Raw genomic sequence first — 54,971 nt, forward strand, 5'->3', positions numbered from 1 at the left:
GCAAGCCGCATGCCGGCCCGGCGGCTCAATCCCAGCAGTTGCGGAAGGCCACGGCGGCGATGACGGGCACGCAAAGCACGAGCGGAATGGCGAAGTAGGGGACTTCCAGGTCGGTCACCCAGCTATACGCGAGCCAACCGACACCCGCGGCAAGCGTACCGACCCCGACGAGCGCCGTCATCACGTTGAGCGTGCGCTTGGACGGCCCTTTGTGCGGCCGTTGTCCCGGAGTAGGCGTATTCATGACACATTCCCGGCATGTTGCAGCCGGGCCAATCGGTTTCGAGCTATCGATTTTACGCTTGCGCCGTGTGGTGGAAACCCCGTCGCGAGCGCTCGCCCACTGTCTAGGGCGGCTACCGGTGAAGACATCCGGAGCCGCTGATCAGCGCGAAGCGTTACCGTGCCGCGAATGCAAACCACCCGGCGCTGGCCGACAGGCGGCGCGGTCGACGATTGCCGCCCGTGGCCGCGCGCGGAGCGCTGTGCGACGCCTGACGCCGAACCGTGGCGCGGTTCAGCAGCCTGCGCAATAGCAGCCGGCGCGCGCGCGTGCCGCGCGTGCCCGTGCGCAGCGCGCAAAGCACGGCGCGCAGCCAGGCGCGCAGTGATCCGGCCCGATGCGGCGCCTGCACGGGTGCCGCATCGCGGTGTGAGAGCGCGTCGGCGCGCGCGGCGTGGTGACGCAGCGCGCGCATCGAGGTGCGCCGGCCCAAGCGGGTCGGGCTGAGGGTCGTGCGAATTCCGCTATGACGAGAAGCACGAGAAGCGAGATGTTTTTGCATGGTGAGGCGAAAGCAGTGAACGGCCCGCTATCGGGGCGAGACGGCCCGGTCGCTGCAACGAGCGTGCCACGCGTGCGTCGCGCAACGCGGGGCGATAGGCGCGTCGAGGGCGGAATCGGGGGAGGCGGCGACAGCGGGCGACCTAAAACGGGGTCGCAAGCAGCGAGCGGTGAGGAGCGACATGCGATGCAGGCTACGCGCGAAAGGTGACATGCGTAAGTCGGATAGACCCTTGCACTCGATCGGTGCGGCGACGCACGTTTCGCGCGCGCTTTAGAATGAAGTTTTTCCGCTTCGGGCGGCCCGGCTAGCCAAGGAACGTTTCATGTCAGCGCAATCGAAAATAGAACAAGTGCGGGAGCTGCGCGAACGCGGCTTCGTTGTCGTCAAGGGGCTGGTTTCGCCGGAGCGGTGCGCTGCACTGAAGGCCGTCGCAGTGAGGCAACTGCACGAGGCCGTCCAGCCGATCGAATTCGAAGCCGATTTGCGCTACCCCGGTGCGCCCGAATCCAAGCATGCGCCGGGGGGGCATACCGTGCGGCGGTTGCTCGATGCCTACGTGCGCGATGCCCTCTTTCGCGAGTGGGCCACGGCGCCGGAGATTCGGGGATGGATGGAGCTGTATTTCGGCGAGTCGCCGCGGCTCTCGCGTGCGCATCACAACTGCATGATGACGAAGCATCCGGCCTATGGCAGCCTAACCGGCTGGCACCGCGATGCGCGGTACTGGTCGTTCGAGCGCGACGATCTCGTCTCCACCTGGCTCGCGCTCGGCAAGGAGACCGTGAGCAACGGCGCGCTCTGGCTCGTACCGGGCTCGCACGAGATGACGTTCACTTCGGAGCGCTTCGACTCTCAGAAGTTTTTCCGCGCGGATGTGCCCGAGAACGAAGCGTTGATCCGCACGGCCGTGTCACCGGAGCTCGATCCCGGCGACGTCGTCTTCTTCCATTGCAACACGCTGCACTCCGCAGGGCAGAATCTCAGCGACGAGGTCAAGTTCTCGCTCGTGTTTACGTATCACGGCGCGAGCAACGTGCCGCTGCCGGGCACGCGATCCGCTTCGAAGCCCGACGTGACGATTTGACGCGCCCCGTGTGCGGCGCGAGCGGGCGCGCCGCGTCAGCGCTTGCGCGAGGAGGCCGTAAGGCCGACGATCCCGGCCAGCGTCGCGACGACGCCGCCCGCGATGAGCCAGATCGTCTTATTGGTAGGGGCGCCCGTGAAAGCGCGCGAGACATCGTTGGCAAACGAATGGAACGATTGGCCGCCGAAATACAGCAGCACGACGCCACCCGCGATCAGCGCCAGGGAAATCGCTTTGATCATGAATGCTCTTCTCTCGTCGAAAGTTATGGTGTCCGGTGATGATGCCCGGCGCGGGCAGTGTATGAAACTTGCCGCATCGGTGTCCATCGGTTCGCACCTATCGCCGTCGCGCGGCCATGCTGCCGACGCCCCGTTCTCCGTACCCGCTCACGCACTCATCGAGGACTCTCATGGCCTATGAAGCCGCATCCGCCCGCTACTCGGACATGCAATTTCGCCCAAGCGGCCGCTCGGGCCTGAAACTGCCCGCGCTGTCGCTCGGCCTTTGGCACAACTTCGGCGACGCGACGCCCCTCTCGACGCAGCGCGACATTTTGCGCACGGCGTTCGACCTCGGCATCACGCACTTCGATCTCGCCAATAACTACGGGCCGCCTTACGGCAGCGCCGAAACGAACTTCGGCCGCTTGTTCAAGGATGATTTCCGCCCGTACCGCGACGAGCTGCTGATTTCCACGAAGGCCGGCTGGGACATGTGGCCAGGGCCGTATGGACAAGGCGGCGGCTCGCGCAAATACGTCCTTGCCAGCCTCGACCAGAGTCTTCAGCGCATGGGGCTCGATTACGTCGACATCTTCTATTCGCACCGGTTCGATGCCGATACGCCACTCGAGGAAACGGCCGGTGCGCTCGCTACCGCTGTGCAGCAAGGCAAGGCGCTCTATGTCGGCATCTCGTCGTACTCAGCGGCGAAGACGCGCGAAATGGCCGCGTTGCTGCGCGAGCACAAGGTCCCGCTGCTGATCCATCAGCCCTCGTACAACCTGCTCAACCGCTGGATCGAGCGCGAGCTGCTGAGCACGCTCGACGAGGTGGGCGCCGGCTGCATCGCGTTCACGCCGCTGGCGCAAGGGCTGCTGACGTCGAAGTATTTGAACGGCGTGCCGGACGATGCGCGCATCAACAAGCCCGGCGGCGGTTCGCTGCAGCAAAGTCATCTCAGCCGCGAGAACATCGAGCACGTGCGGAAACTGAACGAGATTGCTAAGCGGCGAGGCCAAAGCCTCGCGCAAATGGCGCTTGCGTGGGTGCTGCGCGACGCACGCGTGACCTCCGCGCTGATCGGCGCGAGCCGTCCGGAGCAAGTGCGCGAAAACGTCGGAGCGCTCTCGAACCTCGCGTTCTCGAGCGAAGAAATCGCCGAAATCGATCGCTATGCGACCGAAGGCGGCATCAACCTCTGGGAAAAACCTTCGACCGATCAGCGCGTTTGAGGCGCGGATCGGCCGGTCGCCCGTGTTCGCCGGCGGCTCTCGCTTGGTGCTATATCAGCACCGGCAGGCCTTCGACGAGCACGACGGCAAATACCACACCGAGCATCGCGCCGAGCACGCGCAAGATGTTGTGCACTGCGCGCGAGTGCGCCGGGCAAGCACCCAAGAACAGCGCCCCCGCGAGCGCCATTGGAATGACCAAGATGAAGTCGCTGATCGTGAAGTAAGTCGACATGCTCGTCCCCTCCCGCTATTTGTGCGTCGCAACGCTTGCGAAGGCGTGCACGCATTAGTCCGAGTATAGGTGACGAACCGCGATTTGCGGCGCGCATCGTTGCCCGTCGGTGCGTCAGCCAGTGTGGGGCGCGAGGTGGACAGGCCCTTTCAACGCCCATTTCGGTCTGCGGTCGAGTTCGATGAAGCTCCCCTGCCGGCGCGTCACTGCCGTGGCGGGGGCGAGGGAGCGGTCATCCCCTGCGAGGATTGCGGCGCCGCGGGCTGCCCCGCGTGATAGGCCGTCGTGGCCGTGGGTTTGACGTCATCGAGCCCGTCGTGCGCGCAGGCCCCCAGCGCGAGGACGAAGCTGCCGGCCATGAGCAGTGCTGCTGCGCGGGCCGGCCGGATGCTGCATTGCGAAAGCGCATTCATCGATCGTTTCTCCTATCGGCGTGCGCGCGAGGCGCCTGGCTGGGCGCTCGGCGGTGCAACGCCAGGACATATTGCCGGATGCGGTGGCGCGTCGTTGGCGATTTGGCGCTTTGGCACTTTGGCGGCCACTCCATGCGGCCCCGGACCCGCGCGTCGAGACAACCTACGAGGCCGCGCACGCATCCGCAGCATCGAGCGCCACGCGTTATGCTTGGACTATAGCGCCTGGCACGAGTAACGTAGTGGCGGGCGGCACACGTCGAGAGTCGAGACGCCGTACAAGAGGCTCGAGCGCATGCCAGCGGCTGCTTCGCCGGTGCTCATTATATGAATGGACAGCTATTTGTAAGGGCGATCGCTGGAAATGACGGTCAATCGGCCTTTACATTCGGCTTTCCTAGATGGCCGGTTCCGTGAACAATCGAGTCATCGCTCAACGCCCCGGAGGGGAGACATCATGCAAATCGGTTCTATCGTCAAGTCGGTGCATATAGCCGTGCCGTCGGGCGCGCGCGGGATCGTCATGCGCATACTCGGCGATATGGCGATGGTCGTTTGGTACGCCGGCGAACCGGGCGCCTCGCTGCAATTGAATACCGAGCCGTTCTTCCTCGAAGACCTGATCGATACGGGCGAGCTCGTGGCACGCCCGGCCGGTTCGCTCGTCCATTGACGTTCGGCTTTCCCTGCGTTTCGAGGCAGGCATTCGCCGGGCTGCGTGCCGATGCGGCACAATGCCGGCATGAACGAGCCTTTATCCGATTCCTCCGACGTGCCCGGCGCAGCTGCCGCGCATCCTTTCACGCGTCTCACGCCTGAATGCGTGCTCGACGCGATCGACAGCGTGCTGGCCCCGACGGGCGTGCGCACCGATGGGCGGCTGCTGCCGCTCAATAGCTACGAAAACCGCGTCTATCAGGTCGGCGTCGAGGACGGGCCGCCCGTCGTCGCGAAGTTCTATCGGCCGCAGCGGTGGTCCGACGAAGCGATTGCCGAGGAGCACACGTTCGTTGCCGAGCTCGCCCGGGCAGAGATCCCGGTCGTCGCCGCGCGCGAGATTGATGGGCAGACGCTGCACGCGTTCGACGGTTTTCGGTTTGCGATTTTCGAAAGACGCGGCGGACGCGCCCCCGATCTCGATCGGCGCGACACGCTCGAGTGGATGGGGCGATTCATCGGGCGCATTCATGCGCTCGGCAAGCGCAAGCCGTATACGGCGCGGCCCACGCTCGATATCGCCACGTTCGGCTACGAGTCGCGCGACTTCCTGCTCTCGCACGACTTTCTGCCGGCCGAGCTGCGTGCATCGTATGAAGCCGCGGCGGCGCTGGCGCTCGAAGGTGTCGAGCGTGCCTTCGAGGCCGCCGGCGAGATAACCTCTTTGCGGCTGCACGGCGACTGTCACGCGAGCAACGTGCTATGGACCGATGCCGGCCCCCACTTCGTCGATTTCGACGACAGCCGAATGGGACCTGCCGTTCAGGATCTCTGGCTGCTGCTGCCCGGCGGGCGCTCGGAAGCATCGAGCGCACTGTCCGACTTGCTCGCGGGCTACGAGGATTTCTGCGAGTTCGAGCCGCGCGAGCTGCATTTGATCGAAGCGCTGCGCACGCTGCGCTTGCTGCATTACGCGGCGTGGCTGGCGCGGCGTTGGGACGATCCCGCGTTCCCCGCCGCGTTTCCCTGGTTCAACACGCAGCGGTACTGGGAAGCGCGCGTGCTGGAGCTGCGCGAGCAGATCGGCGCGATGCAGGAAGGGCCGCTGTGGCCAGTCTGACGCGGGTATCGATGCGACGCACGCATCGTTTCCACGCCGTTCGACTTCTCGTTTCGTTTCTTCCGTGGGTTTTCACAGCTTCATCATGAGCCGCATCACGGCGTAAAAGCGCCGCCCATACGGCGGCAGCAGCAGCGCCCGCGCATTGAAGCGCGGCTGCACGAGCACGGGCTTCATGTTCGAGAACGTCGCGAAGCCGTCGTACCCGTGATAGGCGCCCATGCCGCTCGCGCCCACGCCGCCGAACGGCAGCCCCTCGCAGGCGATCTGCAGCAGCGTTTCGTTGACGGCGGCACCGCCCGAGACCGTTTCACGCAGCACGCGCTCGATCGTTGGGCGCGCTTCATCGAACAGATAAAGCGCGAGCGGGCGCGGCCGAGCGTTGACATAGCGCAGGGCGTCATCGAGCGTGTCGTAGGGGACGAGCGGAAGCAGCGGCCCGAAAATCTCCTCTTGCATCAACGCGCTCGCAGCGGGCGCATTCGTCAGGACACACGGCGGGAAGTATTTGCGCACCGCATCGGGCGTGCAATCGGTCAGCGAATGGAGCATCGCGCCGGCGGCGAGCGCTTCGTCCGCGAGTTTGCGCATGCGATCGAAATGGCGCTCGGAAATCAGCGTCGTGTAGTCGCGATTGTGCGCAAAGTCGGGATAAAGGCGCGCGACGCGCGAGCGTGCCCGTTCGATGAACGCTTGCTCCGTGCCGCGCGGCAGCAGCACGTAGTCGGGCGCGATGCAGGTTTGGCCGGCGTTGAGCGTCTTGCCGGCAACGATGCTGTCGACGGCGGCATCGAAGCGCGCGTCCGGGCCGATGATCGCTGGCGACTTGCCGCCGAGCTCGAGCGTGACCGGCGTGAGATTGAGCGCGGCGGCGCGCATGACCTCGCGCCCGACCGTGGTCGAGCCCGTGAAGGTCAGATGATCGAACGGCAGCGCGCAAAACGCGGCGCCCACCGATGCGTCGCCCGTCACGACGGCCACCTGCTCGCGCGCGAAGGTGCGCTCCAACAATTGCTTCGTGAGCTCGGCCGTGCGCGGTACGAATTCCGACATCTTGATCAATGCGCGGTTGCCGGCCGCGAGTGCGCAGATCAGCGGGCCGACGGCGAGCAAGATCGGATAGTTCCACGGTGCGACGATGCCGACGACGCCGAGCGGCTGAGGGATCACCTTGGCCGTCGCGGGCCTGAGCCACATGCCCGTGGGGCGCCGTTGCGGCTTCATCCAGCGCTTGCCGTGCTTCAGGGCCGAATCGATCTCGCTCTTGGCGAGCCACAGCTCGGACAACACGATTTCGGCCTTCGCGCGCTGGCCGAAATCGGCGTGAAGTGCCTGCGCCAGTGCATCGCCGTTCTCGAGCAGCATCGTGCGCAGCGCCTTCAGATGCGCCGCGCGCGTCTCCCACGAAGGGTAGGGCGCGCGTGCGTGGGCTTCGCGCTGCAATTGCAGCAACGCTTCGAGCGACGCCGCATCGGGCAAGTCATTCTTCATCCGTTCGTCTCCTGTCAGCCGCACCGAGTGTCATTGCTTCGGCGCGGCCTCTTGCATGGCGCCTCGTGGCCGAGCGCCTCGAGCATTCACGCTGGGAACGCGTGCGCGATGATGGCGCCGTGATCGAAGGAGGCGGGCAACGTCCCATAGACGCGCCCGCACGAGCGCCCTGCGCCCGCATCGTCGAGCCGTGTGGCGATGAATGCCTGCGCGTGATCGTCGGGTCCCGCCCGCAGCAGCAAGACTGCTTGCGCGCAGAGCACAAGTTGCTGCGCGAGCGCGCGCGCACCCGCTTCCCGTTCGTCGGGCGCCGCAGTGAGCGAGGCCTGCAATGCATCGAGCGCCGCGACGAGCGCCGGCGTGCCCTGCGCATCCGCGCGCCACTCCCCAAGCAGCGCTGCGGCGCCCTGCGCATCGCGCTCGAGCGCACGCAGCACGTCCAGGCACATGACGTTGCCCGAGCCTTCCCAGATCGAATTGACGGGGGCTTCACGATAGAAGCGCGCCATCGGACCTTCTTCGACATAGCCGTTGCCGCCCCACACTTCCATTGCTTCTCCGGTGAATTCGAGTGTGCGCTTGCAGACCCAGAACTTGGCGGCGGGCGTGACGATGCGCCGCCACGCGCGCTCGGCGTCGCGCTCAGGTGTACCGGTGCGCTGCGCGTCGAGATGGGCATCGGATGCGCCGGCCAGCCGCATGAACAGCAGCGTGGCTGCTTCGGTCTCGAGCGCGAGATCGGCGAGCACGTTGCGCATGAGCGGCTGCTCGACGAGCCGCCGGGAGAACGCCACGCGATGGCGCGCGTGGTGAATCGCCTGGACCAATGCCGCGCGCATGAGCGCGGCGCTGCCGATCACGCAATCGAGCCGCGTGTAGTTCGCCATTTCGATGATCGTCGGCACGCCGCGTCCTTCGTCGCCGATCATGACGCCGTAGGCATCGGCGAATTCGACTTCGCTGCTCGCGTTCGAGCGATTGCCGAGCTTGTCCTTCAAACGTTGAGCGCGGATCGCGTTGCGTGCACCGTCGGGCGTGTAGCGCGGCACGTAGAAGCAAGAGATCGGGGCGTCCGCGCTCGTGCGGGCGAGCACCAGATGCGCATCGCACTGAGGCGCGGAGAAAAACCACTTGTGGCCCACGAGCTGGTACTCGGCACCGCGCCCCGATGCCGTGCCGATCGGCGACGCGCGCGTCTGGTTCGTGCGGACGTCGGAGCCGCCTTGTTTTTCCGTCATGCCCATGCCGACCATCATCGAGCGCTTGCGCGAAAGCGGCGCATCGCTCGGGTCGTGCTCGCGCGCGTAGAGCTTTTCGGCGAGCTGCGCGAATAGGAGCGGCTCGCGCTGTAGCACGGGGATGCTCGCGAACGTCATCGTCAGCGGGCAGAGCGAGCCCGATTCGAGCTGGCCATGCAGGAAGTAGCCGGCGCAACGCGCGGCCATTGCACCGGCACGCGGGGTATCGAACGGCAGCGCATGCAGCCCCTCCTGCCGCAGCAGGGCGAGCAGCCGATGCCAACTCGGATGAAACTCGAGTGTGTCGATTCGCTCGCCGCGCGGGCTGAACGTGAACAGTTCGGGCGCATGGCGGTTCGCCGCGGCGGCGAGCGCGATGACCTCGGGCTCGCCGAGCATGGCGCCGTCGCGCGCAAGCGCCGGCGCATGCCATGCGGCGCCTTCGCGTCGGAGGGCGGACGTCAATGCCGGATCGCATTCGTAGACGTTGTAATGCTCGAGAGGCGGGACCTGGTTCGTCACTTCATGCGTGGCCGGTGGGGCCTGCGGGTCCATAGCGTGTCTCCGGTTCGGGGCCCGTGCACCCATGTCGACGGCGATGCGTTCGACATTCGGCGTATGAGCCGCGAGCGTTGTCGGGAAGGAGGATGCGACGGCGTTCGAACTGCATCCATCGACGCCGTCGATGCATGAAAGCCTTGCTCAATGATAGGTTCGCGCGGTGCCCGCCGTGTAGAGGAACTGTTCTGCTACGCGCTTCGTTGCGCTCGCGCGCGGCGAGCCTCAGTGGTCTCCCGGGGCTTGCACGACGTTGTCCGAGCCGGTGTAGACGAAGTCGTCGCCGGGCTGACCCGGCAACGTTTCGCGCGCGACGTCGAGCCATGCGCGGGCGGCGTGCGAGAGATAGCCGGTTTTGCGCCAGGCAATCGCCATCTCCCAGCGAATCTCGGGCTCGATCACGGGCCGGCAAGTGAACTGGCTGGGATCGAGCCGCCGGCAGTACGGGGCGGGCAGTAGCGCGATGCCGACGCCCGCGCGCACGAGCGCGGCCATGAAATCCCAATGGCTGCTGCGCGAGACGATCTGCGGAGCGAACCCCGCCTCGCTGCAGGCGCGCGTGACGACGTCGTTGAGTGCCAAGCTTTCGCCGTAATAGACGAAAGGCTCGGAGGCGAGATCGGCCAAGCGCACTTCGCGCACGTCGTCGAAGCGCGAGCCGTGCGGTGCGACGACCCACAACAATTGCAGCGACATCGGTAGGAAGTCGAAGATCTGCTCGTCGACGGGCAGCAGCACGCCGCCGAACTCGAGCTCGCCGGCCAGCAACGCCGCCTCGATCGCGCGGGAACCCTGCTCGAACAGCTTCAATTCGATCCTCGGATAGCGCCGGCGGAACGCCGCGATGATGGGCGTGAACAACGAGCCGCCCATCGGCGGAATGCCGATCGTCAGCGCCCCGCGGCCGAGCGTGCCGACGTCGTCGAGTTCCGCCTGCAGTTGCGCGTGAGCGGCCAGCACGTCCTGGCCTCGCTGAAAGACGATTCGGCCCTCGTCGGTCAGGACCATCTGGCGGCCCTCGCGCAGCAAGAGCGGAGCGCCGATCTCTTCCTCGAGCGCCTTGACCATTTTGCTGATGGTGGGCTGGGTGACGAACATGCGCTCGGCGGCGAGCGTGAAGCTCTGCTGCCGGGCCACTTCGATGAAATAACGCAGCGCGCGCAACTCCATTGGCGTCCTCTTTAGTTCCAAATTGGAATGATGACGATGAGTTTAAGTCATTTTATTTATGGATGGTTGCCAATTACACTTTCGTCATGGAGTCAATAGGGGGTTTTGCCATGAGCACCAAGTCGATCGAGCGCCTGTCGGGCGCGGCCCGCATCGCTGCGCAGAGCGGGCTGTTGGCCGCCGTATGGTTCGTCGCGGACTTCGCCGCGCGCCATCTGGACTTGCCGGTCCCCGGCAGCGTGGTCGGCCTTGGCGTCTTGCTCGTGCTGCTGCTCAGCGGCGGCATCCGGCCGCGCTGGGTCAAGGCCGGAGCCGACTGGCTGCTGTCCGAGCTGCTCTTGTTCTTCGTTCCGGCGGCCGTTGCCGTCGTGCAGTACGGCGGATTGTTCAAGTCGGATGGGTGGCGCCTTGCGCTCGTGGTCATCTGCGGGACGTTGACGGTTTTGGTGGCGGTGGCATTCACCGTCGATCAGGCGGTGCGGCTGGAGCGCCGGCTCGCGCTGCGCCGCGCACACGTCGCTGCATGAACCGCGCATAGCTGCGCGCCCCGCTTCCCAAGAACCGAACAGCAATCGGATACGTCATGTCGGTTTCGTCGATCCTGTCCTGGCCCGTTACCGTGGCTCGGCCGCAGTGGGTGGCCGCCGTATGCTTCGTGTTGACGATCGCCTTCTACGCCGTGGGCAAGCGGCTCTACGCGCGCTTCAGGCAGCCCTGGCTCACGCCGCTCGTGATCGTGCCCGCGATGCTCGCCGTCGTGGTGCTCGCCATGCGCATTCCGTACTCGGTCTATTTCGCCGACACGCGCTGGCTCATGTGGTTACTGGGCCCGGCGACAGTCGCTTTCGCCGTGCCGATCTACGAGTACCGCGACTTGATGCGGCGTCATTGGATTTCGCTGACGGCCGGCGTGACGGTCGGCATCGTCGTGGCCGTGGGCGGGTCGTTCGTCCTCGCGAGGCTGCTGCATCTCGAGCCGGACGTCGCCCGCAGCCTCATGACGCGCTCCGTATCGACGCCGTTCGCACTCGCGGTGTCGGATCAAATCCACGCGCCGAAGCAATTGACTGCACTGTTCGTCATCGCGACCGGTGTGTGCGGGATGCTGCTCGGCGAACTCGTGCTGATCTTCCTGCCGTTGCGCAGCCGGTTGGCCCGCGGGGTCATGTTCGGCGCGGCCGCGCATGGCGTGGGCACGGCGAAGGCGCGCGAACTGGGCAGCGAGGAGGGCGTGATCGCGAGTCTCACGATGATGATCGCCGGCGTGGTCATGGTGCTGCTCGCGCCGCTGCTGGGCGCGACGCTGGGCTGAACGGAAGCGCCTAGAGCGATCGAAGTGCTGGAAGTGCTGGAAGTGCTGGAAGAGGCTAACGCGCGGTAAAGCATGCGCCGGCATCGCGCGTCTTTGCCGCCACGGCGACACGTCCATTGATGCTACAATGCCTGCCACTTCCGAGGAGCGTTGCGACGGGGCCACCCGCCAGGCTCGGAATTCAATCGGACGGCATGCTTTTCGCGCGTTGGCTGCGCGGGTGTGCTGCTCCATCGAACGGCGCTCACGTCAATTTTTTTCTAGAACTCATTTAGAAAAGGAGGGCGTGATGAACGCCGCAGTTATCGATTCGAAAAACCAAGATTTCCTCGTTGCCGACCTCTCGCTCGCAGACTGGGGCCGCAAGGAGTTGACGATCGCCGAGACCGAAATGCCCGGTCTCATGCAAATCCGCGAAGAATACGAGGCCGCGCAGCCTTTGAAGGGCGCGCGCATCGCCGGCTCGCTGCACATGACGATTCAAACGGGCGTGCTGATCGAGACGCTCGAGGCGCTCGGCGCCGACGTTCGCTGGGCCTCGTGCAACATCTTTTCGACGCAGGACCACGCCGCGGCGGCCATCGCCAAGACGGGCACGCCCGTGTTCGCGTTCAAGGGCGAATCGCTCGACGAGTACTGGGAGTTCTCGCACCGCATCTTCGAATGGCCGAACGGCGAATTCGCGAACATGATCCTCGACGACGGCGGCGATGCGACGCTGCTCTTGATCCTCGGCTCGAAGGCAGAGAAGGATCGTTCGGTCATCGCCAAGCCGACGAATGAAGAAGAGATCGCGCTGTTCAAGTCGATCGAGCGCCATCTCGAGATCGATCCGACGTGGTACTCGAAGCGTCTCGCGCAGATCAAGGGCGTGACGGAAGAAACGACGACGGGCGTGCATCGCCTCTATCAGATGGAAAAGGACGGCCGCCTGCCGTTCCCGGCCATCAACGTCAACGATTCGGTCACGAAATCGAAGTTCGACAACCTCTACGGTTGCCGCGAATCGCTCGTCGACGGCATCAAGCGCGCGACGGACGTCATGATCGCGGGCAAGATCGCCGTCGTGGCCGGCTATGGCGACGTGGGCAAGGGCTGCGCGCAATCGCTGCGCGGGCTCGGCGCGACGGTGTGGGTCACGGAAATCGATCCGATCTGTGCGCTGCAGGCCGCGATGGAAGGCTATCGCGTCGTCACGATGGAATACGCGGCCGACAAGGCCGACATCTTCGTCACGGCCACGGGCAACTACCATGTGATCAACCACGATCACATGAAGGCGATGCGCCACAACGCGATCGTTTGCAACATCGGGCACTTCGATTCGGAAATCGACGTTGCTTCGACTCGCCAATACACGTGGGAAAACATCAAGCCGCAGGTCGATCACATCATCTTCCCGGATGGCAAGCGCGTGATCTTGCTCGCTGAAGGCCGGCTCGTGAACCTCGGTTGCGCGACGGGCCATCCGTCGTTCGTGATGTCGAACTCGTTCGCGAACCAGACGCTCGCGCAAATCGAGCTGTTCACGCGCGGTGGGCAGTACGGGAACAAGGTGTATGTGCTGCCGAAACACCTCGACGAAAAGGTGGCGCGGCTGCACCTGGCACGCATCGGTGTGCAGTTGACCGAGCTCTCGGACGCGCAGGCGGGCTACATCGGCGTGGAGAAGAACGGCCCGTTCAAGCCGAATCACTATCGTTATTGATCGCACGAGCCGGCCGGCGCGGCGCGCTCGTGCGTGACATGAGGCGTGCTTGACGCCGGCCGGCACGTAACGCGCACGGAGACGGTGCTGCCGTTGGCGGCTCCGCCTTCGTTTCAATGCAATACCGAGCCGCGCGGCCGCATGCCGCGACTCGACGCTGAGCCGTCTTGCCGTTTTTGCCGTCAACCGTCCGACCGACCCATTCGACCGAACGCCGAAGGAACCCGCCATGACCGTGCTGCTGACCTGGGTGATCAATGCGCTGGCGCTTTTGATCATCACGTATCTCGTGCCGTCGATTCACATTCGTAGCTTCGGCACGGCGCTCATCATTGCACTTGTGCTCGGCCTCATCAACGCGTTGCTTCGGCCCGTGTTGCTGGTGCTTACGCTGCCCGTCACGATCGTCACGCTCGGGTTGTTCATTCTCGTCGTCAACGCCTTGTGCTTTTGGCTGGCGGCTTCGCTCCTGAAGGGCTTCGAAGTTTCGGGGTTTTGGTCGGCGTTCTTCGGCTCGATCTTGTACAGCATCGTGTCGTGGCTGTTGTCGGCGCTGATCTTCGGCAATCGCAGCCTTGGCTGATCGCGGCTCGGATAACACCTGATCGACCGGATCATGAATCCCATCGAAATCTCATTCGAATTTTTTCCGCCAAAGACGCCTGACGGCGTCGAGAAGCTGCGCACGACGCGCATGCAATTGGCACAACTGAAGCCGCAGTTCGTTTCCGTGACGTTCGGAGCCGGTGGCTCGACGCAGCAGGGCACGCTCGATACGGTGCTCGACATGGCGAAGGACGGCCTCGAAGCCGCGCCGCACTTGTCGTGCATCGGCTCGTCGAAGGAAAGCCTGCGTGCGATTCTCGAGCGTTATCGTTCGCACGGCATCCGTCATATCGTCGCGTTGCGCGGCGATCTGCCCTCGGGCATGGGGGAAGTGGGCGAATTGCGCTATGCCTCTGAACTCGTCTCGTTCATCCGCGCGGAACATGGCGATTGGTTTCGCATCGAAGTGGCCGCTTACCCCGAGTATCACCCGCAGGCGCGTTCGCCACGGCACGATCTCGAGAATTTCGCGCGCAAGGTCAAGGCCGGTGCGGATGCCGCGATCACGCAGTATTTCTACAACGCCGATGCGTATCTGCGCTTCGTCGACGAGGCGCGCAAGCTCGGCGTCGACGTGCCGATCGTGCCGGGCATCATGCCGATCACGAACTACTCGCAGCTGATGCGGTTCTCGGAAATGTGCGGGGCGGAAGTGCCGCGCTGGGTCGCCAAGCGGCTCGAGAGCTATGGTGACGATCGCGAAGCGATCCGCGCCTTCGGGCTCGATGTCGTCACGCAGCTTTGCGAGCGACTCGTGAAGGAAGGCGCGCCGGGGCTGCATTTTTATACGCTCAATGGGGCTGCGGCGACTAAGGCGATTTGCGAGCGGTTGGGCTAACGGCGGGCGTACCGCCGCAAGTTAGTCCTTTCGTTCGTTGGGGGCTGCCGGCATCGACATCGGCGTGATGCGTTGACGGCAGCCCTAACCAGGCTCAATACCCCAGCGCCTCGCCCGCCGGCCGCCGCTCGTCGTTCGCGCCATAAAATACCCGGCGCGCACCTGGCCGCCGACCGACGAATCGTTGCTCGAGCTTTGCGAAGCATCTGCGGCGAGCCCGGGCAGTCCTACCTGGAGCCGCTCAGTTACAAGCGATGGTGATTGCGTCCGAAAAATAAAAAGAGAACCCTCAACGGATGCCGGCCCCTCTAGGATGTCGCCCTCGGATGTACTGCCGCCCGGCAGTGCTGCACTCAGCACTAATAACGCTTGACGTTAATAACGCGAGACGTTACTATATCGTTCAATGATCACTTCCTTTAGGTGTCGTGACACGGCTATGCTCTTCGCCGGCAAGCGAGTACCTCGCTTCGCTAATATCGAGGGCGGGGCCATGCGCAAATTGCAGCAGTTGCATGCGGCGGCGGACCTGGACTTCTTGAAAATCCCCCCGGGAAATCAACTGGAAGTGCTCAAAAGAGATCGGGTGGGGCAGTACAGCATCCGCATCAACAGTCAGTGGCGCGTCTGCTTCCGATTCGCGGACGGCACTGCGACAGATGTCGAAATCGTCGACTACCATTAACTCTCCACTGAGGAAATCTATGGCTCGGGAAGTTCCGCTGGCGACGCCTGGCGAGATCCTTGCGGTCGAGTGGCTGGAGCCGATGGGTATTTCGCAATATGCGCTAGCGAAGGCGATCGGCGTGCCGGCGCGTCGAATCAACGAGATCGTCAAGCATGGGCGAGCTATTACGGCCGATACCGCTGTACGGTTGGGAGCTTTCTTCGGCGTGGACGCGCAAAGCTGGATGAACCTTCAAACGCACTACGACACCGAGATGGCGAAAGAACGGATCGGCGAGGCCAAGATCGCGGAGATCCGATCGCATGCTATGGCTGGCTGACACTATGAAACGCTCACGCGGTAGTGCGCTCGATTTTGCGCACTGCGCGTGAGACGATCGCTCGCCAGTCCGTCCGTCAATAACCGAGCGCTTCCCCAGCCGGCCGCCGCTCGTCGTTCGCGCCATAAAGATACCCGACGCGCACTTTCCCCCCCACCGCCGAATCGTTCCCCGAGTTTTGCGACGCATCCGCCGCAAGGCCCGGCAATCCGACCTCGATCAACTCCGCCGCGCCCCAAGGCGTTTGCTGAACCATCTTGTAGCCCTCGCTCGCGAGGATTTTCAGCGTGTCGGCCGACAACCCATACGGCTCGTAATACACGACGTCAGGCAGCCATTGCTCATGGATGCGCGCCGCATCGACGGCTTCTTGCGGCTCCATGCCGTAATCGATGATGTCGATCGCCGTTTCCAACGTCGTCGTAATGATGCGCGAGCCACCCGGCGAGCCGATGACGAGGAACACCTTGCCATCCTTCGTCACGATCGTCGGCGCCATCGACGACAGCGGCCGCTTGCCCGGGGCAATCGCATTGTTCGGACCCTGCACGAGACCGAACATGTTCTGCGCGCCCACCTTGGACGTGAAATCGTCCATCTCGTCGTTCAGGAAGAAGCCTGTCCCCGGTGCCATGACGACGGCGCCGAAGCGGCCGTTGACCGTATACGTCGTCGAGACGGCGTTGCCCTGCTTGTCGACGATCGAATAATGCGTCGTCTCCTTCTTCTCGGGCAGCGACGCCGCATCGGCCAGTTGCATCGACGGGGTAGCCTTATCCGGCGAGATCGATGCGCGAATCTTCGCCGCATACGACTTGCTCAGCAGTTCATCGAGCGGATTGTTGACGAACGCCGGATCGCCTAGCTTCGTGTTGCGATCGGCATACGCGTGGCGCATCGCCTCGGCCATGTAATGCACGGCCTGCGCCGAATGCCATCCGAAACCCTTCAGATCGTAGCCTTCGACCGTGTTCAGAATTTCGCACATCGTCGTGCCGCCAGAGCTCGGCGGCGGCGCAGAGATGAACGTGTAGCCGTGATAATCGCAGGTCACGGGCGTCATCTCGGTTGCCCGATAGTTCGCGAAGTCGGCCGCGGTCAGCAGCCCGCCGTTCGCTTTCGAAGCCGCTTCGATCGTTTGCGGAATCTTGCCCTTGTAGAACGCGTCGGGGCCGTGCTTAGCGATGGCTTCCAACGTATTGGCCAAGTCTTTTTGCACGAGGCGATCGCCCGGTTGCAGCGGCGTGCCGTCCTTGCGCAGGAAGATGCGGGCGATGCCGGGGTCTTGCGCGAACCGCTTGACGGTCGTGTCGAGGATGTCCGTATCGGCACGCGTCAGCACGAAGCCGTCGCGCGCCAGCTTGATCGCAGGCGCCATCACCTGCTCGCGCGTGAGCCGCCCGTATTTGCGCTCGGCGAGGTCCATCCCCATCACCGTGCCCGGCACGCCCACGGCGCCATAGCCGTACAGGCTCGCGCCTTTCTTCACGTTGCCCTCGGCATCGAGGTACATGTTCGCGGTGGCTGCCGCGGGTGCCGTTTCGCGGAAATTGATGAACGTATCGCGGCCGTCGGCGAGGTGGATCGTCATGAAGCCGCCGCCGCCGATGTTGCCGCAGCATGGATTGACGACGGCCTGCGCATAGCCGACGGCCACGGCCGCGTCGATCGCATTGCCGCCCATCTTCAGGATGTCGACGCCCACTTGCGAGGCGAGATGCTGCGACGTGACGACCATGCCGTTGCGTGCTTCGACGGCAGGGCGCGAGGCGGCCACGGCGTTCGCGGCGAGCGTGCTCGTCGCGATGAGCGCCGCGGCGAGCGCGGCGGCGAGAGGCGTGTCTGTCTTCATGATCATTGTATGGGTTCGCTGTGAGGTGTCCAATCGGTGGTGGAGGAGGCGGCTCGTGCGGCCAGGCCGGCTCACGCGTCCTCGGCGACGCGCCCGGCTCTCAATGCTTCGATGCGTTTCAATCGGGCCTTCGCTTCGACGGGTGCGCGCTGCACGATCGAGGCGACGATCGCTTCGGTCTGCGCGATGACCGGCACCTTGGTGTCGAACGGCGATGAGCTTTGGATGAACGAGACCAATACCGCGTCGGCGAAGCGCGCAATCGGCGAGCGCCATTCGTCGGTGAACAGCACGACCTGTGCGCCCAACTCATGCGCCGCGCGTGCGAACGCGACGACGCTCTCTTGATAGCGGCGGTAGTCGTAGACGGCGAGCACGTCGCCCGGCGCGAGATCGGCGAGCAGCTCGGACCCGCGTTCGAGCGACGGCTCGACGTGCCGCGCGCGCGGGCGAACCTGACTGAGGAGCACGGCGAGCCACTCCGCGAAAAATCCGCTGGCGCGGCCCCCGCAGCAGAGCACCGTGCGGTCTTGATCGGCGAGTAGCGAGACGGCACGCTCGAAGTCCTCGCGCGATGCCTGCTCGGCGGTCTTGCCGATGGCGAGCATCAGCGAACGCAGCATCGCTTGCTGCGTCTCTTCTGCGTGAGGCTCGTCGGCCGACGCCTCCAGCCGCGATAGCGGCGAATTCATGCGCGCGTCGACCTCGGCGAGCAACGCCCGTTGGAACTCGGGATAGCCCTCGAAGCCGAGCTTCAGAACGAGCCGGTGGACCGTCGGATCGCTGACGCCGGCCTGGCCGGCCAACTGCGAAATCGACGTCAGCGCCGCGCTCGGGTAATTGGCGAGCAGCACGGCGACGACGCGCCGCTCTGCGGCGGTAAAGCTGTCTTCGCGCTGCTTGAGCGCGATCCGCACGGTAGAGCGCGTCACGGTGCCTCGTTCGATCGAGTCTTCCACACCTAGCCTTGAATCATGTAATGTTCATTACTGTGTGGTGAATCGTAGCAAGCCAAAAAGGTTCGTCAACGGCGTCGTGACTCGGTGTTTACCCGTGATGCATGACCCGGCTGCTCCATCGAAGCCATTTCTGACGTGATACTTATTACAGTCTCCGTCCAGGCATTGCATCGATGCCGTGCTACGCTTGCTCGCTTGCCATTGAAGGAGCGCTTATGCCGGTACGTCGCCCGTTTTCCGTCGTCCGCTTCACTTCGTTCTTCATCGTGGCGGCCGCTATGGCCAGCGTCCTCCTTGGCGCTGGCCATAGCGCAGCCGCCGAGCTGCCTGCCAAGACGCTCGTCTTTTGTTCCGATGCGAGCCCCGCCGGCTTCGATCCGGCGCAGTACACGACGAGCGTCGAGTTTTCCGCCGCGGCCTATACCGTCTACAACCGTCTCGTCGAATTCGAGCACGGCGGCACGAAGATCGAACCCGGGCTCGCCCAATCGTGGGACGTTTCGGGCGATGGCCGCGTCTATACGTTTCATCTGCGCCGCGGCGTGAAATTTCACACGACGCCCTATTTCAAGCCGTCGCGCGAATTCGATGCCGACGATGTCGTGCAGACCTTCGAGCGCATGCTCGATCCGAACGACGCGCTACGGCGGGCTTATCCGGTGGCCTTTCCGTATTTTGCGGATCTTGGCCTCGCGACGAATCTCGCGAAAGTCGAGAAGCTCGATCCGTACACCGTGCGCATGACGCTCCATACCGCGAGCGCCCCGTTCTTGTCCGAGCTCGCCATGCCGTTCGCATCGATCGTTTCGGCCGAGTACGCCGATCAATTGATGCGCGAAGGCAAGGCTGCCGATCTGAATCGCAACCCGATCGGCACCGGGCCGTTCGTTTTCCACAGCTACGAGAAGGACGCCTTCATCCGCTTCGACGGCAACCCCGACTATTGGAAGCCCGGCATCGTGCGCGTGAGCAAGCTCGTGTTCGAGATCACGCCCGATCCGCACGTGCGCGAGGAAAAGCTGAAAACGGGCGAGTGCCAAGTGATGAACTATCCGAGCCCCGCCGATATTGCGTCGCTCTCGAGCGATCCGAATCTGCGGATGCCGCACCAAGTCGGCTTCAACGTCGGCTTTCTCGCCTACAACACGACGCACAAGCCGCTCGACGACGTGGACGTGCGCCGCGCGCTCGACATGGCCATCGATAAGCGGGCGATCGTGAAATCGGTCTATCAAGGCGCCGGCCAGGTGGCGGTGAATCCGATGCCGCCGACGCAATGGTCATACGATGCGGCGCTCAAGGACGCACCCTACGATCCGTCGCGAGCGAAAGCGCTGCTCGCGAAAGCGGGCTACCCCGAAGGCTTCGCGCTGACGCTTTGGGCGATGCCCGTGCAACGCCCCTACAACCCGAACGCGCGTTTGATGGCAGAGATGATCCAGGCCGATTGGGCCAAGATCGGCGTGCACGCGAAGATCACGACGTACGAATGGGGCGAGTACGTGCGGCGCGCGCATGCGGGAGAGCACGACGCGATGCTGATCGGCCTGACCGGCGACAACGGCGACCCGGACAACTGGCTCGGCGTCCTGCTCAGTTGCGCGGCCGTGAATGGCAGCAATTTCTCGAAGTGGTGCTACAAGCCGTTCGACGACCTCATCGTCAAGGCGCGCGAAACGAACGACGTAGGCGAGCGCACGCGGCTCTACACGAGGGCGCAGGAGATTTTCAAAGAGCAAGTGCCGTTCACGCCGATCGCGCACTCGACCGTGTATCAGCCGCTGCGCAAGAACGTCGTCGGCTTCGAGATCGACCCGTTCGGCCCGACGCAGTTTTGGGGCGTAGGCCTCAAGTAGCCGGTGCCGCTGCACGGCGGGCGGGCCTGCTGCCCGCCGCTTTTCGCCGCTTCCCGCCTGGAACCGATCGTGCTCGCAGGGTCCTTTCGTCGAAACGGCACACCTTCCCGCCAGGCGGCCCAGCGATGCCGATTGACAAACAATTTTAGTGCCACTAAACATGTGCGGGGCAAAAGTCAACGCGAGAAATTGCTGAGCGTTGCCTTTTCCCGAACGCTTGTTCGGGTAATCAAAGCTCAGTAATATCCGCCTACGCTGGCTCAGGCTGGCCTCAGATCTGGAGGAAATATGAAGCAAAACAAACTGTTGCGCGCTGTGCGATTGAGCGCGATCGCGGCCGCCACCGCGACGGTGTCGCTCGCCGCAACGATCTCCCACGCAGCGGACATCCCCAACAAGACGCTCGTTTACTGCTCCGAGGGAAGCCCCGCCGGTTTCGATCCCGCGCAATACACGACGAGCACGGACTTCACCGCGAACACGTTCACCGTCTATAACCGCCTCGTCGAATTCGAGCGCGGGAGCACGAAGGTCGAGCCCGGCTTGGCCGAATCGTGGGACGTCTCGCCCGACGGCAAGACCTACACGTTCCATCTTCGTCATGGCGTGAAATTCCAGACGACGGAATTCTTCAAGCCGACGCGCGAATTCAACGCCGACGACGTCATCTTCACGTTCGAGCGCATGCTCGATCCGAACCAGCCGTTCCGCAAGGCGTACCCGGTGTCGTTCCCGTACTTCACCGACATGGGCCTCGACAAGCTGATCACGAAGATCGAAAAGGTCGATCCCTACACGGTGCGCTTCACGCTCAAGAACGTGAACGCGCCGTTCATCCAGAACATGGCGATGGAGTACGCGTCGATTCTGTCGGCCGAATACGCCGATCAGTTGCTCAAGGAAGGCAAGGCGGCGGACATCAACCAGAAGCCGGTCGGCACGGGTCCTTTCATCTTCAAGAGCTACACGAAGGATGCGACGATCCGCTTCGAAGGCAACCCGGACTACTGGAAGCCCGGCGTCGTGAAGATCAAGCATTTGATTTTCGCGATCACGCCCGATGCCGGGGTGCGCGTGCAGAAGCTCAAACGCGACGAATGCCAGGTGATGAGCTACCCCAAGCCGCAGGACATCGCGCCGCTGAAGGCCGACTCGAACCTCGACATGCCCTCGCAAGCGGGCTTCAACCTCGGCTATCTGGCCTACAACGTCTCGCACAAGCCGCTCGATAACGTGCAGGTGCGCGAAGCGCTCGACATGGCCATCAACAAGAAGGCGATCGTCGAGTCCGTCTACCAAGGCGCGGGCCAAGCCGCCCATGCACCGATGCCGCCGACGCAGTGGTCGTACGACGGCAATCTGAAGCTGCCGAGCTACGATCCGGACAAGGCCAAGGCATTGCTCGCGAAGGCGGGTTTCCCGAACGGCTTCGAGATTACGCTGTGGGCGATGCCGGTGCAGCGCCCGTACAATCCGAACGCGAAGCTGATGTCGGAGATGATCCAATCCGACTGGGCGAAGATCGGTGTGAAGGCGAAGATCGTCACCTATGAGTGGGGCGAGTACATCAAACGCGCGCACGCGGGCGAAGACGACACGATGCTGATCGGCTGGACCGGCGACAACGGCGATCCCGACAACTGGCTCGGCACGCTGCTCGGCTGCGAGGCGATCAACGGCAACAACTTCTCGAAGTGGTGCTACAAGCCGTTTGACGACCTGATCCAAAAAGGCCGCACGACCACGGGCCAGGACGCGCGCACCAAGCTCTACACGCAGGCGGAGCAGATCTTCGCGCAGCAGTTGCCGTTCTCGCCGATCGCGAACTCGACTGTCTATCAGCCCATCAGCAAGAAGGTGGTCGACATGCGCATCGACCCGCTCGGCTATGCGCGCTTCGATGGCGTCAGCGTGAAGTAACGACGATGCGATACGCTCTCTCGGGCGTACCCGGGAGCGCCAGCACGTTTTCCGGCGACAGGGGCACCGTGCCTGAGTGAGGGACTCGCTCCCCCGCTCGGCGGGAAGCCCCTCGTCGCCGGTCGCGTTTTTTCTCCAGCAAGATAAAGGGACGAACCATGTTCCGATTCGTTTTACGCCGCATCGGGATGGTGATACCGACGTTCATCGGCATCACGATTCTCGCCTTCGCGCTCATTCACCTCATCCCCGGCGATCCCATCGAAGTCATGATGGGCGAGCGCGGCGTCGACCCTGCCATGCATGCGGCCGCGCTGCACCGGCTCGGGCTCGACGAGCCGCTGCCGCTGCAGTACGTCCATTACGTTTGGCGTGCGCTGCACGGCAACCTCGGTGATTCGATCATCACGAACACGAGCGTGATGAGCGAGTTTCTCGCACGCTTTCCCGCGACCGTCGAGCTGTCGATTTGCGCGATGCTGTTCGCGCTCGTCATCGGGCTGCCGGCCGGCGTGATCGCGGCCCTCAGGCGCGGCACGATCGTCGATCACGGCGTGATGGGCACCGCGTTGACGGGCTACTCGATGCCGATCTTCTGGTGGGGCCTCATCCTGATCATGCTGTTTTCGGTCACGCTCGGGTGGACGCCGGTTTCGGGCCGCATCGCCGTCGAATACGACATTCCGCACGTGACCGGCTTCATGCTGATCGACGCGCTGCTCGCACCCGACGAAGGCTCGTTCAAGTCTGCCGTGAGCCACCTGATTCTGCCCGCGATCGTGCTCGGCACGATTCCGCTCGCGGTCGTTGCGCGCATGACGCGCTCGTCGATGCTCGAGGTGCTGCGCGAAGATTACATCCGCACGGCGCGCGCGAAGGGCCTCTCGCCCGTGCGCGTGGTCGTCGTGCATGCGCTGCGCAACGCGTTGATCCCGGTCGTGACCGTGATCGGCCTGCAGGTGGGCACGCTGCTCGCGGGGGCGGTGCTGACCGAGACGCTGTTTTCCTGGCCCGGCATCGGCAAGTGGCTCATCGATGCAATCGGCCGGCGCGACTATCCCGTCGTGCAAGGCGGCATTTTGATGATCGCGTCGCTCGTGATCGTCGTGAACCTGTGCGTGGACTTGCTCTACGGCGTGCTCAATCCCCGCATTCGCCACACGCGCTAAAGGAGCCGGCAATCATGGCAGATATTCAAAACACGGTTCCTCAAAGCGTCACGCCGCCAAGCGGGCGAGCGCTCGCGCTGCGCGAGTTCTGGCACAACTTCGCGCGCAATCGCGGCGCCGTGGCGGCTGGCCTCGTCGTGCTCGTGCTTGCGCTCGTCGCGATTTTTGCGCCGCTGATCGCACCGCATAGCCCCATCGAGCAATACCGCGACTACGTGAAGATCCCGCCGGCCTGGCTGAGCGGCGGCAATTGGAAATTCGTGCTCGGCACCGACGAAGCGGGTCGGGACATCTTGTCCCGGCTCATGTATGGCGCGCGCATGTCGTTCTGGATCGGCTGCGTGTCCGTCGCGCTCGCGCTGGTTCCCGGCATCGTGCTCGGCCTTTGCGCGGCCTTCTTCGGCTGGGCCGATACGCCGATCATGCGTGCGATGGACGTGCTGCTCGCGCTGCCGTCGCTGCTGCTGGCCGTGGCCGTCGTCGCGATCATCGGGCCGGGCCTGACGAACACGATGTTCGCGATCGCGATCGTCGCGCTGCCGGGCTACGTGCGGTTGACGCGGGCCTCGGCCCAGGGCGAACTGCAGAAAGAGTACGTGACCGCCTCGCGCGTGGCGGGCGCGGGCACGCCGCGGCTCATGTTCTCGCAGGTGCTGCCCAACTGCACGGCGCCGTTGATCGTGCAGGCGACGCTCGGATTTTCGTCGGCGATTCTCGACGCCGCGGCGCTCGGCTTCCTCGGGCTCGGCGTGCAGCCGCCGACGGCCGAGTGGGGTGCCATGCTGGCATCGGCGCGCGACTACATCGACAACGCCTGGTGGATCGTCACGATGCCCGGCATGGCAATTCTCATTTCGGTGCTCGCGATCAATCTGCTCGGCGACGGGCTGCGCGACGCGCTCGACCCGAAACTGAAACGGATGGCCTAAACATGAACGATCTTCTGACCATCCGCAATTTGGCGGTCACGTTCGGCGGCGCGCCCGCCGTCGACGGCATGAGCCTCACCGTCGCGCCCGGTGAAGTGGTGGGCGTCGTCGGCGAATCGGGCTCGGGCAAGAGCGTGACGATGATGGCCCTCATGGGGCTCATCGATGCGCCCGGCGTCGTCACGGCCGACGAAATCACGTTCGACGGCAAGGACTTATTGAAAGCTTCGGCGAAAGCGCGCCGAAAGATCGTCGGCAAGGACATCGCCATGGTGTTCCAGGATGCGCTGACGAGCTTGAACCCGAGCTACACCGTCGGTTATCAGATCAAGGAAGTGTTGAGGCTGCACGAGGGGCTACGTGGCGCGGCGCTCGAGCGACGCGCGCTGGAGCTGCTCGATCAGGTCGGCATTCCCGACGCCAAGAGCCGCATCACGGCGTTCCCGCACCAGCTTTCGGGCGGGATGAACCAGCGTGTGATGATCGCGATGGCCGTTGCTTGCAACCCCAAGCTCTTGATCGCCGATGAACCGACGACGGCGCTCGATGTGACGATCCAAGCGCAGATCATGGACTTGCTCGTCAAGCTGCAGAAGGAGCGCGGCATGGCGCTCGTGCTGATCTCGCACGATCTGGCCGTGGTCTCGCAGGTTGCCCAGCGCGTGGCGGTCATGTATGCGGGCGAGGTGATCGAGACGAATCGCGTGCCCGACATCTTTGCTCGGCCGCATCATCCGTACACGGAGGCGCTGCTCGCCGCCATTCCCGAGCACAATCGCGGGGCCAAGCGTCTGTCGGCACTGCCCGGGATGGTGCCGGGCCGCGACGATCGTCCGAGCGGCTGCCTGTTCGCGCCGCGCTGCAAGTACGTGGTGGACGACTGCCGCAAGGGCCGGCCGGCGCTCGATGCAGTCGAGCCGGACAACGCGCTGGCCCGCGCGCGCTGCATCAAACCCTTGAACCTCGACGCGATCCGCTCGAAGACGACCCAGCATGGAGGCGCCTGATGAACGCAGTACCGGAACTCACGCGCGCGCCGCGGGACGAGCGAGACCTCGTGCTGATCGCGGACGGCCTCACCAAACATTACCCGGTTCGGCGCGGCATGTTCGACCGCGCGACGGTCAAAGCGCTGAACGGCGTGTCGTTCTCGCTTGCACGCGGCAAGACGCTGGCCGTCGTCGGCGAATCCGGCTGCGGCAAATCGACGCTCGCCCGGCAGCTGACGATGATCGAGCCGCCCACGTCGGGACGCCTGCTCGTCGAGGGCGAAGACGTGGCGGGGGCCGACCAGGCCAAGCTCGCGCAACTGCGGCGCCGTGTGCAAATGGTGTTCCAGAACCCGTTCGCCTCGCTCAATCCGCGCAAGACCGTCGAGCAGACGCTTTCGGAGCCGCTCGTCATCAACGCTTCGATGAGCGCGACGGAGCGCGCGGGCCGTGTTGCGCAGATGATGCGAACGGTGGGGTTGCGCCCGGAACACGCAAAACGCTATCCGCACATGTTTTCGGGCGGACAAAGGCAGCGGATCGCGATCGCTCGTGCGATGATTCTGGAACCGCGCATCGTGGTGGCGGACGAGCCCGTTTCGGCGCTCGACGTTTCCATCCAGGCGCAGATCCTGAATTTGTTTATGGACCTGCAAGAGCAGTTCAAGACGAGCTACGTCTTCATTTCGCACAACTTGTCCGTCGTCGAGCACATTGCAGACGACGTGATGGTCATGTATTTCGGCGGCGTGGCCGAGCTGGGCGAGAAAAAGACGATTTTCGCGAACCCGCGGCATCCCTACACACGTTCGTTGATGTCGGCGACGCCGGCCATCTTCGAGGCCGATCGGCGCACGCAGATCAAGCTGCAGGGCGAAATGCCGTCCCCGCTCAATCCGCCCTCGGGCTGTACGTTCCATCAGCGCTGCCCGTATGCGATCGAGCGGTGCCGGATGGAGGAGCCGGAGCTGCGTGAAGTCGACGGCCGGCTCGTGTCGTGTCACCGTGCCGAGGAGGTGGGGGACGCGGATGGGTAAAGCGCGAGCGGCGCGTAACCGTGCGCGCCGCTCGTGCGAGGACGCCTTTTCGGCCGTCCTCGCGCGGCGGGCACGGGCCTGCCTGCGACGGTTGCAGGTGCTCGTGCTCACGTTTATTTTCACGCTGGCGCTCGATCCGCGCGCCGGCGGGCCGATTTCGCCGGCCTTTGCCGGTCCGGCTGCCGCGCCTGTCTCGCAGGCGGCGCCCGGTGCGCCGATGCAGGCGCCCGGCGCCGCCATCCCCGGTTTTCATGGGCCGCCGCCGGGCTCGAGCGGAACGAGCGCGAGCGGCCCTGTGCGCGCCGAACCCGCGCACATGCCGTTTTACGTGGCCACGAAGGGCACGACGACGATCTATCTGCTCGGCACGTTGCACGTCGGCGATCCTTACGATTACCCGAAGAATCAGCCCTTTCGGCCACCGATCATGGCGGCGCTGCGGGCTTCGCCGACGCTCGCGCTGGAAATCTCGCCCGACGATCTGCTTCGCTCGCAGGACGACGTATCGAAATACGGCGTTTGCTCGTATGCGTGCCTGCCGCGTTTGCTGCCCGAAACGATTATGCGCAAGCTCGCCTTCCGCTTGCGTGGCAATCCCGCGGCACTCGAGGAAATCAAGAAGACGCGGCCTTGGCTGGCCGCGTTGCTCGTCGAAACTTACGATTCGTTGGCAGCCGGCCTGCAAACCGAATACGGCACCGAGGCGCAGCTCGAAAACGTCTATCTGCCGACGAAGGGGAAGATCGTCGGGCTCGAGACGCTGGCCGAGCAGATGCGCTCGTTCACGAATCTGACGCTGGCGGAGCAGCGCGAGATGCTGGCGCAGGATCTCGCGCAGACACCGACGCAGAACATGGACGACGTGAAAACGCTGCATCGGCTGTGGCGGGTGGGCGACGCCGATGCCATCGCGGCATGGGCGGCGGCGAAGTCGGAGCGGCTCGCGCGCACGCCGTCGGTGGCGAGGGCGCTCGACAATCGGATCGTTTATGACCGCAACCGGCGCTTTGTTGCGAGGATGACCGCGATAGCGGCACCGAATCGCCCGATCTTCGTCGCGATTGGGGCACTGCATTTAGGCGGGCCGAAAGGGGTGCTCAGTTTGTTGCACGAGCGGGGGTTTGCGGTGGAGCCGGGTTAGGGTGAGGCCTGCCGAGCAAGTCGGCGGCTCGATCGTCTTCTCCGACGACGTTCATTATTTCACGGCTCATCGGAGAAGCCAGCGAAAACGGGCATTCGATTGGGCCGATGTGATTTTGGCGACGTATCCCCAGAAGCTTGTCGAGTGGTTTCCGGATGTCACCAAGAAGATCGAATGGGTGCCGCACGCGGCCGCGTCTTACTTCACACCAGTATTCGTCCCGGCATCTGACCGCATTTTGCCGATATTCAACTACTTGGTGGCCAAGGTCTTCGAAGGGATGGCTGCGGGGTGTTTGATTCTCGCTGATCGTCCCTCTCTCGGAGAGCAACTTACGGCGCTCGGGTTTTGTGAAGGCGAGCATTATCTTGGAACAGATGTGTTTCACGTCACGGAAGCTGCTGCAGCTTTCCAGAGATCCTTCGTCGACGGAGATTCATGCTGGTCAGAGATTACCCAAAGGGCGGAGCAGCACGTGGCTGCCCACCATACGACGGCGATTCGCGCAAAAGAAATCCATGCATTGTGTATCGAGGAGGTGGTGAGTTGAATACCGCTGTCGACGCAGTCAATGCCCCAGCCCCGACGCGGCTTGCACGTCGACACCGTTCTCCGTGAGCGCGCGGCGCAACTTCTGCGCGAACGCGAGTGCATGCGCCCCGTCGCCGTGCAAGCACAGCGTGCGCACGTCGAGCGGCACCCAATCGCCCGTCACGGCTCGCACGCGCTTGTCGCGCACCATCGACAGCACGTGCGCGAGCATTTCGTCGTCGTCGTCGATGAGCGCCCCCGGCTCGTTGCGCGGCACCAGTGAGCCGTCCGAGCGATAACCGCGATCGGCGAATCCTTCCTCGACCGCGATGAGTCCCGCCTCGCGCGCCATCGCGATGAACCGGCTATTGGCAAGCCCGAACACCGCCACCGATGGATCGAAGTCGTGCACGGCCGAGATGATTGCCTCGGCAATCGCGGGATCGCGTGCCGCTTGGTTATACAGGGCTCCGTGCGGCTTCAGATGCGCCACGCGCACGCCTTCCGCCTGCGCAATCGCCGAAAGCGCGCCGAGCTGATAAAGCGTGCCGGCGTAAATGTCGTCAGGCGGCAGATGCATTTCCTTGCGCCCGAAGTTGGCCGGATCATGAAAGCTCGGGTGAGCGCCGATCGCCACGCCGCGCTGCACGGCGAGCCGCACGCAATCGCGCATTGCATTCGCGCCGCCAGCGTGCCAGCCGCAGGCGATGTTCGCCGAGCTGACGAGACCGAGCAGCGCTTCGTCGGCGTCGCCGCCCTCGCCGAGATCGGCGTTCAAATCGATGTTCATGACTTCCTCGTTACTCAACCTTCAAGCGGCGCGCGAGATACGCTGCATCCGCTCCTCGTGCATGGCGATCGCGGCATCGATCTGCCGCAAATACGCATGTTCCTCAGCCAACGCATAGCGCGCTTCCTCGCGCGTCGTTCGGACGAAGCGCACCGCCGCGCCAAGCCGGACCTGCGCGAGCTTCCAGAGGTCGGCCGCGATGACGACGCCGATGCGCGGGTAGCCACCCGTCGTATGCGCGTCGGACATGAGGACGATGGGTTGACCATTGCCCGGGACCTGAATCGTGCCCGGCAACACCGCATGCGAGCGCAACTCGGCTTCGTGCTCGCGTGCGAGCACGCCCCCCTCCAGACGATAGCCCATGCGGTTGCTGTTCGGCGTCACCCGCCATTCCTCCAACCAAAACGCCGTGCGGGCCGCCTCGCTGAACGTGTCGTACTCGGGGCCCCTCAGGACGCGGATCAGCGCGGCGCGCTCGGCACCCGCCGTGTGCTTGCCGCGCCGCGCCGGTTCGCGGGCCACATCGGCAAAGCGGCACCACTCCGGTGCCTTCACGCCGAACGCCGGTGTATCGGCCGCCGTCGCTTTGCCATGCCGCTCCATGCTCGCGCCCGTCGGCAGCCGGTCGCCGTCGCGCAGCTTGCGCCCGCCGAGCCCGCCGAAGCAAGCCGATAAATCGGTGCTGCGCGAGCCCAGCACGGGCACCACGTCGATGCCGCCTCGCACGCACACGTAGCCGCGCATGCCGCGCACGGGCCCGAGCAGCACCAGTTCCTGGCCCGCGCGAACGGGCAAGCTCCACCAAGTGTGCACGGGGGCGCCGTCGAGCGTCGCGCTAAAGTGCGCGCCGGTGATCGCGATGCGCGTGGCCTGCGCGAAGCGCAGCGCCATCGGGCCGACGGTCACCTCGATCCCGGCCGCCTGCGGCGCGTTGCCGACGAGGCGGTTGCCGACTTCGAGCGCGAGCGCGTCGAGCGCGCCGGCCTTGGCGACGCCGAGATGGCGGTAGCCCGGGCGGCCCAGATCCTGAACCGAGGAGAGCACCCCGGCACGCAACACGTCGATCATCGAACGATCTCCAAGACGGTGAAGCGCACGCGGTCGCCGGGCGCCAGCAGCGACGGCGGATCGCCGGCCGGATCGAAGAGCACCACCTGCGTACGCCCGATCAACTGCCAGCCGCCCGGCGAGGCAGCCGGATAAACGCCTGTCTGCTCGCCGCCGATCCCGACCGATCCGGCCGGCACTTCGAGCCGAGGTACCGCGCGGCGCGGCATGTGCAGCGATGGGTCGAGTCCGCCCAGATAGGCGAAGCCCGGCTGAAATCCGACGAAGAACACGACGTAGTCGGCGCCCGCGTGGCGACGAACGAGTTCCTCGACGCTGAGCCTCGCGTAGTCGGCCACGGCCATGAGATCGGGGCCGTCGGCACCGCCGTAGCGTACGGGAATCTCGATTTCCCGTCGGGGCGGCTGCACCCCGACCGCTGCGTTCCACGCGGCCGACAGTTCGGCCGCGTGGGCTTCGAGATCGGCGGACCGCGGATCGAAGACGATCGTGAGGTTGTTCATGCCAGGCACGACTTCGACGACGTTCGGCCATTCACGCACGGCAAGCGCAAGCGCCCAGATCCGTTCCTGACACGCAAGCGTCGCGGGCGCGGGGGCCTCGCAGACGAGCGCGCTGTCGCCGAACGGGTAGATTCGAGCTTCTGTCATGTCAGTACGCAGTGCACGCCAGGCTGAGTTGAGAGGGATTGTCGATAAATTATCGATATTTTACCCATAAGCGTTTCTGCTAGTAATGGCCAAACGGCGCGTGGCGTACACTTCGCGCACTGCTTCGTTTCCTCATCAGCTTGCTAGCCGCCGTTATGTCGCGTCATCCGACCAAGATCGTCTCTTCGGAACACCTCGTCTCCGAGGCGAGCGTCGAGCTCTCCGAGTTCGAATACGGCCTGATCATGGCGAGCAACGCGTTCAACCGATGGATGGTGCGGTGCATGTCGGCGGCTGGCGCCAAGGACATGACCGCCATCGAAGTGTCGCTGTTGCACCACGTCAGCCACCGCGAGCGCAAAAAGAAGCTCGCCGACATCTGCTTCGTGCTCAATATCGAAGACACGCACGTCGCCACGTATGCCTTGAAGAAGCTCGTCAGTAGAGGGTATGTAAAAAGCGAAAAGACGGGCAAGGAAGTCTTTTTTTCCGCGACGGCGGCCGGCCGCGAGTTGTGCAACAAGTACCGCGAGGTCCGGGAGAGCTGCCTCATCGCCGCGCTCAAGGAAAGCGGGCTCGCCAACGCGCAGATCGGCGACGCCGCTCAGCTCATGCGCAATGCGTCGGGCCTGTACGACACGGCCGCGCGTGCCGCCGCGTCGCTCTGAGCCGCAACTGCGTGCGGCGTGGCGTTTCCTACGATGCTTCGATCTTGCGCGGGCTGGCGAACAGTCCCGCGTCCGTGACGACGGCGTCGAGCGGGATGTCGTGCACTTCGCGCGGCAGGCTCGCGCGGCAGGCTTCGTATGCAATGCCGATCGTGACCGGCTTCGCGATGCCGGACCATGCGGCGAGCGTGCGATCGTAATAGCCGCCGCCGTAGCCTAGGCGATAGCCGTCGCCGTCGAATCCCACGCACGGTATCAGCAGGACGTCGGGCAGCACCGCCGGGGTCTGCTCCGGTTCGGGGATGCGATGGTGGCCGATGCGCATCGGCGTGTCGGGCGCCCATGCGTGAAATACCAGCGCCTGACCTTTCGTGGCGACGACGGGCAGGGCGGCTTGGCGGCGCGCATCGTGCGCGAGCCACTCGCCGATGATCGCGCGTGCATCGAACTCTCCCGCGAGCGGCCAATAAAATCCCACGGTGTGCGGCGCGTAACGGGCGAGGGCATTGCGCAGATGCGCGGCGAGCGGTGCGTCGGCAAGGCCGTTTGCCGCAGCCTCGCCACGCAGCCGCAGCAGGCGTTTTCGCAGCTCGGCTTTCGTTTCCGCAGAGGGGTTGCGTGCTATGCTTTCGCTCAATTTTTGCTCCCCGAACCACGATGTCAAAACGCTTTGCCCGAGTATATCGCGCGGCCGCTCTCGCCCTCGCCGCCGTGGCGCTCGTCGCCTGCGGGACGGCTTCCGCGGGACGCCATTCGCGTCCGAGCGCGGCACCCACGGACGACCAGATTTTCGTTCGACTGCGCCAGGCGGCGCTCGGCAACGACCCCGCACGCGCCGCGCAGCTCGCGGCGATGATCCCGAACTACCCCGCGCCGTCATACCTCGAGTACTACCAGCTCAGGCCTCAGCTCTTCGACAGCGGCGGCCATGCGCGCCTCGACGCGCCTGACGAGCCCGTGCTGTCGTTCTTGCAGCGACACGACGGCGAAGCGATCGCCGACCGCCTGCGCAACGACTACCTCGTGGTACTGGGCGCTCGGCACGACTGGCGCGATTTCGACGCGCAGTACCCGCGCTTCGTGCTGAACGACGACACGCAGGTGAAGTGCTACGCCCTCGAGTCTCGCGCCGCGCGCGGCGAAAACGTCGCGGAGGCGGCGCGCGCGCTGCTCGTCGAGCCAAGGTACTACGGCGATGGCTGTGTCGATCTCATCACGGCCTTGGCGGCGAGCCATCAGTTCACCGACGACGACGTCTGGCAGCAGATCCGCCTGGCCTACGAGCAGAACGCCACGAGCGTAGGCAGTCGGCTGTTCGACGCACTGGGCCCGCGGCGCCCCAGTCAGCCGCTCATCGATCAAGCGACGAGCGCACCGCCGTTGCTGCTCGCGCGCGCCGTGGGGCCCGATTCGGCTTCGCACGCGCTTGCACTGCTCGCCATTACGACGATGGCGCGCAACGATGTCGTCTCGGCCGCGGCGACGTTCGCGACGATCGCGCCGTCGCTGTCGCTGGCCGAGCGTGCGATCGGATGGGGCACGATCGGCTATCAGGGTGCCGTTCGCGAGGTGCCCGGCGCAGTGGACTGGTACCGCTTGTCGTCGAATGCGCCGCTTTCCTATCCGGCCTACATGTGGCGCACGCGCAGCGCGCTGCTGGCCGGCGATTGGACGATGGTGCGCTGGTCGATCGAGCAGATGCCGAGCGCGCTGCGCAATCAGCCCGCCTGGGTCTACTGGCATGCGCGCGCGTTGGAGAAGAGCGGCAACCCGGAAGACAAGGCGCTCGCCCCGCAAGAGTTCGAGCGCATCGCCACCGGCTTCGATTTTTACGGGCAGCTTGCCACGGAGGCGCTCGGCCGCAAGGTCATCGTGCCGCCGAAGACATCGGTGACCGACGCCGAAGTCGAAGCCGCGAGCCATACGCCAGGGTTCGAGCTCGCACGCCGCTTTTATGCGCTGAATTTGCGGCTCGAGGGCAACCGAGAGTGGAACTGGCCATTGCGCGGCATGTCCGATCGCCAATTGCTGGCGGCAGCCGAGTATGCGCGTCGCATTCAGTTGTACGACCGCACGGTCAACACGGCCGACCGGACGCAAAGCGAGCATGATTTTTCGCTGCGCTACCTCGCGCCGTTCCGCGACATCGTGGAGCGCGATGCGAAATCGACGGGGCTCGACGTGGAGTGGGCGTATGGGCTCATTCGCCAAGAATCGCGCTTCATCATCAATGCGCGCTCGGAAGTCGGTGCCGGCGGGCTGATGCAGTTGATGCCGGGCACGGCCAAGATGGTGGCGCGCAAGATCGGGCTGGGACCGCTCTCGCCCGAGCAAATGAACGACATGGAGACGAACATTTTGCTCGGCACGACGTATCTATCGATGATCTACAATCAGTTCGACGGTTCGGCCGTGCTCGCCACGGCCGGCTACAACGCCGGGCCCGGCCGCCCGCGCCAATGGCAGGCGGCGTTGCAGCGTCCCGTCGAAGGCGCGATTTTTGCGGAGACGATCCCGTTCAACGAAACGCGCGACTACGTCAAGAACGTGCTGTCGAACACGGTCTACTATGCGGCGCTGTTCGAAGGCCGCCCGCAATCGCTGAAGGAGCGCCTCGGCGTCATCCTGCCTCAGGCGCAGCAATAAGCGCGGCGATGCGACCGGGCATGACGGCGCGGTGAGCGCGCCCATGCCGGGGGGGGCCATGAGTGCCGTGGCGGCGGCCGCCCGCAGGGAGTCGAAGATGCGACATCAATCGATTGCGTTGATCGGCGGTTCCGGCTTCATCGGCACGCATCTGGCCAACGCGCTCGTCGCGGCCGGCAAGGGCGTGTGCATCGGCACGCGCAAGCGCAGCCACGCGAGCCACCTCACCATGTTGCCGCTCGACGTGATCGAGGTCGATCCGTTCGACCCGCTGCAGCTTGCGCGATTCATCGAAGGCGCGGATGCCGTCGTCAATCTCGTCGGCACGCTGCACGGCGGGCGCGGCCGGCCCTACGGCCCCGAATTTGCCAAATTGCACGTTGAATTGCCGTCGAAGATCGCCGCGGCCTGCGAAGGCAAGGGCGTGCATCGGCTCATCCATCTCAGCGCGATCAACGCCGATTCGAACGGCCCGAGCATGTACCTGCGCTCGAAAGGCGACGGCGAAAAAGCCGTGCTCGCGGCGGCGCGGCTCGCGACGACGATCTTCCGGCCCTCGGTCGTCTTCGGCCCGGAAGATCGCTTTCTCAATACGTTCGCGGCGCTGGCGCGCGTCTTCCCGGTGCTGCCGCTCGCCAGGCCCGATGCAAAATTTCAGCCGGTCTATGTCGGCGATGTCGTGGCAGCGATCGTCGGCACGCTTGATCTCGATGCCGCACATGGGCATATCTACGAGCTTGGAGGGCCGACGGTCTATTCGCTCGAAGCGATCGTGCGCCTGTGCGCCGAGATGATCGGCCGCCGGCCGCACATCGTGCGGCTGCCCGACGCGCTGGCCTACATGCAGGCGATGACGTTCGAGACGCTGCCCGGCGAGCCGCTCATCACGCGCGACAATCTCGATTCGATGTCGCTCGATGCCGTCTTGCACGCCCCGCTTGCCGAAGCGTTGAAGATCGCACCCGTCGCGATCGAAGCCGTCGCGCAGACCTATCTGAACGACGCTTCGCTGCGTTCGCGTTTCAGCGTGTTTCGCGCTACGGCCGGGCGCTAGTGTTCTGTCCGAGGCGCGTCTCACGCGGATTCTAGGCGCCGGTTCCTTGGGGCGCCAAGGGGATGAAGATCGAGCACCCTTTGCGTGCTCATGGCAAGATTGCCGTTCGCGAGTGTTCTCGGCACCCGCTTCATTCCCCAACCAATCAACGCTTTCGGTAACGTATGAAACTCATCATCGGTGATAAGAACCTCTCCTCTTGGTCGATGCGGCCTTGGGTCATGATGAAGCAGATGGGCCTCGTCTTCGACGAGGTGCTGGTGCCGTTGGGCAAGCCCGAAACGAAAGCGAGCATCCTCGAGCATTCGCCCTCCGGCAAGGTGCCCTGCCTCGTCATCGACGACGGCGAATCGGTTTGGGAGTCGCTCGCGATTCTCGAAACGCTCGCCGAGCGTTATGCGCAGCTCGGCGTGTGGCCGAGCGATGCCGCCGCTCGTGCCCATGCGCGCTCGATTTCGAGCGAAATGCACGCCGGCTTTGGCGAGCTGCGCACCAACATGCCGATGAACGTCTGCGCGCGCCAGCCCGGCGAGGGCGCGACGCCCGGCGCGCTCGCGGACGTCGCGCGCATCGATGCAATCTGGACCGAATGCCTTGCGCGCTACGGTGGCCCGTTTCTGTTCGGCGACGCGTTTTGCGCGGCCGATGCGATGTACGCGCCTGTCGTTTCGCGTTTCATCACCTATGCGCCGCCGCTCTCGGACGCGGCGCGCGCCTACGTCGAACGCATGAGCGCCGTGCCCGCCATGCGCGAGTGGTTCGACGGGGCGCGCCGCGAAAGGAGCGGCTCCGGCGATCTCGACGGCAACGCATGAAGATCTACGCAGTAGGTGGCGCCATTCGCGATGCATTGCTCGGCGTGCCCGTGGCCGACCGCGATTACGTCGTGGTCGGCGCGACGCCCGAGCAGATGGTCGCGCAGGGCTATCGCCCCGTCGGCAAGGACTTCCCCGTGTTCCTGCATCCGCAGACGCAGGAGGAGTACGCCCTCGCGCGCACCGAGCGCAAGACGGCCGCGGGTTATCACGGGTTCCAGTTCTACTACGCGCCTGATGTCACGCTTGAAGAGGATTTGGCCCGGCGCGACTTGACGATCAACGCGATGGCGCGCGAAGTGCGCCCCGACGGAGAACTAGTCGGGCCGGTCATCGATCCGTTCGGCGGGCAGGACGATTTGCACGAGCGCCGTTTCAGGCATGTGGGCGAGGCCTTCATCGAAGACCCCGTGCGGATTTTGCGCGTGGCGCGCTTTGCGGCGCGCTTCCACGATTTCTCGCTCGCGCCGGAAACGCTCGCATTGATGCGAAAGATGACGGCGGCAGGCGAAGTCGATGCGCTCGTGCCCGAGCGCGTCTGGCAGGAGATCGCGCGCGGGCTGATGGAGCATAAGCCCTCACGGATGTTCGAAGCGTTGCGCGAATGCGGTGCACTGGCGCGCGTGCTGCCGGAAGTCGATGCGCTGTTCGGCGTGCCGCAGCGCGCCGATTACCACCCCGAAGTCGATACCGGCGTGCACGTCATGATGGTCGTCGATTACGCGGCGGCCCGGCGTTACGCGCTAGCCGTGCGTTTTGCCGCGCTGACGCACGACCTGGGGAAGGCCACGACGCCCGACGACGTGCTGCCGCGTCATATCGGACACGAAACGCGCAGTGTCGATTTGCTGCGTCCGATGTGCGAGCGCTTGCGCGTGCCGAACGAGTGCCGCGATCTGGCGCTGCTCGTCGCGCGCGAGCACGGCAACATTCATCGCGTGATGGAGATGGGCGCGCAAGCGCTCGTGAGGCTGTTCGAGCGCTGCGATGCGTTGCGCAAGCCGGCCCGCTTCGCCGAAGCCTTGCAGGCTTGCGAAGCGGACGCGCGCGGACGGCTCGGTTTCGAGGCGCGCGAGTATCCGCAGGCGGATCGATTGCGCGTGGCGCTGGTGGCGGCGCGCGCGGTCGATGCGGGCGCGGTGGCGCAGGCGTTCGCGAACGATCCGGCGAAGATCAAGGATGCCGTGCATCGCGCGCGGGCGAACGCGGTGGCCGAGGCGCTAGGGGATGAAAAGCCATAAGCATGGCGCTGCCGACGCGGGAGCGTGTGGCCTGTTCGCCTTACCGATGCACGAGATGACGGCGGGCTTTTTGGTATGCGGTTCTAGCGTTACAGAGCACGATCCTCAAAGCGTATGCGTCCGGTCCCCGCGCGCGAACGCGTCGAGCGTCCCGTCGATGCCGCGTGAGAACGCGATCACCTTGAACAGTTCGCCCATTTCCGCCTCGGACAGCAGCTTTTGCACGGCGTTGGCCGCGGGCAGAAAATGCGCGGCATCGGCCGGATCGATCTCGGCCAGGACGTCCGTCATGCCGGCGTTCATCAGAAAGCGAGCCTGCGACGTATAGCCGAGCAGATCGGCCCCGGTTTCGAGGCCTGCTTCCGCGATGCGTGTGAATTCGACGTGAGCGGTGATGTCCTGCAGCCCCGGATAAAGGAACGGATCGCCGTGAGCGCGATGCCGGTAATGGCACATCAGCGTGCCTTCCGTGCGTTGCGGATGGTAGTACTCGCGGCGCGGAAAGCCGTAATCGATGAAAAATGCAGCGCCGCGCGCGAGCATCGTGCAGACCGTGCGGATGAACGCTGCACCCGCCGGGTGGACTTCGGCAACGTAGCGGATGTCCGGGTCGATTTCGGCATCGAGTTGCGCGAGCAGCGCGGCATCCTCGTTCGACAGCGATACGGAGGGCGAACCGAGGGCACGGGCCTCGAAATGCAACGAGCCGGTCGCATCGACGCCGACGCCGCGAGCCTGCCAAACACCGCCCGTTCGGGCGTAAAGCTGAATCGGCATCGCATCGAGCACTTCATTGCCGATGACTACGCCCTCGAACCGTTCGGGCAGCGCATCCAGCCAGCGCACGCGCGAGGCGAGCGGGCCGCCGAGCGCTTCGATCGTTTCGCGCTGACGCTCGCGCAACTCGCCCGATAGATCGACGATCATGTAACTGTCGAGCGGTGTGCCGAGCGCTTCGAAGGCGGCGAGCAGGCCGGCCGCGAGCCGGCCCGTGCCGGCGCCGAATTCCATCAACCGGCGTGTTCCGCTCGCATCGAGCGCTTGTGCGAGCGCGCGAGCGAGCGTGCGCGCGAACAGCGGGGAGAGTTCGGGGGCCGTGACGAAATCGCTGCCGTCGTCGGCGCGCCGGCCGAATTTACGTGCGCCGCCGCTGTAATAACCGAGGCCCGGCGTATACAACGCCAGCTCCATGTATCGGTCGAACGGGAGCCAGCCGCCGGCTGCCGCGATGGCGCCCCGGATTTGCGCGGCCAACTCGGCACTGGCGCCGAGCGCATCGGCGGCCGGAACGGGTAAACTAGCGGGTTCGTGAGCATTCTGATTCATTTCCGCATTGTAAATGACCCTTTCCGTCGATTCCCGCCCTGACGCCGGCGCTGCGGCGCCCCGCGTCGTGCTCGTGACGGGCGCGGCTCGGCGCATCGGGCGCGCGCTCGCGCTCGGCTTCGCGGCCAAGGGATGGGATGTCGCCGTCCATTACGGCGCTTCCCGGGCCGATGCCGATTCGCTGGTCGCGCAGATCCACGCCCTCGGCCGGCGCGCCGTGGCGCTGCCTGCTGATTTGGGGATCGAGCGCGAGGCCGCGGGGCTCGTAGCCGCTTGCACGCAAGCGCTCGGGCGGCCCGCTTGCATCGTCAACAATGCGTCGCGCTTCGTCGAAGATACGGCGCGCGACGTCGGTTACGAGTCGCTGCTCGCGCACATGGCGGTGAACCTCGCGGCGCCGGTCGTGCTCGCCAAGGCGTTGTTCGAGGCGACGCCGGACGCCGCGCACGACGACGAGACGCAGCGCTCGGTCGTCATCAACGTGCTCGATCAGAAGCTGTACAACCTGAATCCGGACTATCTGTCGTACACGCTGTCGAAGGCGGCGCTCCAAACGGCGACGGTCACGCTTGCACAGGCGCTCGCGCCGAAAGTGCGCGTCGTGGCGATCGCGCCGGGGCTCACGCTGCAGTCGGCGGATCAGACGCCCGACGAGTTTACGCAGGCGCATCGCGTGACGCCGCTCGGCCGCGCATCGACACCCGAGGACATTGTCTCGGCGGCCTGCTATTTGGCGGAAGCGCGCGGCGTGACGGGTGCGACGCTGGTGGTCGACGGCGGCCAGCACCTGGTGCCGCTGCCGCGCGACGTGATGTTTTTGACACGCTGAGGCTCGCCGGCCAAGGCGGCGTTTCGGCCCGGCCCCGGCCGCAACGGGCCTTTCGCGCTCATACGGCGCATATTTTGATTGGAACGAACATGGTTGCCGCTCTCTTGCATCCCCGGCTCGCCGATTGCCGCAGGCTGTTCCTGCGCAATTACGAGGTCTACATCAACATCGGCGTGCACGAATTCGAGAAGCGCGGGGAGCAGCGCGTCGTCATCAACGTCGAGCTGTTCGTGCCGCTCGCGCAAACGACGCCGACCGAGGACAAGCTGCACGAGGTCGTCGATTACGACTTCATGCGGGCGACGATCGCACACCGCGTCGGCAAGGGGCACATTCATCTGCAAGAGACGCTGTGCGACGACATCGCGGCGACGATGCTCGAGCACCCGCGCGTGCGCGCCGTCGGCGTCTCCACGGAGAAGCCCGACGTCTATCCCGATTGCGACGCCGTGGGCGTCGAAGTATTTCGCATCAAAGAGGAATCCGTATGAACGCGCCCGAGTGGATCGCGCCCGAAGGCGCGGCCGAGCCTTTCGAACGAGACATCGCCGGGCTCGCGCAAGCGCCGTCGAACGAAGCGCAGGACGAGGCGGGCGTGCGCCCGGCGCTGACGCGGCGCGAGCAAAAGGAAGCGTACGAGAACAACAAGCTGTTCAAGCGGTTGGCTCGGCTCGTCGGTCAAGCGATCGGTGACTTCAACATGATCGAGGCCGGCGACAAGGTCATGGTCTGCATGTCGGGCGGCAAGGACAGCTATGCGATGCTCGACATCCTATTGCGCTTGCGCGAGCGTGCGCCGATCGATTTCGACATCGTTGCGGTCAACCTCGACCAGAAGCAGCCCGGTTTCCCGGAACATGTGCTGCCCGAATACCTGACGAGCCTCGGCGTGCCGTTTCATATCGAGAATCAGGACACCTACAGCATCGTCAAACGCCTCGTGCCCGAAGGCAAGACCACTTGCTCGCTGTGCTCGCGGCTACGGCGCGGCATTCTCTATCGCGTGGCCGGCGAGCTGGGTGCGACGAAGATCGCGCTCGGCCACCATCGCGACGACATCTTGCAGACGATGTTGCTGAACCTGTTCTACGGCGGCAAGCTCAAGGGCATGCCGCCGAAGCTGCAATCGGACGACGGCAAGAACATCGTGATTCGGCCGCTCGCCTACGTGAAGGAAGTCGATCTCGAGAAATACGCGCAATTGCGTGCGTTCCCGATCATTCCTTGCAACTTGTGCGGTAGCCAGCCCAACCTGAAACGTGCGGAAATGAAAGCGCTGATCCGCGATTGGGACAAGCGTTTTCCGGGGCGCGTCGAGAACATGTTCAACGCGTTGTCGAACGTCGTGCCTTCGCATCTGATGGATGCGTCGCTGTTCCCGTTCGCAGGGCTGCGTGCGACGGGGCAGGCCGACCCGCTCGGCGACATCGCGTTCGACGACGACCCTTGCGCCACGACGGCCTCGGGGGAGGGCGGCGATGATGGCGGCGCTCAGACGATTTCCTTCGTTCCGTTCGACGAGGACTGACGCGGCGCAAGCGCCGGGCGCGGCCGGCTGCACAAGGGCTGCCGAGGCCTGCCAAGGCCCACCGCACGGCCTTTGCGCGTGCTTCCGCATGCTAAAATCGCGCACCTTGTTTCCCTCTTTCTCGCCGATGCAATGAACATCGTCATATTGGCTGCAGGCACCGGCAAGCGCATGCGTTCCGCGCTGCCGAAGGTGCTCCACCGGCTGGCCGGCCGGCCGCTGCTCTCCCATGTCATCGATACGGCGCGGATGCTGGAGCCGGACCGGATCGTCGTCGTCGTGGGGCATGGCGCCGAGGCGGTGCGCGAAGCGGTTGCCGCACCGGACATCGCGTTCGCCGTGCAGGCCGAGCAGCTGGGGACGGGCCATGCCGTGCAGCAGGCGTTGCCGCTGCTCGATCCCACGCATCCCACGCTCGTGCTCTACGGCGACGTGCCGCTCACGAAGCCGACGACGCTGAAGCGCTTGGCCGATGCGGCGATCGAAGGCCGCTACGGCATTCTGACGGTCACCCTCGACGATCCCACGGGATACGGCCGCATCGTGCGCGATGCGGGCGGCTATGTGACGCGGATCGTCGAGCAGAAGGATGCGACGCCGGAGCAGTTGCGCATCGCTGAAATCAACACGGGCATCGTCGTCACGCCTACGGCTCAACTGGCGATGTGGCTTGGCGCACTGAGGAACGACAACGCGCAGGGCGAGTATTACCTGACGGACGTGGTCGAGCACGCGATCGAAGCAGGGTTCGACGTCGTCACGACGCAGCCCGACGACGTTTGGGAAACGCTCGGCGTCAACAGCAAGGCGCAACTGGCCGAGCTCGAGCGAATTCATCAGCGCAACCTGGCTGACGCCCTGCTCGGCGCGGGCGTGACGATCATCGATCCGGCTCGGTTCGATGTGCGCGGCGAGCTCAGTTGCGGGCGCGACGTGTCGATCGACGTCAATTGCGTGTTCGAAGGCAACGTGAGCTTGGCGGACGGCGTGACGGTCGGCGCGAACTGCGTGCTGCGCGACGCGACGATCGGAGCCGGCACGCGCATCGAGCCGTTCACGCACGTCGAAGGGGCGAGCGTGGGGGCGAACGCGGTGCTGGGGCCGTATGCGCGGCTGCGGCCCGGTGCGGCGCTCGGCGACGAAGCGCATGTCGGCAATTTCGTCGAAGTGAAGAACGCGACGCTTGGCCAGGGCGCGAAGGCGAATCACCTGTCGTATATCGGCGATGCGGACATCGGTGCGCGCGTGAACGTCGGGGCCGGCACGATCACCTGTAACTACGACGGCGCGAACAAGCACCGCACCGTGATCGAGGACGATGTGTTCATCGGCTCCGACACGCAACTGGTCGCGCCGGTGCGCGTGGGCCGGGGCGTGACGATCGCGGCGGGGACGACGGTATGGAAGGACGTGCCCGAGGGCACGCTCGTGCTCAACGAGAAGACGCAAGTGACGCGCGACGGCTACGTTCGCCCCGTCAAGAACAAGCGCTGAGTGAGCCGCGCGGCGATGGCGCCGCATTCGAGCAATGAAGTAGGACGTGCAAAAGGAAGACTCCCATGTGTGGCATCGTCGGCGCTTGTGCGCAGCGTAATATCGTTCCCGTCCTCGTCGAAGGACTGCGTCGCCTCGAATACCGGGGCTACGATTCGTGCGGCGTGGCCGTGCTGACGAACGGCGAGCCGCGCCGAGCGCGCAGCGTCGCGCGCGTCGCGGATCTCGACGCGCAAGTGCACGAGGGACATCTCGAAGGCGTGACGGGCATTGCGCATACGCGTTGGGCCACGCACGGTGCCCCGATCACGGACAACGCGCATCCGATTTTCTCGCGCAATACGGTCGCGCTCGTGCATAACGGGATCATCGAGAACTTCGAATCGTTGCGCGACATGCTGCGCGGCAAGGGTTACGAATTCGTTTCCCAAACCGACACCGAAGTCATTGCCCATCTGGTTCACAGCTTGTATCGCGGCAGCTTGTACGAAGCCGTCTGCGAAGCGGTGAAGCAACTGCACGGCGCCTATGCGATCGCCGTCGTGCACAAGGACGAGCCGCACACGGTAGTGGGTGCGCGGCAGGGCTCGCCGCTCGTCGTGGGAGTGGGGCAAGGCGAGAACTTTCTCGCATCGGACGCGCTGGCGCTGGCCGGCAGCACCGATCAATTCATGTTTCTCGAAGAGGGCGACGTCTGCGAGTTGACGCGCGCGGGCGTGCGCATCAGCGATCGAGAGGGCGCGACGGTCGAGCGCGAGATTCGCACCGTGCAGGCCTATGGCGGCGCGGTCGAACTGGGCCCGTATCGTCATTTCATGCAGAAGGAAATCTTCGAGCAGCCGCGCGCGATTTCCGACACGATCCCGGCCAGCGACTCGTTCGAGCCGGCGTTGTTCGGCGAGGCAGCATCGGCCGCGTTCGACGAGATCGACAGCATTCTGATTCTGGCCTGCGGCACGAGCTACTACTCGGGGCTGACGGCGAAGTACTGGCTCGAATCGATCGCGAAGATCCCGACGCAGGTGGAAATCGCGAGCGAGTATCGGTATCGCGAATCGGTGCCGAATCCGAAGGCGCTCGTCGTCGTGATTTCGCAATCGGGGGAGACGGCCGACACGCTGGCCGCGCTCAAGCATGCGCAGGACCTTGGCCATCGGCATACGCTGGCGGTATGCAACGTCAGCACGAGCGCGATGGTGCGGCTCACGCAGATGCAGTTCTTGACGCATGCGGGGCGCGAGATCGGCGTGGCGTCGACGAAGGCGTTCACGACGCAACTCGTGGGGCTCTTCACGCTGGCGGTGACGCTCGGCAAGATGCGCGGTTTCGTCGATGAGTCCAAGGAAGCCGATTACTTGAAGCATCTCCGGCATTTACCGGCGGCGCTCAATAGCGTGCTGGCGCTCGAGCCGCAGATCATCGCGTGGTCCGAAGAGTTTTCGCGCAAGGAGAACGCGCTGTTCCTCGGGCGGGGGCTGCATTATCCGATCGCACTCGAAGGTGCGCTCAAGCTCAAGGAAATCTCGTACATCCACGCCGAGGCTTATCCGGCCGGTGAGTTGAAGCACGGGCCGCTTGCGCTCGTCACGGAAGCGATGCCGGTGGTCACCGTGGCGCCGAACGATGCGCTGCTCGAAAAGCTCAAGTCGAACATGCAGGAAGTGCGCGCGCGTGGCGGCCAGCTTTACGTGTTTGCCGATTCGGATACGAAGATCGTCAATGAAGAAGGCATGCATGTGATTCGGATGCCCGAGCACTATGGGATGCTCTCGCCGATCCTGCACGTCGTGCCGCTGCAGTTGCTCGCGTATCACACCGCGTGCGCGCGCGGGACGGATGTCGATAAGCCGCGGAATTTGGCGAAGTCGGTGACGGTGGAGTGAGGGGCGGGGGGCGCCGCGTTAAAGTAGCAACTTCGAATAGTTTCACTTAAAGCGAGTCGCAAAGTTTCACTTAACACCCCATGAGATTCCCGAAAACGTCCGCGGGGCGGGGCTTAAGTGAAACTGTTCCAACAGCATCGGCGCATGGTCGAAGTGCGGAATGCCTCGGAAAATCGGTGTCATGCTCAGCGGCCAAGGGGGTGCCTGCAGGCCGCCGTCATTGGTTGCGGGTGGTTAGCCAGGCGGTTCGGAACACCCCTGATTGATGCAGCCCGCGCTTCCGACCAGTAGCCACTCAACCGCCCCTTCCGGGTAGTCCAGCGGCCAATTCTCTGCGAGCACCCGAACCGCCTCGCTGACCTGTTCACACAGGTCGCCGCCGCGCTCTCCAAGGCGGCTCCTTTCTTCTGCATTCGCATTCAGAATCGCCTGCGCGCAATTCAGCCGGTGAGCGCGCGCCGTAGCCGTTCTCGCATTTCGTCGCGCAGCCCGAGCTCTCGCGTGACCACCTCAATGTCGGTCGCAATGTTTGATAGCAATACTTCCGGCAGCGGACCGTGAGGTACCGTCCAGCGCGACGCCAGGGGATAGCATGCGTTGATGTCGGCAGAAGGCTTATCCATCCGTCGTGTAGGCCGCAATGTTTATGCGGTTGGATGCTCCCCGAGTCGGCCTCCGACGACGTCGGGTGCGGTCGAGCGGGATTGGCATCAACTTGACCGTCCGACCAGACAAGCGCGCCCGTACCGGTTGAGTCCAGCGCTCGTAGTCCTGAAGGCCCACGGCATCGACAGGATTGATGTCGCCGACCAGTGAGCGCCCACTTCGCTTGTTACCAGTTGCCAGCTGGACTCTGCTGCGAGTGTAAGGACTACGCGGCCCCGAAGAAGAGCACCGCTCGCTCATCCACCGGGGAGAAGACGCAGCGACCTAACAAAACACTGGGCCGCAAAGTTCCGTGGAAGCTGGCGCGACAAAGTGCATGGACAGCGATGTGCTTACAAGCATGGAATATGCGCATGGATATCTGCCGCAGCGGCAGGCTTTGAAGCCTAACGCTTCGTGCATACTCTAGCCTATCCACACTGAGGACAACCAGCATGGGCCGCGAGAGTATTATAGTGGACGACGTTAGCGTGCTTGTTGGCGTGTTGAGTCGGCTGTCGCGCGGCCTTATATCGTTTGACGGATGCGACGGCGCGGGCAAAACGAGACTCGCATGTGACATCTCTCGCGCACTCGGACACGAGGCAATTGACTTCGACCAATTCCTCACCCGACAAACCGGCGAATTCTTCAAGGCTCTGCGACTACCTGAGCTCAAGCAACAGATTGGTGAGGCATTGACTCGCTCACCGATTGTGCTGCTATCTGGCGCGTGTATGCGCGAAGTGCTTGCCGCTCTCAATCGCGTAGCCGCGGCCAGTGTATACGTTCAACGCATTACCCAAGCAGGGCTGCCCAGCGACATGGACTTTATTGATGTGGAGTCCGGCATAGAAGCAAGCGCCGACGTGCTAGCAAATTTCAGCGTACTCGACCACGAAATCTACGCGTACCACCGCCAACATCGCCCCCGGACGAATGCTGATGTGGTCTTCAATCGGAGAGCCGAGTAGAGCAAAGTGGTCACGCCAAGAAGCGAAACGCCGTTCAGATGGTCTGGATGGCGTTGCGCGAGCCAGAGCGCAAAGATGTCGACTACCCCAGATTTCTCACCCGATACTCCATGGTCTGACGGCTCACCTTGAACTGCTTGGCGATGTCACCTAGTGGATTCTCATCATCAATGTCACAGCCTTACCTGCAGTTTGAGCTTCAGCAACGCGTCCCGATTGTAGCGGCGGTCCTTGTCTCGAATAAGTCGTTCGTACTGGCGCCCGGCGTACGAGTATCTGACGAGAGGGCTTAGATTGCCGTTTGAACCCGGCTCCAGCCGCAGGACACGTGCGTCAACCACGGTCGAGTCATCCTCGAACGCCTTTGATGTCAGAAATGAGTTCACCGCTCCATAGGTCCAGCCCGCCGCGATGATGCATGTGACGGCGGCCCTGAAGCAACGTACCGCAATCGACTCGGGTCTTTCATTCAACACTGTCCACCCCGAAGTTAAAATTGAGCCGGCGGCCACGGTCGCGAGATTGCGCGCGGGCATCATGTTCGTATCGTACTGTCTGCGGCTGAGAGCATGTTTTTTATGTGGGGGCGCAGGCGTCGTACTTGAAACTGGAATACAAATGTGTAGCTCAAAAAATTCGTTAGACTGGCTGCGACGACAGGTAGCCCGGGAAAATGTTTGCTCTCAACGAGGCTAACGATGGCGGCGGTCGACAGGGCTGCAAAAAAACACCATCCAACGAAGAGCCGGAACTGACGACGTCCCTCCGCGGTTCCTGCGAGGGAAGATGCGGCCGCACGAACGACCGTTCTTCGTGGGGCACGTGGAATGGATTTAAGCTCGGGAAGTGAGTTGTACGAAAGGTAAATTTTCATTGCGTCGCTTGCCTTCATCCCGCATCGTGCCGAGAGAGTTTTTATAGCTTGTCAAACTGGCTGCTGAGCGACTGGAAGACACCGTCGTCGGGAAAACGGGAGACCTCGTAGCGAACCGGCAGGTCCTGGGTTGGTATCATCAAATGGCCACATGTCCGCATCAATTCGGACCATGGCACGAAAGCAGATTGTTTGGTCGACGGACGGTGGAGCACTACGGCGTCGGTTACGGGGAGCAGGGAATGAACACCCTCCGTCCAAGCGCATACGGTATGAAGCTCGTCAGTTGGGCGCCGGAACACCTTGTATTGTGCGACGAAGATGTCCACTCCATCGCGCTTGTGATTTTCATTGAGAAGCGCCGTCTGGTCCTGGTAGTCCGCGGCAAGCTCCTGTACCTCCAGTTCACGGAGTCGCGACTCGAGACCTTGCGGCACAAATTGCTGCCAGCCTTGGCCGTCCCATCGGAGCATCAGTGATGGCAACGGGCGGGGTTTGGCGCGCTCCTCTACCGCTATCTGCAGCATGAGCTGAAGACCTGCTTCGTTGCGGTCACCGGTGAGAAGGAGGACCGTCCTGTTGGGAACCATCACCACCGGTGCGCCGGAAATCGGTTGCCGGTACAGCAGGTCAGTTAGCAGAAGCCGCGATGCGTCGTAGTGGTCACCGAATTGAGACGCGAACACCCCGTCCCTCAACGCCATGAATGGCTTGGTCGACTCTAGCCGCAAATTGTCTATCGCGGCATCGTACGCCTCATCGAACGTCACGTTCCATTCGGCAAGCTTTGCTTCGGTCAACCGCAGGATATTGAATTCACCGTCGTACGCGATTCCAATTTCCATGTTTTCGCACAGCGTCCGGAACGCAATGTCACGTTTTGCCGCGTCGTCCCCCAACTGAAGGTAGGCTATACCGCGCTCGGTCGTGCTACGGATAACCGGCCGTAACCGTAGCCGGGCCTCTGTGAAATCGGCGGGGAGGTAGTGTTGCATCATGCCCGTTGCCTGACGCTTCAAAACATCATCGCGCTGCTTTCCTTGTACCGCGAGGAACTCCTGATACATGTTATGAAGGTTGATAACGTTTGAGGGTGCGCCGCGTGCCGCACGGGGCAGAACCAGCCCGTTCGTGCTTTCCGCATATTCCCACGGCCGCGTGTCTCCCAATGACCGAAGGGCCGCGATGAACAATGCAGCGAACTGCTGCTGGGAAGTCTGTTTTCTAAAACGGTCGAAGATGCCCATGACGCGATGATGTAGTTGTACTGTTTGCTATGAGTGCTGTGTGTGGAACTCCGATGTGTTATCGGCAGGCAATCGTGACACGTCGGAAGCCAGAGTACGTGCGGAACTGCGAACGCGGTCTATCCAGACCTTAAGACGCGGCGCATATACGCCGCTAAGAAAATCGACATCGAGAACAACGAAGTCACCCTGCGGGAATGGCGGCCATTGGTTCTGAACGGCAAACCGAAGCATGCTCGCCGCTGATTTGATCTCACGCCGGTTTAGCATGCCGCCTTTCGCGTAGTCGCTGGTGGCACCGCGAACGAACAGCAGAACATATGCACGGTGCCCGCCTCTGCCCGTCGAAACCTCGAGGCCCCTGGTGTCAACGATGTCTTCGCACGGCACGCTAAGGAGGTCGAAATACGACAGACAATCGTCGCCCAGGCGGAGTGCAGGCTGAGCCCAGGGAAGGCCGCTACCGAATCGAACAATGCGACGCAGATTGCGTCCTGACACCGCGGCGCCCAACGAAGCACCGAAAGCGAAGGGGACGAATGCCGCCGCGGCAAGCACAGGATGTCCGGCACCGTGGACCGCGAGCATATAGACCATGGCGCCCGCAGCACCGAGGAGGGCCCCCGCGAAGCATGTGAGCACAGCTAGCGCAGATTTTCTGGCATAGACTTCGCGGACCAGCTGCTCTGATGCCCACATGCTCTGAGTCGCCTCGAGCTTCGCTCGCCGACGGTTTCGAGCCTCGAGCCCAATCCAGTTGACAGCGACGACTATCAGCAAGAATACGACGAACTCCATAGGAATATGGCTGACACGGTTTAAACTTGGGGCGCGTTACACCTCCGGGTCAAACTACGAAGTAAGCGCCGCGTAAGCGTTCATATCCATGGTGGCGCAGTTAAGCTTGCCCAGCGCGTTATGGAGTCAGTCGTCGCTGAGTATTGCCATCGTGACCTCGGAGCCTCTGTTTTTATTGCGCCCATCACGGATTAGAGCCGTCTCCACGGATTAACGGCCGCTGCGGACAAAGCTTTAGACTATCGAGGAATTGACGAGCGCAGCGGCCACGCAGCGAACTAGTCATCAGCCATAATCCAACTATCAAGAACCGGGGGCCAAATATCAATGAGCTACGACCTCTTATTTACGTTGCCAGCCGACGTAACGAAGGACGACATCGAGGCGTACTTCCAGCAGCGCAGGCACTACAGGGTCGACGGCGGCGCGACATATGAGAATTTTGATACGGGCGTCTACTTCTCTTTCGCGGTGGACCAAGGCGAGACATCCGTTGAGCAGGGCACAGGTGCCGACGAAAGTCGTAGTCGCCTCGCTCCACTTTGAAAGTGTTGAAGTATTTCTCCATGAACTCATCGGCGTCATCACCATGCTGCCCGAGGGAGTGCACCACATCCATGTCATCGGTAATGGGTTTCTTGGAAGACATGCATGCTTCTTCACGGATAAACGCCACCAGGTCGTCGTGAGTGGGTTCCGACCGGTGAGCCAGTGACATGTCCTGTCAGCGGATTCGTAAAGCACGCGGGCTGGACCCGACCAGGCGCGGCTAAGGATTTCCTGAATCTTCTATAAGCGAGCCGGAAGCTTTTCGCAAAAACGTAAAGTATGATGATTACGGGTCGTAATACGGGGTTGGTCCACCGCGCTCGTCAACTGCGCACGACCGACTGAACGCAACCCTCCCCCGTGTCTCGGAGACCCAATGAAAGTCGCAAACCTTTCCATTGCCCGGAAGCTCTACACGACCTTCGGCATCGTCATTGCCGTGTTCGTGGTTCTGGGCGTCATGTTCTATTCGTTCTTCTCGTCCGTGACGAGCGCGAACGGGTGGAATATCCACACATATCAGGTGATCGACGAGACGCGCTCGCTGACCGAGAGCCTGGTCAACATGGAAACGGGTCTTCGCGGCTATGCGATCGTCGGCGAGGACGCGATGCTGGAGCCGTACCGCGCCGGAAACGACGCGTTCAAGCAACATCTGGCCACGATCCGAAAGCTCACGAGTGATAACCCGCAGCAGCAGGAGCGGCTGCGCAAGCTCGAGTCGCAAGAGTCGCAATGGGCGTCGAGCTTCGCCGACAACTTGCTCGCGAAACGAAAATCGGTGTTGTCCGCCAGCATGACGATGGACCAGTTCATCGAGTCGTTCAAGAACGACACCGGTAAAGCGCAGATGGATGCGATGCGTGCGACGCTCGCGGAGGTCGCGGGGAACGAGTCGTCTCTGCTGTCGGTGCGCGCGGCCGAGGTCGAGACGCTGCAGATGGAGACGAAAGCCGTATTGATCGGCGGTACCTTGCTCACCGTCGTGCTCGCGCTCGTTTTTGCGACATGGATCTCGCGCCTCGTCGGGACGCCGCTGCGCGAGGCGGTGGCACACGCGCAGGCGATCGCGGCAGGCGACCTCACGCGCACGATCGACGCGAGCACGACCGATGAAGTCGGCGCGTTGATGCGCGCGTTCGCGGGAATGCAGGACAAGCTGGCCTCCGTGATCTCCGTCATCAAGACGTCGACCGATTCGATCAACGTCGCGGCGGGCGAAGTTCGCGCCGGCAACGCCGATCTGTCCTCGCGCACCGAGCAGCAGGCAGCATCGCTCGAGGAGACGGCGTCGAGCATGGAGCAACTGACGGCCACCGTGAAGCAGAACGCCGATAACGCCCGTCAGGCGAGCGGCTTGGCGTCGAATGCATCGGAAGTGGCCGTCAAGGGCAACGACGCCGTCGGCCGCGTGGTCACGACGATGGGCGACATCAACGATAGCTCGAGCAAGATCGGCGAGATCACCGGCATCATCGAAGGTATCGCGTTCCAGACGAACATCCTCGCGTTGAACGCCGCGGTCGAAGCGGCGCGTGCGGGCGAGCAAGGCCGGGGCTTCGCGGTCGTTGCCAGCGAAGTGCGCAGCCTCGCGCAGCGCTCGTCTGCCGCGGCCAAGGAAATCAAGGAACTCATCGGCGCATCGATCGACAAGATTCGCGGCGGCATGACGGAAGTCGAAGAAGCCGGCCGCACGATGTCGGAAGTGACGGTCGCCATCAGCCGCGTGACCGACATCATGGGCGAGATCGCAGCGGCCTCGGACGAGCAGAGTCGCGGCATCGAGCAAGTCAACCAGGCCATCACGCAGATGGACCAAGTGACGCAGCAAAACGCGGCGCTCGTCGAGGAAGCCGCCGCAGCCGCGCAGTCGCTCGAAGATCAGGGCCAGGAACTCGGGCGTGCGGTGTCGATGTTCCGCGTCGCGACGAACGTGACGACGTTCGCACCCGTGAAGACGCCTGTTCGTTCCTCGGCTCGAACGTCGATCAAGCCGGCGGCGCGGCTCGAGCGGCCGGCGCGGCTCGAGCGGCCGGCGCTGCAACCGGCGAAGCCTAGCGCGGCCGAACCGGTGGATGCAACACCGAGGGGTGCTGCGCAGCCGGCGGTCGAAGCCGCGGGCGACGACTGGCGGACGTTTTAACAAGGCCAAGCGCAAACGACAAACAGCGCTTGCCAGCCGATTTGATGGATGCGGGCCCTGCGGGTGCGGATGCGCCACTCGACGTCGCGACTTGTTCGCCCTAAAGCCAGGTCGCCGCTATCTCGACGAACCCGAGTAAAATCGACGACGCATCCGCAATGGCGGCACGGCAGGCGCGGCGCCGCCCCCCTCTCGAATCGGAGTCGACATGCTAGACGTGTCCACGGTGAGTACTTTTGTCGTTGTCGTCCTAGGCCTCTTTCTCATTCCCGGCCCCGCCGTACTGCTCGTGCTGAGCAGAACCGTACAGGGTGGCCGAAAGGTGGGCATTCTCACGGGCTTGGGGATCGCAACGGGGGACTTCGTCCACACCCTATTCGCAGCAGTGGGCCTATCGGCGTTGTTGATGACGTCCGCGCTTGCATTCAACTTGGTGAAATATATCGGCGCAGCCTACCTCATCTATCTCGGCATCCGTGCCCTGCTGGAAAAGCCGGCCGATATATCGTTGTCCAAGGTTCCGCCCGTTACGCCCTTCAAGGCATTCGCTCAGGCGATCCCCGCGGAGGTCCTCAATCCGAAGACCGCGCTGTTCTTTCTCGCGTTCATGCCGCAGTTCGTCCACCCCGAACGCGGGTCCACCTTCATTCAGTTCGCGACGCTCGGCCTGGTCTTCGTCGTAATGAGCTCGCTTTACACGAGCGTCATCGCTCTATCTATCCGGCCGTTGGGGCGTTTGCTCAAACGCATGTCGTGGATCAAAAAATGGCAAGGGAAAATCCTCGGCTCCATTTTTATCGGGCTCGGTTTGAAGGTCGCCGCTCAGACTCGGTAGACACAGAACCATGACCGGCCGGCTTTCGCTTGCATCGGTCGGAAGCCGGCACCTGCGAGCGCTACGAAGCCAGCGCCTCGGTGATTGCCTCGCAAAGCTCCTTCGGCGCGAACTTCGCGACATACCCGTTCGCACCCGCATTGCGCACGTGCGCTTCATTGGCCGAGCCCGTCAGCGACGAGTGAATGATGACGGGAATATGCTTGAGCCGGTCATCCGCCTTGATTCGGCGCGTCAGCATGAAGCCGTCCATCTCGGGCATTTCCAGATCGGTGATGACGAGCGCGATCTTGTCGCGCGCCGGCACCTTTTCTTTCTCGGCTTCGTCCGCGTAGCGCAGCAGCATTTGCCACGCTTCTTCACCGGTATTGGCAATGACGTGCGGCGCGCCGATCGCCGTGAGCGCCTGGTCCAGCAACGAGCGCGCAAACGCCGAATCGTCGGCGGCCAGGATCTTTCCGCTGCCTGCCGCGTAATGGACCTCGGCACTCAGTTCGGCTTTGTTCACGTCGCGGTGCTGCTCCGGGAACACGTCGCGCATGACCTGTTCAACGTCGAGCACCTGTGCCAGCCGCAATTCGCCCGAATCGCCGTTGAAACGCGCGATGCTCGTGATGTAACCCGTGCCGCCGGCGCACTCGGCCGGGTGCACTTGACTCCACTCGAGCCGCACGATGTCGTCGACGTCTTCCACCGCGAAGGCCTGCGTCGTCCGCGCGAATTCCGTGATCAGCAAGATGTTCGGCTCGCGCGACGGCGTATTGCCCGTCAGGCGGCACAAGTCGATGACCGGAATGATCTGGCCGCGAATGTCGATCGCACCCTTGACGGCCTCGGGCGCGCCCGCGATCGGCGTAATCTCGCGGTTCGTGATGATCTCGCGCACCTTGAACACGTTGATGCCGTACAGCGCCGGTGCCAAACCGGGCCGCGCGGTGCCGAGACGAAACAGCAGAAGTTCGAACTTGTTTTTGCTCGTGAGCTGCGTGCGCTCATCGTGCATGACGTCGTGGCTGGACATGCTTGCCCTCATAGGAAATCCGACCGGCGATCCCACCCGCGGAACCCGCCTCGCGGGATGCGCCATCAACCTGGTTGTCGGCGGTACGCGGCAAAAGCTAAGGGCGCGTTACATTTTTCGCGATACGGAAAAAATCGGGGCGGGCTCGGCTTCATATGAAGGGCGGGAGTGGGGCGCGAGTGCGAGGGTGAATCCCTAGCGGATGCCTGGCGTTGGCTCGTTTATTGCGGCTTACCTTGGCCAATGCAACGACCGTGGGGGCGCACATGAACCGAAGCACCAACGATCCGCAAAGAATGGCCGAGCAGCAACCGAAGCCGGCGCATCACAGCGACGACGCGCGCAGCCGCATGCCGGAGCGCGACGACAAATCGCGCAGGCAATCGCCGGCCGACAAGCCGGGCCGGCGGCCGGGCGAGGGCGAGCCGAGCGTCGGCTAGCTCGGCGCGTCATGACGAGCATCCGGCGCACATCGGCTGGCGCGAACGATCTGCTCGATCGATTCGCGCCAGCCGGCGCCGGCGGCAGGCGGCGGGTTACATCGCCGCGTTGGCCTCGCACTTCTTCATGAACGACGATTTGGCCGCGCCGGCGAGCGGTTTGCCGTTCGAGCCGACCGCCTTCGTCTCGCAACCGGCCTTGGCCGCCTTCATCGCGTCCGCTTGACACTTCTTCACGAACGACGCCTTCGCGGCACCGGCGAGCGGCTTGCCGTTCTTGCCGATCGCCTTCGCTTCGCAGCTCGCGGCCCCCGATGCCGGGGCGGCTGTCGTGGTTGCCGACGCTTGGGCGTGCGCCATGCCCGCTACGAACATGCTGGCGATCGAAGCCAAGATGAATTTTTTCAACATGACCATCCCTCCTGAAGTGGCGTGAAGCGGAACGCTTCTCTCCGTTAACGGTGCCGGAACGTGGCGGTTGACTCATTGCCACCGAGATTTCTCGAACTGCTCCGAATTCACGCCGAGCGAAGGTGACTTAAGCCCCGACTGCACTCCATCGGGGTTCGAACCGGCGCGATTCCCATTCGTCACATCACATTGATAGCTGACCGAAAGCTGGCGTTCATCATCGATTCGCATTCCTCCCCGACAGTCGACCGCTTGTGCAGTCCTGTTTTTCCTTTCGTTTTCGTCCGACAACAACGAGGTGAGGCATGGAAATTCGCAGCAGGTGGTCCTATTTGGGTGCGGCTGTGGCAAGCGCCGTGATCGTGATGGCCGGCGTGCCCGGCGCGGCGCAGGCGCATGAGCACGATCATGGCCGCGGCCATGAGGGCAAAGACATCGATCATGTTCTATTGATCAGCGTCGATGGCCTGCACGAACAAGATCTCGCACGCTGCGTCGGCGCCAATACGTGTCCGAACTTGGCCGTGCTCGCGAAGTCCGGCATCACCTATACCGACGCTCACACGCCCGGCCTCTCCGATTCGTTTCCGGGCCTCGCCGCGCTGCTGACGGGCGGCTCGCCGAAGACGGCAGGCTTGTTCTACGACGTTTCGTACGACCGCACGCTGTACGCGCCGTCGGACACGAACTGCACGGGCAAGCAAGGCTGGAACGTCGTCTTCGACGAAACCACGGGGATCGATGCCGAGAACGGCGGTGCGCTCGTCCACCTGAACGGCGGCGGGGCGTTCAATCCGCAAGCGATTCCGCACGCGCTCGTGAATGGCGTGTGCAAGCCGGTTTATCCGCACGACTACATCAAGACGAACACGCTGTTCGAGGTGATCAAGGCCCATGTGCCGGGCGCTCGCACGGCATGGGCCGACAAGCATGCGTGGGGCTACGACTGGGTGAACGGTCCGTCCGGCCATGGCG

At 63.8% G+C, this 54,971-nt stretch carries 55 protein-coding genes, 1 pseudogene and 1 riboswitch (1 of these 57 running past the window's edge); of the genes and pseudogenes, 35 read left to right on the forward strand and 21 right to left on the reverse strand.

The genetic code is table 11. The annotated features are described in order from the left end of the window. Positions 1 to 25: 25 nt before the first annotated feature. A complete protein-coding gene (locus ACTHNZ_RS12875) occupies positions 26 to 244 on the reverse strand; it encodes a hypothetical protein (protein WP_440542884.1) in 219 nt (72 codons plus the stop codon). 154 nt (positions 245 to 398) lie between these two features. Continuing rightward, a complete protein-coding gene (locus ACTHNZ_RS12880; protein ID WP_440542885.1) occupies positions 399 to 698 on the reverse strand; it encodes a hypothetical protein in 300 nt (99 codons plus the stop codon). A gap of 412 nt (positions 699 to 1,110) precedes the next feature. Here ACTHNZ_RS12880 and ACTHNZ_RS12885 point away from each other — a divergent pair, with 412 nt between their 5' ends. Continuing rightward, positions 1,111 to 1,872 (forward strand): phytanoyl-CoA dioxygenase family protein, encoded by a 762-nt coding sequence (locus tag ACTHNZ_RS12885; protein WP_440542886.1) that lies wholly within the window; start codon positions 1,111 to 1,113, stop codon positions 1,870 to 1,872. Between the two features lie 35 nt (positions 1,873 to 1,907). Here ACTHNZ_RS12885 and ACTHNZ_RS12890 read toward each other — a convergent pair whose 3' ends face one another. Further along, a complete protein-coding gene (locus tag ACTHNZ_RS12890; RefSeq protein ID WP_440542887.1) occupies positions 1,908 to 2,114 on the reverse strand; it encodes a DUF3185 family protein in 207 nt (68 codons plus the stop codon). Between the two features lie 170 nt (positions 2,115 to 2,284). Between ACTHNZ_RS12890 and mgrA the strand changes: the two genes are divergently transcribed. Next, positions 2,285 to 3,328, forward strand: coding sequence for an L-glyceraldehyde 3-phosphate reductase (mgrA, locus tag ACTHNZ_RS12895; RefSeq protein ID WP_440542888.1), 1,044 nt, complete (start codon positions 2,285 to 2,287; stop codon positions 3,326 to 3,328). 49 nt (positions 3,329 to 3,377) lie between these two features. Here the strand turns inward: mgrA and ACTHNZ_RS12900 are convergent, their stop codons facing one another. Both ACTHNZ_RS12900 and ACTHNZ_RS12905 read right to left on the reverse strand, forming a co-directional pair. Continuing rightward, on the reverse strand, positions 3,378 to 3,563 hold the full coding sequence (locus ACTHNZ_RS12900) for a hypothetical protein (RefSeq protein ID WP_440542889.1): 186 nt from the start codon (positions 3,561 to 3,563) through the stop codon (positions 3,378 to 3,380). Between the two features lie 203 nt (positions 3,564 to 3,766). Further along, a complete protein-coding gene (locus ACTHNZ_RS12905; RefSeq protein ID WP_440542890.1) occupies positions 3,767 to 3,976 on the reverse strand; it encodes a hypothetical protein in 210 nt (69 codons plus the stop codon). Between the two features lie 457 nt (positions 3,977 to 4,433). Here ACTHNZ_RS12905 and ACTHNZ_RS12910 point away from each other — a divergent pair, with 457 nt between their 5' ends. After that, complete coding sequence (locus ACTHNZ_RS12910; RefSeq protein WP_440542891.1) at positions 4,434 to 4,649, forward strand: hypothetical protein; 216 nt, start codon at positions 4,434 to 4,436, stop codon at positions 4,647 to 4,649. Between the two features lie 69 nt (positions 4,650 to 4,718). Then, on the forward strand, positions 4,719 to 5,753 hold the full coding sequence (locus ACTHNZ_RS12915) for a serine/threonine protein kinase (RefSeq protein ID WP_440542892.1): 1,035 nt from the start codon (positions 4,719 to 4,721) through the stop codon (positions 5,751 to 5,753). A 72-nt stretch (positions 5,754 to 5,825) separates the two neighbouring features. On the opposite strand, the gene ACTHNZ_RS12920 is transcribed toward ACTHNZ_RS12915, so the two are convergent. From ACTHNZ_RS12920 to ACTHNZ_RS12930, 3 genes are all read right to left on the reverse strand, one after another. Continuing rightward, positions 5,826 to 7,244: a coniferyl aldehyde dehydrogenase gene (locus tag ACTHNZ_RS12920; RefSeq protein WP_440542893.1), complete on the reverse strand. Its 1,419-nt coding sequence runs from the start codon at positions 7,242 to 7,244 to the stop codon at positions 5,826 to 5,828. 86 nt (positions 7,245 to 7,330) lie between these two features. Further along, on the reverse strand, positions 7,331 to 9,037 hold the full coding sequence (locus ACTHNZ_RS12925; protein WP_440542894.1) for an isovaleryl-CoA dehydrogenase: 1,707 nt from the start codon (positions 9,035 to 9,037) through the stop codon (positions 7,331 to 7,333). Between the two features lie 228 nt (positions 9,038 to 9,265). After that, the gene (locus ACTHNZ_RS12930; protein ID WP_440542895.1) at positions 9,266 to 10,210 is read right to left on the reverse strand and encodes a LysR substrate-binding domain-containing protein; all 945 of its coding nucleotides are present in this window, start codon (positions 10,208 to 10,210) and stop codon (positions 9,266 to 9,268) included. A 110-nt stretch (positions 10,211 to 10,320) separates the two neighbouring features. Here ACTHNZ_RS12930 and ACTHNZ_RS12935 point away from each other — a divergent pair, with 110 nt between their 5' ends. The 7 genes from ACTHNZ_RS12935 to ACTHNZ_RS12965 all read left to right on the forward strand — a co-directional run bounded on the left by ACTHNZ_RS12935 (position 10,321) and on the right by ACTHNZ_RS12965 (position 15,681). Then, a complete protein-coding gene (locus ACTHNZ_RS12935; protein WP_440542896.1) occupies positions 10,321 to 10,737 on the forward strand; it encodes a CidA/LrgA family protein in 417 nt (138 codons plus the stop codon). A gap of 56 nt (positions 10,738 to 10,793) precedes the next feature. Continuing rightward, positions 10,794 to 11,522, forward strand: a complete 729-nt coding sequence (locus tag ACTHNZ_RS12940; protein ID WP_440542897.1) for an LrgB family protein — start codon at positions 10,794 to 10,796, stop codon at positions 11,520 to 11,522. Between the two features lie 136 nt (positions 11,523 to 11,658). Then, positions 11,659 to 11,775: riboswitch (S-adenosyl-L-homocysteine riboswitch) on the forward strand. 36 nt (positions 11,776 to 11,811) lie between these two features. Further along, positions 11,812 to 13,230 (forward strand): adenosylhomocysteinase, encoded by a 1,419-nt coding sequence (gene ahcY, locus ACTHNZ_RS12945; RefSeq protein WP_440542898.1) that lies wholly within the window; start codon positions 11,812 to 11,814, stop codon positions 13,228 to 13,230. Between the two features lie 229 nt (positions 13,231 to 13,459). After that, positions 13,460 to 13,813 carry a phage holin family protein gene (locus tag ACTHNZ_RS12950; RefSeq protein ID WP_440542899.1) on the forward strand — a complete coding sequence of 118 codons (354 nt, stop codon included), beginning with the start codon at positions 13,460 to 13,462 and terminating at the stop codon, positions 13,811 to 13,813. 33 nt (positions 13,814 to 13,846) lie between these two features. After that, the gene (gene metF / locus ACTHNZ_RS12955; RefSeq protein WP_440542900.1) at positions 13,847 to 14,674 is read left to right on the forward strand and encodes a methylenetetrahydrofolate reductase [NAD(P)H]; all 828 of its coding nucleotides are present in this window, start codon (positions 13,847 to 13,849) and stop codon (positions 14,672 to 14,674) included. Between the two features lie 406 nt (positions 14,675 to 15,080). Continuing rightward, complete coding sequence (locus tag ACTHNZ_RS12960) at positions 15,081 to 15,359, forward strand: type II toxin-antitoxin system RelE/ParE family toxin (protein ID WP_440542901.1); 279 nt, start codon at positions 15,081 to 15,083, stop codon at positions 15,357 to 15,359. A 19-nt stretch (positions 15,360 to 15,378) separates the two neighbouring features. Beyond that, positions 15,379 to 15,681, forward strand: a complete 303-nt coding sequence (locus ACTHNZ_RS12965) for a HigA family addiction module antitoxin (RefSeq protein WP_440542941.1) — start codon at positions 15,379 to 15,381, stop codon at positions 15,679 to 15,681. A gap of 76 nt (positions 15,682 to 15,757) precedes the next feature. On the opposite strand, the gene ggt is transcribed toward ACTHNZ_RS12965, so the two are convergent. Beyond that, the gene (ggt, locus tag ACTHNZ_RS12970) at positions 15,758 to 17,419 is read right to left on the reverse strand and encodes a gamma-glutamyltransferase (protein ID WP_440542942.1); all 1,662 of its coding nucleotides are present in this window, start codon (positions 17,417 to 17,419) and stop codon (positions 15,758 to 15,760) included. Positions 17,420 to 17,604: 185 nt separating this feature from the next. Next, positions 17,605 to 18,465, reverse strand: a complete 861-nt coding sequence (locus ACTHNZ_RS12975) for a MurR/RpiR family transcriptional regulator (RefSeq protein ID WP_440542902.1) — start codon at positions 18,463 to 18,465, stop codon at positions 17,605 to 17,607. Between the two features lie 305 nt (positions 18,466 to 18,770). On the opposite strand from ACTHNZ_RS12975, the gene ACTHNZ_RS12980 reads away from it, so the two are divergent. The 8 genes from ACTHNZ_RS12980 (at position 18,771) to ACTHNZ_RS13015 (ending at position 28,083) form a co-directional block, all read left to right on the forward strand. After that, positions 18,771 to 20,348 carry an ABC transporter substrate-binding protein gene (locus ACTHNZ_RS12980; protein WP_440542943.1) on the forward strand — a complete coding sequence of 526 codons (1,578 nt, stop codon included), beginning with the start codon at positions 18,771 to 18,773 and terminating at the stop codon, positions 20,346 to 20,348. Positions 20,349 to 20,636: 288 nt separating this feature from the next. Next, positions 20,637 to 22,268: an ABC transporter substrate-binding protein gene (locus tag ACTHNZ_RS12985; protein WP_440542903.1), complete on the forward strand. Its 1,632-nt coding sequence runs from the start codon at positions 20,637 to 20,639 to the stop codon at positions 22,266 to 22,268. A 158-nt stretch (positions 22,269 to 22,426) separates the two neighbouring features. Beyond that, on the forward strand, positions 22,427 to 23,437 hold the full coding sequence (locus ACTHNZ_RS12990; protein ID WP_440542904.1) for an ABC transporter permease subunit: 1,011 nt from the start codon (positions 22,427 to 22,429) through the stop codon (positions 23,435 to 23,437). 14 nt (positions 23,438 to 23,451) lie between these two features. Further along, positions 23,452 to 24,366 carry an ABC transporter permease subunit gene (locus ACTHNZ_RS12995; protein ID WP_440542905.1) on the forward strand — a complete coding sequence of 305 codons (915 nt, stop codon included), beginning with the start codon at positions 23,452 to 23,454 and terminating at the stop codon, positions 24,364 to 24,366. A gap of 2 nt (positions 24,367 to 24,368) precedes the next feature. After that, positions 24,369 to 25,373: an ABC transporter ATP-binding protein gene (locus ACTHNZ_RS13000; RefSeq protein ID WP_440542906.1), complete on the forward strand. Its 1,005-nt coding sequence runs from the start codon at positions 24,369 to 24,371 to the stop codon at positions 25,371 to 25,373. Beyond that, positions 25,373 to 26,392, forward strand: coding sequence for a peptide ABC transporter ATP-binding protein (locus ACTHNZ_RS13005; RefSeq protein ID WP_440542907.1), 1,020 nt, complete (start codon positions 25,373 to 25,375; stop codon positions 26,390 to 26,392). Before ACTHNZ_RS13000 ends, ACTHNZ_RS13005 begins: the two co-directional genes overlap by 1 nt. Continuing rightward, positions 26,385 to 27,533, forward strand: a complete 1,149-nt coding sequence (locus ACTHNZ_RS13010; RefSeq protein WP_440542908.1) for a TraB/GumN family protein — start codon at positions 26,385 to 26,387, stop codon at positions 27,531 to 27,533. The genes ACTHNZ_RS13005 and ACTHNZ_RS13010 overlap by 8 nt, the downstream gene beginning before the upstream one ends. Position 27,534: 1 nt before the next feature. After that, positions 27,535 to 28,083: a glycosyltransferase gene (locus ACTHNZ_RS13015; protein ID WP_440542909.1), complete on the forward strand. Its 549-nt coding sequence runs from the start codon at positions 27,535 to 27,537 to the stop codon at positions 28,081 to 28,083. 18 nt (positions 28,084 to 28,101) lie between these two features. Here ACTHNZ_RS13015 and pxpA read toward each other — a convergent pair whose 3' ends face one another. From pxpA to pxpB, 3 genes are read right to left on the reverse strand one after another with little or no spacing between them, the layout of a single operon-like run. After that, on the reverse strand, positions 28,102 to 28,854 hold the full coding sequence (gene pxpA / locus ACTHNZ_RS13020; protein ID WP_440542910.1) for a 5-oxoprolinase subunit PxpA: 753 nt from the start codon (positions 28,852 to 28,854) through the stop codon (positions 28,102 to 28,104). A gap of 21 nt (positions 28,855 to 28,875) precedes the next feature. Next, positions 28,876 to 29,925, reverse strand: coding sequence for a biotin-dependent carboxyltransferase family protein (locus tag ACTHNZ_RS13025; protein ID WP_440542911.1), 1,050 nt, complete (start codon positions 29,923 to 29,925; stop codon positions 28,876 to 28,878). Next, positions 29,922 to 30,575, reverse strand: coding sequence for a 5-oxoprolinase subunit PxpB (pxpB, locus tag ACTHNZ_RS13030; protein WP_440542912.1), 654 nt, complete (start codon positions 30,573 to 30,575; stop codon positions 29,922 to 29,924). The genes ACTHNZ_RS13025 and pxpB overlap by 4 nt, the downstream gene beginning before the upstream one ends. Positions 30,576 to 30,730: 155 nt before the next feature. On the opposite strand from pxpB, the gene ACTHNZ_RS13035 reads away from it, so the two are divergent. Then, positions 30,731 to 31,243 (forward strand): winged helix DNA-binding protein, encoded by a 513-nt coding sequence (locus ACTHNZ_RS13035; protein WP_440542913.1) that lies wholly within the window; start codon positions 30,731 to 30,733, stop codon positions 31,241 to 31,243. 28 nt (positions 31,244 to 31,271) lie between these two features. Here the strand turns inward: ACTHNZ_RS13035 and ACTHNZ_RS13040 are convergent, their stop codons facing one another. Beyond that, on the reverse strand, positions 31,272 to 31,880 hold the full coding sequence (locus ACTHNZ_RS13040) for a 5-formyltetrahydrofolate cyclo-ligase (protein ID WP_440542914.1): 609 nt from the start codon (positions 31,878 to 31,880) through the stop codon (positions 31,272 to 31,274). Between the two features lie 20 nt (positions 31,881 to 31,900). Between ACTHNZ_RS13040 and ACTHNZ_RS13045 the strand changes: the two genes are divergently transcribed. The 4 genes from ACTHNZ_RS13045 to ACTHNZ_RS13060 all read left to right on the forward strand — a co-directional run bounded on the left by ACTHNZ_RS13045 (position 31,901) and on the right by ACTHNZ_RS13060 (position 36,999). Beyond that, positions 31,901 to 33,889, forward strand: coding sequence for a transglycosylase SLT domain-containing protein (locus ACTHNZ_RS13045; RefSeq protein ID WP_440542915.1), 1,989 nt, complete (start codon positions 31,901 to 31,903; stop codon positions 33,887 to 33,889). 97 nt (positions 33,890 to 33,986) lie between these two features. Next, on the forward strand, positions 33,987 to 34,943 hold the full coding sequence (locus tag ACTHNZ_RS13050; protein WP_440542916.1) for a complex I NDUFA9 subunit family protein: 957 nt from the start codon (positions 33,987 to 33,989) through the stop codon (positions 34,941 to 34,943). A gap of 164 nt (positions 34,944 to 35,107) precedes the next feature. Next, a complete protein-coding gene (locus ACTHNZ_RS13055) occupies positions 35,108 to 35,758 on the forward strand; it encodes a glutathione S-transferase family protein (protein ID WP_440542917.1) in 651 nt (216 codons plus the stop codon). Next, a complete protein-coding gene (locus ACTHNZ_RS13060) occupies positions 35,755 to 36,999 on the forward strand; it encodes a multifunctional CCA addition/repair protein (RefSeq protein ID WP_440542918.1) in 1,245 nt (414 codons plus the stop codon). The genes ACTHNZ_RS13055 and ACTHNZ_RS13060 overlap by 4 nt, the downstream gene beginning before the upstream one ends. A gap of 105 nt (positions 37,000 to 37,104) precedes the next feature. Here the strand turns inward: ACTHNZ_RS13060 and ACTHNZ_RS13065 are convergent, their stop codons facing one another. After that, the gene (locus ACTHNZ_RS13065; protein WP_440542919.1) at positions 37,105 to 38,325 is read right to left on the reverse strand and encodes a class I SAM-dependent methyltransferase; all 1,221 of its coding nucleotides are present in this window, start codon (positions 38,323 to 38,325) and stop codon (positions 37,105 to 37,107) included. Between the two features lie 13 nt (positions 38,326 to 38,338). Here ACTHNZ_RS13065 and ACTHNZ_RS13070 point away from each other — a divergent pair, with 13 nt between their 5' ends. From ACTHNZ_RS13070 to ACTHNZ_RS13095, 6 genes are all read left to right on the forward strand, one after another. Continuing rightward, positions 38,339 to 39,154: an SDR family oxidoreductase gene (locus ACTHNZ_RS13070; protein WP_440542920.1), complete on the forward strand. Its 816-nt coding sequence runs from the start codon at positions 38,339 to 38,341 to the stop codon at positions 39,152 to 39,154. Positions 39,155 to 39,243: 89 nt separating this feature from the next. Further along, complete coding sequence (locus tag ACTHNZ_RS13075) at positions 39,244 to 39,645, forward strand: dihydroneopterin aldolase (protein WP_440542921.1); 402 nt, start codon at positions 39,244 to 39,246, stop codon at positions 39,643 to 39,645. Next, positions 39,642 to 40,682, forward strand: a complete 1,041-nt coding sequence (gene ttcA / locus ACTHNZ_RS13080) for a tRNA 2-thiocytidine(32) synthetase TtcA (protein WP_440542922.1) — start codon at positions 39,642 to 39,644, stop codon at positions 40,680 to 40,682. The genes ACTHNZ_RS13075 and ttcA overlap by 4 nt, the downstream gene beginning before the upstream one ends. Positions 40,683 to 40,814: 132 nt before the next feature. After that, positions 40,815 to 42,176: a bifunctional UDP-N-acetylglucosamine diphosphorylase/glucosamine-1-phosphate N-acetyltransferase GlmU gene (glmU, locus tag ACTHNZ_RS13085; protein ID WP_440542923.1), complete on the forward strand. Its 1,362-nt coding sequence runs from the start codon at positions 40,815 to 40,817 to the stop codon at positions 42,174 to 42,176. A gap of 65 nt (positions 42,177 to 42,241) precedes the next feature. Then, positions 42,242 to 44,059: a glutamine--fructose-6-phosphate transaminase (isomerizing) gene (glmS, locus tag ACTHNZ_RS13090; RefSeq protein WP_440542924.1), complete on the forward strand. Its 1,818-nt coding sequence runs from the start codon at positions 42,242 to 42,244 to the stop codon at positions 44,057 to 44,059. A 1,121-nt stretch (positions 44,060 to 45,180) separates the two neighbouring features. Next, on the forward strand, positions 45,181 to 45,678 hold the full coding sequence (locus ACTHNZ_RS13095) for a hypothetical protein (protein WP_440542925.1): 498 nt from the start codon (positions 45,181 to 45,183) through the stop codon (positions 45,676 to 45,678). 173 nt (positions 45,679 to 45,851) lie between these two features. On the opposite strand, the gene ACTHNZ_RS13100 is transcribed toward ACTHNZ_RS13095, so the two are convergent. The 3 genes from ACTHNZ_RS13100 to ACTHNZ_RS13110 form a co-directional block, all read right to left on the reverse strand. After that, positions 45,852 to 46,217, reverse strand: coding sequence for a hypothetical protein (locus ACTHNZ_RS13100; protein ID WP_440542926.1), 366 nt, complete (start codon positions 46,215 to 46,217; stop codon positions 45,852 to 45,854). 376 nt (positions 46,218 to 46,593) lie between these two features. Beyond that, a complete protein-coding gene (locus ACTHNZ_RS13105; protein WP_440542927.1) occupies positions 46,594 to 47,799 on the reverse strand; it encodes a hypothetical protein in 1,206 nt (401 codons plus the stop codon). A 27-nt stretch (positions 47,800 to 47,826) separates the two neighbouring features. After that, positions 47,827 to 48,498, reverse strand: a complete 672-nt coding sequence (locus ACTHNZ_RS13110) for a hypothetical protein (protein ID WP_440542928.1) — start codon at positions 48,496 to 48,498, stop codon at positions 47,827 to 47,829. 426 nt (positions 48,499 to 48,924) lie between these two features. Between ACTHNZ_RS13110 and ACTHNZ_RS13115 the strand changes: the two genes are divergently transcribed. Beyond that, entirely contained in the window at positions 48,925 to 49,143 is a 219-nt protein-coding gene (locus tag ACTHNZ_RS13115) for a hypothetical protein (protein WP_440542944.1), read from the forward strand. Positions 49,144 to 49,147: 4 nt separating this feature from the next. Here ACTHNZ_RS13115 and ACTHNZ_RS13120 read toward each other — a convergent pair. Beyond that, positions 49,148 to 49,315, reverse strand: a pseudogene (locus tag ACTHNZ_RS13120) (hypothetical protein); the annotation flags it as partial. A gap of 207 nt (positions 49,316 to 49,522) precedes the next feature. On the opposite strand from ACTHNZ_RS13120, the gene ACTHNZ_RS13125 reads away from it, so the two are divergent. Both ACTHNZ_RS13125 and ACTHNZ_RS13130 read left to right on the forward strand, forming a co-directional pair. Next, positions 49,523 to 51,289, forward strand: coding sequence for a methyl-accepting chemotaxis protein (locus tag ACTHNZ_RS13125; RefSeq protein WP_440542929.1), 1,767 nt, complete (start codon positions 49,523 to 49,525; stop codon positions 51,287 to 51,289). 208 nt (positions 51,290 to 51,497) lie between these two features. Continuing rightward, entirely contained in the window at positions 51,498 to 52,124 is a 627-nt protein-coding gene (locus tag ACTHNZ_RS13130; protein WP_440542930.1) for a LysE family translocator, read from the forward strand. Between the two features lie 61 nt (positions 52,125 to 52,185). On the opposite strand, the gene ACTHNZ_RS13135 is transcribed toward ACTHNZ_RS13130, so the two are convergent. Next, positions 52,186 to 53,145 carry a chemotaxis protein CheV gene (locus tag ACTHNZ_RS13135; protein WP_440542931.1) on the reverse strand — a complete coding sequence of 320 codons (960 nt, stop codon included), beginning with the start codon at positions 53,143 to 53,145 and terminating at the stop codon, positions 52,186 to 52,188. Positions 53,146 to 53,411: 266 nt separating this feature from the next. Between ACTHNZ_RS13135 and ACTHNZ_RS13140 the strand changes: the two genes are divergently transcribed. Continuing rightward, entirely contained in the window at positions 53,412 to 53,585 is a 174-nt protein-coding gene (locus tag ACTHNZ_RS13140; protein WP_440542932.1) for a hypothetical protein, read from the forward strand. A gap of 96 nt (positions 53,586 to 53,681) precedes the next feature. Here ACTHNZ_RS13140 and ACTHNZ_RS13145 read toward each other — a convergent pair whose 3' ends face one another. Next, positions 53,682 to 53,996, reverse strand: coding sequence for a hypothetical protein (locus ACTHNZ_RS13145; RefSeq protein WP_440542933.1), 315 nt, complete (start codon positions 53,994 to 53,996; stop codon positions 53,682 to 53,684). 305 nt (positions 53,997 to 54,301) lie between these two features. On the opposite strand from ACTHNZ_RS13145, the gene ACTHNZ_RS13150 reads away from it, so the two are divergent. Next, positions 54,302 to 54,971, forward strand: the start of a protein-coding gene (locus ACTHNZ_RS13150) for an alkaline phosphatase family protein (RefSeq protein WP_440542934.1). 998 nt of this gene lie beyond the right edge of the window; 670 of the gene's 1,668 nt are visible here — the first part of the coding sequence; its start codon is at positions 54,302 to 54,304; the stop codon falls past the right edge of the window.

The organism is Trinickia sp., assembly GCF_051953955.1.
In the GTDB taxonomy this organism is placed as follows: Bacteria; Pseudomonadota; Gammaproteobacteria; order Burkholderiales; family Burkholderiaceae; genus Trinickia.

Excerpts from the sequence above, each read along its gene's own strand:
- ACTHNZ_RS12875 (WP_440542884.1), bottom strand. The coding sequence starts at position 244 with ATGAATACGCCTACTCCGGGACAACGGCCGCACAAAGGGCCGTCCAAG.
- ACTHNZ_RS12880 (WP_440542885.1), bottom strand. The coding sequence starts at position 698 with ATGCGCGCGCTGCGTCACCACGCCGCGCGCGCCGACGCGCTCTCACAC.
- ACTHNZ_RS12885 (WP_440542886.1), top strand. The coding sequence starts at position 1,111 with ATGTCAGCGCAATCGAAAATAGAACAAGTGCGGGAGCTGCGCGAACGC.
- ACTHNZ_RS12890 (WP_440542887.1), bottom strand. The coding sequence starts at position 2,114 with ATGATCAAAGCGATTTCCCTGGCGCTGATCGCGGGTGGCGTCGTGCTG.
- mgrA (WP_440542888.1), top strand. The coding sequence starts at position 2,285 with ATGGCCTATGAAGCCGCATCCGCCCGCTACTCGGACATGCAATTTCGC.
- ACTHNZ_RS12900 (WP_440542889.1), bottom strand. The coding sequence starts at position 3,563 with ATGTCGACTTACTTCACGATCAGCGACTTCATCTTGGTCATTCCAATG.
- ACTHNZ_RS12905 (WP_440542890.1), bottom strand. The coding sequence starts at position 3,976 with ATGAATGCGCTTTCGCAATGCAGCATCCGGCCGGCCCGCGCAGCAGCA.
- ACTHNZ_RS12910 (WP_440542891.1), top strand. The coding sequence starts at position 4,434 with ATGCAAATCGGTTCTATCGTCAAGTCGGTGCATATAGCCGTGCCGTCG.
- ACTHNZ_RS12915 (WP_440542892.1), top strand. The coding sequence starts at position 4,719 with ATGAACGAGCCTTTATCCGATTCCTCCGACGTGCCCGGCGCAGCTGCC.
- ACTHNZ_RS12920 (WP_440542893.1), bottom strand. The coding sequence starts at position 7,244 with ATGAAGAATGACTTGCCCGATGCGGCGTCGCTCGAAGCGTTGCTGCAA.
- ACTHNZ_RS12925 (WP_440542894.1), bottom strand. The coding sequence starts at position 9,037 with ATGGACCCGCAGGCCCCACCGGCCACGCATGAAGTGACGAACCAGGTC.
- ACTHNZ_RS12930 (WP_440542895.1), bottom strand. The coding sequence starts at position 10,210 with ATGGAGTTGCGCGCGCTGCGTTATTTCATCGAAGTGGCCCGGCAGCAG.
- ACTHNZ_RS12935 (WP_440542896.1), top strand. The coding sequence starts at position 10,321 with ATGAGCACCAAGTCGATCGAGCGCCTGTCGGGCGCGGCCCGCATCGCT.
- ACTHNZ_RS12940 (WP_440542897.1), top strand. The coding sequence starts at position 10,794 with ATGTCGGTTTCGTCGATCCTGTCCTGGCCCGTTACCGTGGCTCGGCCG.
- ahcY (WP_440542898.1), top strand. The coding sequence starts at position 11,812 with ATGAACGCCGCAGTTATCGATTCGAAAAACCAAGATTTCCTCGTTGCC.
- ACTHNZ_RS12950 (WP_440542899.1), top strand. The coding sequence starts at position 13,460 with ATGACCGTGCTGCTGACCTGGGTGATCAATGCGCTGGCGCTTTTGATC.
- metF (WP_440542900.1), top strand. The coding sequence starts at position 13,847 with ATGAATCCCATCGAAATCTCATTCGAATTTTTTCCGCCAAAGACGCCT.
- ACTHNZ_RS12960 (WP_440542901.1), top strand. The coding sequence starts at position 15,081 with ATGATCACTTCCTTTAGGTGTCGTGACACGGCTATGCTCTTCGCCGGC.
- ACTHNZ_RS12965 (WP_440542941.1), top strand. The coding sequence starts at position 15,379 with ATGGCTCGGGAAGTTCCGCTGGCGACGCCTGGCGAGATCCTTGCGGTC.
- ggt (WP_440542942.1), bottom strand. The coding sequence starts at position 17,419 with ATGGTCGTCACGTCGCAGCATCTCGCCTCGCAAGTGGGCGTCGACATC.
- ACTHNZ_RS12980 (WP_440542943.1), top strand. The coding sequence starts at position 18,771 with ATGGCCAGCGTCCTCCTTGGCGCTGGCCATAGCGCAGCCGCCGAGCTG.
- ACTHNZ_RS12985 (WP_440542903.1), top strand. The coding sequence starts at position 20,637 with ATGAAGCAAAACAAACTGTTGCGCGCTGTGCGATTGAGCGCGATCGCG.
- ACTHNZ_RS12990 (WP_440542904.1), top strand. The coding sequence starts at position 22,427 with ATGTTCCGATTCGTTTTACGCCGCATCGGGATGGTGATACCGACGTTC.
- ACTHNZ_RS12995 (WP_440542905.1), top strand. The coding sequence starts at position 23,452 with ATGGCAGATATTCAAAACACGGTTCCTCAAAGCGTCACGCCGCCAAGC.
- ACTHNZ_RS13000 (WP_440542906.1), top strand. The coding sequence starts at position 24,369 with ATGAACGATCTTCTGACCATCCGCAATTTGGCGGTCACGTTCGGCGGC.
- ACTHNZ_RS13005 (WP_440542907.1), top strand. The coding sequence starts at position 25,373 with ATGAACGCAGTACCGGAACTCACGCGCGCGCCGCGGGACGAGCGAGAC.
- ACTHNZ_RS13010 (WP_440542908.1), top strand. The coding sequence starts at position 26,385 with ATGGGTAAAGCGCGAGCGGCGCGTAACCGTGCGCGCCGCTCGTGCGAG.
- pxpA (WP_440542910.1), bottom strand. The coding sequence starts at position 28,854 with ATGAACATCGATTTGAACGCCGATCTCGGCGAGGGCGGCGACGCCGAC.
- ACTHNZ_RS13025 (WP_440542911.1), bottom strand. The coding sequence starts at position 29,925 with ATGATCGACGTGTTGCGTGCCGGGGTGCTCTCCTCGGTTCAGGATCTG.
- pxpB (WP_440542912.1), bottom strand. The coding sequence starts at position 30,575 with ATGACAGAAGCTCGAATCTACCCGTTCGGCGACAGCGCGCTCGTCTGC.
- ACTHNZ_RS13035 (WP_440542913.1), top strand. The coding sequence starts at position 30,731 with ATGTCGCGTCATCCGACCAAGATCGTCTCTTCGGAACACCTCGTCTCC.
- ACTHNZ_RS13045 (WP_440542915.1), top strand. The coding sequence starts at position 31,901 with ATGTCAAAACGCTTTGCCCGAGTATATCGCGCGGCCGCTCTCGCCCTC.
- ACTHNZ_RS13050 (WP_440542916.1), top strand. The coding sequence starts at position 33,987 with ATGCGACATCAATCGATTGCGTTGATCGGCGGTTCCGGCTTCATCGGC.
- ACTHNZ_RS13055 (WP_440542917.1), top strand. The coding sequence starts at position 35,108 with ATGAAACTCATCATCGGTGATAAGAACCTCTCCTCTTGGTCGATGCGG.
- ACTHNZ_RS13060 (WP_440542918.1), top strand. The coding sequence starts at position 35,755 with ATGAAGATCTACGCAGTAGGTGGCGCCATTCGCGATGCATTGCTCGGC.
- ACTHNZ_RS13065 (WP_440542919.1), bottom strand. The coding sequence starts at position 38,325 with ATGAATCAGAATGCTCACGAACCCGCTAGTTTACCCGTTCCGGCCGCC.
- ACTHNZ_RS13070 (WP_440542920.1), top strand. The coding sequence starts at position 38,339 with ATGACCCTTTCCGTCGATTCCCGCCCTGACGCCGGCGCTGCGGCGCCC.
- ACTHNZ_RS13075 (WP_440542921.1), top strand. The coding sequence starts at position 39,244 with ATGGTTGCCGCTCTCTTGCATCCCCGGCTCGCCGATTGCCGCAGGCTG.
- ttcA (WP_440542922.1), top strand. The coding sequence starts at position 39,642 with ATGAACGCGCCCGAGTGGATCGCGCCCGAAGGCGCGGCCGAGCCTTTC.
- glmU (WP_440542923.1), top strand. The coding sequence starts at position 40,815 with ATGAACATCGTCATATTGGCTGCAGGCACCGGCAAGCGCATGCGTTCC.
- glmS (WP_440542924.1), top strand. The coding sequence starts at position 42,242 with ATGTGTGGCATCGTCGGCGCTTGTGCGCAGCGTAATATCGTTCCCGTC.
- ACTHNZ_RS13100 (WP_440542926.1), bottom strand. The coding sequence starts at position 46,217 with ATGATGCCCGCGCGCAATCTCGCGACCGTGGCCGCCGGCTCAATTTTA.
- ACTHNZ_RS13105 (WP_440542927.1), bottom strand. The coding sequence starts at position 47,799 with ATGGGCATCTTCGACCGTTTTAGAAAACAGACTTCCCAGCAGCAGTTC.
- ACTHNZ_RS13110 (WP_440542928.1), bottom strand. The coding sequence starts at position 48,498 with ATGTGGGCATCAGAGCAGCTGGTCCGCGAAGTCTATGCCAGAAAATCT.
- ACTHNZ_RS13115 (WP_440542944.1), top strand. The coding sequence starts at position 48,925 with ATGAGCTACGACCTCTTATTTACGTTGCCAGCCGACGTAACGAAGGAC.
- ACTHNZ_RS13125 (WP_440542929.1), top strand. The coding sequence starts at position 49,523 with ATGAAAGTCGCAAACCTTTCCATTGCCCGGAAGCTCTACACGACCTTC.
- ACTHNZ_RS13130 (WP_440542930.1), top strand. The coding sequence starts at position 51,498 with ATGCTAGACGTGTCCACGGTGAGTACTTTTGTCGTTGTCGTCCTAGGC.
- ACTHNZ_RS13135 (WP_440542931.1), bottom strand. The coding sequence starts at position 53,145 with ATGTCCAGCCACGACGTCATGCACGATGAGCGCACGCAGCTCACGAGC.
- ACTHNZ_RS13140 (WP_440542932.1), top strand. The coding sequence starts at position 53,412 with ATGAACCGAAGCACCAACGATCCGCAAAGAATGGCCGAGCAGCAACCG.
- ACTHNZ_RS13145 (WP_440542933.1), bottom strand. The coding sequence starts at position 53,996 with ATGTTGAAAAAATTCATCTTGGCTTCGATCGCCAGCATGTTCGTAGCG.